Origin of the sequence: Streptomyces sp. V1I1 (assembly GCF_030817355.1) — a bacterium.
Taxonomy (GTDB): domain Bacteria; phylum Actinomycetota; class Actinomycetes; order Streptomycetales; family Streptomycetaceae; genus Streptomyces.
This window is the reverse complement of sequence record NZ_JAUSZH010000001.1, coordinates 511,128-567,518: the sequence shown is the minus strand read 5'-3', so window position 1 is coordinate 567,518 and position 56,391 is coordinate 511,128. Positions and strand designations below refer to the sequence as shown.

Genomic DNA, 56,391 nt, shown 5'->3' with positions numbered 1-56,391 from the left:
CGCACCCTCTGACGTGAAACGGCGGCGGCCCGGGTACTGCGCGTCGAGGGCGCAGTACCCGGGCCGCACACGGTCTGAGGTGGGCGTTCGGCGTCACCCGACCCGAGCGAGGCCGCCCCACTCGATCCATTCGTCGGTCTGCTGGATCGGGGCCAGATCGCTGTCCGGTCGCCAGGTCGAAACCTCCACCAGGCCTGGCTCAAGAATCTCCAGGCCGGTGAAGTACTCGGTGACTTCGCGTTGCTCGCGCACTCTGCCCCAGTTGCCGCCGGTGGCCTCGGCCATGAAATCGGTGACGAACTTCCGGATCTCCGGCCGGTCGCTGACGAGCTGGCACACGACAAGGAAACTGCCCGGCACCAGGCGCTCCGCGACGCGCCGGACGAGGCCGGCCGGGTCGTCCTCGTCCGGGATGCAGTGCAGGACCGATACGAAGAGAGCCGCGACAGGTTGACTGAAATCAATCAGTCCCATCGTCTCCTCATGGCCGAAGATGCCATCGGTGTCCCGCATGTCGGCCTGTATGACCGCAGTGCGGTCGTTCTCGTCCAGCAGCGCTCGACCGTGGGCCAGCACGATGGGATCGCTGTCGACGTAGACCACCTTCGAGGCGGGATCGACGGCCTGCGCGACCTGGTGGACGTTGTCCTGGGTGGGAAGACCGGAGCCGTGGTCGATGAACTGCCGCACGCCGTACTCGCTGGCCAGCAGTCGCACCACCCGTTGCAGGAACCGGCGGTTGTTGACCGCCAGCACCTTCGTACTGGGCACCTGCTTCAGCAGCTGCTCGCATGCGTCGCGGTCCGACTGGTAGTTGTCGTCGCCCCCGAGAAAGTAGTCATACATGCGTGCCACGCTCGGCACTGTCGTGTCGATGGCGCTTGGGCGCAACGGCTCCCCTTGCATCCAGTTCTCACCCGCGTCTGTCGTGATCAGGTTTTGTAGGACGACCATGCTAGGGAGCGCGCGTGACGTGGCATAGGCCACGCAAGGGGGGAACAGGAGCGCGCCATGCTTTTCAGCCATGCCGCTACCGGGTGCGGCGGACCCTCAGGACGTTGTCCATACGCGTACCGGGTCGGCCATCGGGTCCCTCAGCCCTAGGTGAACACGACCTCATCCTCACCGCCGGCCCGCGCGGCGGGTGGCAAGCCATCCGGGGGATCTCCTGTTTCCGCCACGACGCGTTGCGCCGGCAGCGGCAGGGCAACGATTACGTTCGCCGGGACGACGGCGCTGCGCGGGGTGACCAGCCACCCGGTGACCGCTGGTCCGGGAGGTGAATGGTGGGGCGCACGAACGGACAGGCCCACCCGGCATGGGCGCGGGGCGAGGCATCGCCACGCCCCGCCGGTCGTGGCGCCGCGCGGCGGCTGCGGTGCCTCACCGTGCTGCCCCTGCTGGCCGGGCTGCTGTCCTGCGGCTCCAGTGAATCCGACGGCCCGGTCAGCCTGAACTGGTACAACTTTCCCGACGACTCAGGTGCCCTGGCCGAAGCGGCGAGCAACTGCACCCGCGCCTCGGGCGGGCGGTACCGCATCGCGTACAACAAGCTCCCGCGCGGCGCGGACGGCCAGCGTCAGCAACTCGTCCGTCGGCTCGCCGCGCACGACGCCCTCGACATCCTGGGCCTCGATGTCACCTGGGCCGCGGAGTTCGCCGAGGCCAAATGGATCCTGCCGTGGACGGGCAGCAACCGGCGCAGCGCCACCGAGGGTACTCTCGAAGTGCCGCTTCAAACGGCCACGTGGAAGGGCAAGTTGTACGCCGTCCCGTACAACACCAACACCCAGTTGCTGTGGTACCGAAGCGACCTCGTGCCCAGGCCCCCCAAGACCTGGGCCGAGATGCTGGACATGGCACGCGACCTCGCCAAGGAGGGCAAGCCCCACTACGTCGAGATCCAGGGCGCCCAGTACGAGGGGCTGACGGTCTGGTTCAACACGCTCGTGGAGAGCGCGGGCGGCTCCATCCTCAACGCCGCAGCCACAGCACCCTCGCTCGGCCCGCCCGCGGTCCAAGCGGCCACGATCATGCACGACTTGGCCACCTCTCCCGCCGCAGACCCCTCCCTCTCCAACCAGATGGAGGACCAGAACCGGCTCGCGATGGAGTCGGGCACTGCCGCCTTCGAGCTGAACTACCCGTTCGTGTATCCGTCGATGAAGGCGAACAAGCCCGAGCTGTTCAAGAGTTTCCGCTGGGCGCCGTACCCCGGCGTGGACCCGGGCCGGCCCTCGAAACCCACGATCGGCGGCATCGACCTCGCCATCGGCGCCTACTCGCGCCACCCCGGCCTCGCGTTCGAGGCCGCGCTGTGCCTGCGCAATCGCCAGAACCAGATGACCGCGGCGCTCAAGGGCGGACTGCCGCCCACGCTGCGCGCGCTCTACACCGACAAGGCACTCGCCAAGAGCTACCCGTTCGCCTCCGAAGTGCTCTCGGCCCTGGAGAACGCCAGCGTCCGCCCCCAGACGCCCGCCTACCAGAACGTGTCCATCGCGATCTCGCACACGCTCTCCCCGCCCTCGGGGATCCAGCCCCGCAGCGATGTCGAGAACATCGGCAGCCAGATCGAGGACGCCCTCCAGTCCAAGGGGCTGATCCCGTGAACACCCCGCCCCCCGCGACGTCGACGGCTCCGGCTCCGGCGCCCGGCAGGACCGAGGCACTGTCCGAGGGCGCACGACAGGAGCGACGGCTGGGCCTGCTGCTGTGCGCGCCCGCGGTGGTCGTCATGCTCGCCGTCACGGCCTACCCCATCGGCTACGCGATCTATCTGTCCCTGCAGCGCTACGACCTGCGCTTCCCGAACCAGGCGCGTTTCGTGGGCCTGAGCAACTACGGGGCCGTGCTCTCCTCCGAATTCTGGTGGGAGGCGTTGTGGGTCACGCTGTTCATCACCGCCGTCTCCGTAACCGTGGAACTCGTCCTAGGCTTCGCGCTGGCCCTGGTCATGCACCGTGCCATTTTCGGCCGGGGGACCGTGCGTACCGCGATCCTGATCCCCTACGGCATCGTCACCGTGGTCGCCGCCTACTCCTGGCAGTACGCCTGGACCCCGGACACCGGCTACCTCGCCGCACTCCTGCCGTCCGGTGATGCCCCGCTGACCGAGCAGTGGCCGGCCATCGGGCTGATCATCCTCGCCGAGGTCTGGAAGACCACCCCCTTCATGGCACTTCTCCTGCTGGCCGGACTCGCCCTGGTGCCCGAGGAGACGCTGCGCGCCGCCATGGTCGACGGCGCGTCCGCCTGGCAGCGCTTCGCCCTGGTGACGGTGCCGCTGATGAAGCCGGCCATCCTCGTGGCCCTGCTGTTCCGCACCCTGGACGCCTTCCGGATCTTCGACAACATCTACATCCTGACCTCGGGCGCTCATGGCACAGGCTCGGTGTCGATCCTCGGCTACGACAACCTGTTCACCGCGCTCAACCTCGGCATCGGATCGGCAATCTCCGTGCTCATCTTCCTTTGCGTGGGCCTGATCGCCTTCGCCTTCATCAGACTCTTCGGGGCTGCCGCCCCCGGCTCACAGGAGGCGGGACGCTGATGGCCAGCGCAGGCAAGCGGCACCTCACCGGCTGGGCCATCGCCAACACCGTAGTGATCGCCTATGCCCTGTTCCCGGTCTGGTGGATCGCGGCCCTGTCGTTCAAGGACCCCAGCACCCTCACCGACGGCAACTTCGTCCCGGAGAAGTGGACGCTGGAGAACTACCGCGGCATCTTCGAGACCTCGGAGTTCACCCGTGCCCTGATCAACTCGATCGGTATCGCCCTGATCGCCACCGTGATCGCCGTTGTGCTGGGCACCATGGCCGCCTACGCCGTGGCGAGGCTGCGCTTCCCCGGAAAGAAACTGCTGATCGGCATGTCCCTGTTGATCGCGATGTTCCCGCCGATCTCCCTGGTGTCCCCACTGTTCAACATCGAGCGCATCCTGGGCATCTTCGACACCTGGCCGGGGCTGATCATCCCGTACATGACCTTCTCCCTCCCGCTCGCGATCTACACCCTCTCGGCGTTCTTCCGGGAAATCCCGTGGGATCTGGAGAAGGCCGCCAAGGTCGACGGGGCCACGCCCGCCCAGGCCTTCCGGCTGGTGATCGCGCCTCTGGCCGCGCCGGGCGTGTTCACCACCGCGATCCTCGTCTTCATCTTCTGCTGGAACGACTTCCTGTTCGCGATCTCCCTGACCTCGACAACGAGGGCCCGCACAGTGCCGGCGGCGATCGCCTTCTTCACCGGGAGCAGTCAGTTCCAGCAGCCCACCGGTTCGATCGCCGCCGCCGCGGTAGTGATCACCATTCCGATCATCGTCTTCGTGCTGCTGTTCCAGCGGCGCATCGTCGCCGGACTGACGTCCGGGGCCGTCAAGGGCTGACCGGCAGCAGCCCATCGTCAGGACAAGGAGCACCGACCGTGGCCGAGATCGTTCTCGAGGGCATCACCAAGAGGTTTCCCGACGGCGCCCTGGCCGTGCGGGACGTCAACCTCACAGTCGGCGACGGGGAGTTCGTCATCCTGGTCGGGCCCTCCGGTTGCGGCAAATCCACCACGCTCAACATGATCGCCGGACTCGAGGACATCACCGACGGCACCCTCCGCATCGACGACCAGGTCGTCAACGACAAGGCGCCCAAGGACCGCGACATCGCCATGGTCTTCCAGAGTTACGCCCTGTACCCGCACATGACCGTGCGCGAAAACATGGGCTTCGCCCTGCGCCTGGCCAAGGTCGACAAGAACACCATCAGAACCAAGGTGGAGGAAGCCGCCCGCATCCTCGATCTGACGGTTCATCTGGACCGTAAACCCGCGAACCTCTCGGGTGGCCAGCGCCAGCGCGTCGCCATGGGCCGCGCCATCGTCCGCAATCCCAAGGCGTTCCTGATGGACGAGCCGCTGTCCAACCTCGACGCCAAGCTCCGGGTGCAGATGCGCACCCAGATCTCCCGCCTCCAGCAGCGGCTTGGCACCACCACCGTCTACGTCACCCATGACCAGACCGAGGCGATGACGCTCGGGGACCGCGTTGTCGTCATGCGCAGCGGCATCGTTCAACAGGTCGGCACCCCGCAGTACCTCTACGACGAGCCACGCAACCTCTTCGTCGCCGGGTTCATCGGCTCACCCGCCATGAACTTCCTCTACGCCACCCTGGAGGAGAACGTGCTGCGCACCATCGTCGGCGAGATCCCCCTGTCCGACGAGGTACGCCAGAGCCTGGAGCGCCAGAACGCGCCCCGGGACCTCATCGTGGGCTTGCGGCCCGAAGCCTTCGAGGATGCCGCACTGATCGATCCGGGCCGGCCGGGGACCACCTTCACCACCACCGTGGACGTGGTGGAGTCCCTGGGTTCGGACGTCTACGCGTACTTCACCGAGGAGGACTGGCAGCCCACGGCCACCTCGGAACTGGAGGAGCTGGCCGCCGATTCAGGCCTCACCGAGACGGGGGGCAGCGGCCACCAGATTGTCGTCCGGCTCAATACCGCAACGCGGGTCCGCGAGGGAAGCCAGGCCGAGCTGTGGGTGGACACGTCGAGGATCCACGTCTTCGACCCACGCACCGGTGTGAACCTCACCCACCGTGAGAACAGCGGTGGATGAGTGGCGGGTTCAGAGGGTGGTGATGAGTCCGCCGTCGATGACGAAGTCCGAGCCGGTGATGTTGCTTGCGCGGTCGCTGGCCAGGAGCAGGACGAGGTCGCAGTAGTTGGTCAGGGCCGCCTTGCTTGCGCAGTAGTCGATGATGGACGGGTTGGGCAGGAAGGCGTTGACCGAGCTGACGGTCACGATGGCGCCGGCGCCGCGGTCGGTCAGATGGGGCAAGGCTGCTCGGGTGGTGCGGACGGCGGCGAGGAAATTGATCGTCAGGCTCCAGAACCAGTCGTCGTCGTTGACGGACAGGGAGCCGCCGAGCCGTGGGCGTACGGCGCCGACGTTGTTGACGACGATGTCCAGCCCGCCGAAGAGGGAGACTGCCTCGTCGACCAGCTGGGCGGGGCCGTCGGCGGTGGTGAGGTCTACGAGTACGGGGCGGACCTGGGAGCCGGCCGCGAGTTCGGCCAGTGGGTCCGTGAGAGTGCGGGCGCCCGCGGCTACGCTGACGCCCTCGGCGGCTAGCGCCTGCGTGATTGCCAGGCCGTTCCCTTGCTCGCGCCGGTGACGACGGCCGCTATGCCTGCCAGGTGCAGCTCCATCGGGACTCCAGGGGTGGTGGGTGCCGGGCAACGCTGGATCGGGGCGGCCCGAGGCCAAGGATGCTGCCCCATCCAGGGGCGTGATCGGCACTTTTGCGGCGTGCGCCACGCCGCGGTACCTCTCCCGGCTGACGCCTCCGCGAAGCGCCGGGCTCTCCGTGCTACCTCCATGTCCGAGGGAGCCGGGCTGGTCTACAGCACCAAGCTGCTGCGGCAGATCGTTGAATGCCACGAGGTGAGCGAACGCCACGTCGCTCCCGGTTACTTGAAGGTCCATGATGTCCAGGTGCCCGGTGGCAGGGTCGCCCTCGCGGGTGGATTCGGCATCGGGGGGCCGGCGGCCGCCACCGCCATGGAGGAGATGGTGGGAGCCGGTGTGCGACGGGTCGTCAGCATCGGCGGAGCGGGCGGACTGCATCCTGCCCAGGTCATCGGCGATCTCGTAGTCTGCGATCGAGCTGTACGGGACGAGGGCGTCTCCTACCACTACCTGCCGCCGGATGAACGATATGTCCGCCCGGACGCGGCGTTGACCTCCCGGTTGCCGAAGCCGTCGAGCAACGTGCCGACGGCGTTCTGAACGCAGTGGTGACACAGGTCACTCGGTCTTCCGGTGCACCCGATGGCTCGTTCTGGCGTCTATCTCGGTGTCAGGCAGGCGTCAGCGAGCCGCGCGAGCGGGTGTGTTCGCGGGGTTGGCCGCGTAGCTGGCGGCGTAGTTGTCCGGAAGCTGCCCCTGCCTGGCGCACACAGGCTTCCGAATTATGACGGTATGTGATGAAACCATTACGTCGTCGATACGTACTGTTACTTACGTGGCATGAGTGGGGCTGTGGGCGGGCCCTGTAGGGGAGGGAGAGAAGCATGAGACCTTTTGTGTGGAACTATGCGCGTCCGGCTGAGCTGTCACCGGTGATCGACCAGTATGCGTACGACCCCATCCTTCAGCTGAACGTTCTGTCCGACGGGCGTCCGGCCATCATGGACAAGGCGTTGCTGGCGGCAGTTGGCACCACCACCTCGAAGGCCGGTTCCGCGACCCACTTCGACGACTGAGTGACCGTACGCGATGACGGTGCTGATCCTGACTTCCGAGCAGGATGTGACCGCGGACATGGTGGTGGCTCAGCTGCACGACCGAGGCGTTCCTCTGGTGCGGTTCGATCCCGGTGACCTTCCGGGTGAGGGGGCTCTGTCGGCGGAATATGTGCGGGGCGAGTTCCGCGGCTATCTGTCGGCGGGCGGGCGTGTGGTGAGTATGAGTGGCCTGCGTTCGATATGGATACGCAGGCCCAACGAGCCGGCGGCGCACGCCGCGGAACCATCCGCGTGGCTGTCCGCGGAAAGCGGGCAGGCGCTGTACGGGATGCTGGACTGCACGACAGCACGCTGGATGAACGATCCCGGCGCTGCGGCGAAGGCGCGTAACAAGCCGTGGCAGCTTCGCCTTGCCCACCGGAGCGGGTTCCCGGTGCCGGCCACGATCATCACCACCTATCCGCAGATCGCGCGTCAGTTCGCGGAGCAGTACCGGTACGTAGTGGTGAAGTCCGTGTCGGGCAAGCCGCCCAACGATCCGCCGATGGCGCTGCCCACCACATTGGTGCCACCGGATGCGGACTTCGCCGGTGTTGCCGCCGGTCCCACGCTGCTGCAGCGGTATATCCCCAAGCGCGCCGACATCCGGCTGACCAGCGTCGGTGACGAGCAGTTCGCCGCGCGGAAGGTCTCGGAGCCCGGGCAGGTGGACGGACGGTACGGAGACACCGGACACGCCTGGGAACCCGTCGAGGTGCCCGCTCGCATCACGCGCGCCGTTGCCGCCTACAAGGATCTCGCCAAACTCGCCTACGGCGCCTTCGACTTCGCGGAGGACTCGGAGGGAACGTGGTGGTTCCTGGAGTGCAACCAGGGAGGTCAGTTCGGCTTCGTGGAGTTGGAGACCGGGCAGCCGATCGCCGAAGCGGTGGCCAGCTGGCTGAGTTCCACGGCCGCGTGATTCGAGCTTAGGGCGGAGCGTGCGGGTGCAGGCCAGGGTCGAGGTATCGACCGGCCGCTTCGACTGACGGCCGCTTCGACTGACGGCCGGGGTGGCGTCGACCGGGGCCGCCGTCGGTCGACACGCCCTCCAGCCGTCTCCTGCCGCCGGCCGCCAAGGGCCGCCCGGGTGACCTGCCCGGCTCCACGGCAAGACGAGCACCGGTGCCCTGGCTCTCCGCTCCTATCGTGAAAGGTCACACCAGCGGCGGCGTCGAGGCGGGCGAGACGTGACGGAACCGAAGATTCCCCGGCAGGGGCTCTTCGTTGCCGTCCCGGGGCGTCAGGCGACGGTGCCCTTGCCCTGTGCCAGCAGCCATTCGCGGTGCAGGGCGCCAAGCGGGATGCGGTGCTCGAAGACTGGCGTGCCGAAGATGGACAGCTGCAGTTGCAGCCACCCCGTCAGATCCACGCCGCCGTATATCTTCCATGCCCCCACGACGGACTCGGGCGTGGCCTCAGCGCTGGCTTCGCCTCGTACGTACGGGGCGAGATCCGCGGTGAGGCCGACCGCGCCGTACAGCCCGACTGTGGCCTCGGCGCCGAGGGCGGCCTTCACCGTGCCCGCCGCCGCCACCTTCGCCTGTACCGGGGTGCTGGTCATGTCGGACGTGCTGACCGGCTTCCAGCCATCCGATTTCGAGTAGCTGCCGCCGATCCGGAAGCCGCCCTTGAGGTCTTGCTTGACGTCGACGCTGACGGTGCCGTTCGCGGCCACCTGGACGTACGCCGTGAGGTCGAGGTTCACCACGACCGGCACGGGCCCGACCTGGATCACGGGATCGGCGTGAAGCTTGGCGAAGGGAATCCGCACCGGCTTGCCGCCCGCTGCCGCCCTGCCCTTCAGCTGCCACTGTGACGTCCAGTCACCGGTAAGACCCAGGAACGCCGAGTCCGGCGTGAGAGCGGAGGACCCGTCGTACGAGAACTCGACCTCGGGGGCCAGCTGCACATAGCCCGCGACCGACGCCGACCCCGACACGGGGGCGCCTTCGGTGACCGGGAGCGGAAGCGACCCCCCGACGTCGATCCGCAGGCTGCCCAGGGGCACCTTCGCGCCCTCGGGGCCGACATGGATGTTCCCGGCCTTGGCCCAGGAGACCTTCACGCCCTGGACCAACGGCTCGACGTCGACACTCGCCGGATCGACCGGTACGGTCCCGTCGGCCTTGTCGTCGCCGAGCAGCGCGCCGAGCGTCGCAGGCTCGGTTTTGACCTCGGTGCCCTTCCCGGTCTTTCCGGCCACGCCGGTGACCTTGGCGAGCAGCCCGTCGGGAGCCCCGGGCGCGGGCCCGCTGGCGATGACGTCCCCGACGGCGGGGACGTCATCGGCGGAGGCGGTCGCGGATGGCGCCTTTTCCGCAACGGATATGACGGCCCGTCGGCTGCTGCGGTCGTAGGACGCGACCCTGAGCGGCGACTTCTTCGCCTTTCCGTCCTCGCCCGCACGGGCGACGTCGGTCGGCGCCCCCTTGGGCGTCCCGGCGACGGCGAGCTGCCGCGCGGGGTCGGGGACGGGGCTCACGATGCTGGTGGGACGCGGCGCACCGGCGCCGGCCGCAGCCGGGGACGACGCCCCGGTCTCGGCCGAACACCCGGTGGTGAGCAGGGAAACGGTGGCCAGAGCCGCCAACAGGGCATGCCTGGCAGACAACTTACGCACGTGGGAAACCTCAGGGCGTGTGGTGGGGGGGGGTACGCGCAACAGGAAGGAACTCGCGAATACCAGCGAGTAACAACTGGCCCTGACAATCCCACACGACCATGCCCACCGCGGAGACTCTTCACAACCTCGCCCATGACGTACGTCACACCAGCACCACGCCACGCAGTGAACGGGCGGTCAGGCGGGGCCGGTTGGGCATCGGCCCGGGCAACTCGACGAGAGCTGCCCGTCGCCCGGGGGACGCCGCTCCCTCGTCTTCAGGGGCGGCGGAGGCGTTGCTTCGCTGAGGGCGGGGCTGGCGTGGCTCGACCGAGCGAAGGAGCAGAGTGGTCGACTGTCCGGCCTGAGTTCCTCGAGGCGTCGGCGCCGTGGCGGACTCCGCGGGTTCGAAGGGCGCATCACGGCTGCCCCGGGGTTGCCGTTCTCCGGGACGAGCCGGCGTCGCAGGCAGTGTGGCCGCTACCAATCCTCGAGGCCCAAGAAGCCCCCCGTTGGTGTGACGCGAGGCGTCCGGAATCACCTCCGAAAAGGGCCCTTCGACTCTCACCCGTACGGGCTAGCAAACGCGGCGGAGCCCTTGTCTCCGTTGGGCTGTCCCCATGTCGGAGTTGCGTCGCCACGGGAGCCATGAGTCGGTTGGAGTCGTGTTCTGCCAGATCTCACCATCAGGAGGAGACATGAGCACTGCGCAGAAGGGCCAATCGGCCGAGAGGCTGTCCGTGGTGTACGCAGTCCACGTCATTGAAGGCGGCGAGCAAGGGTTTCGGGACGTGTACGAGCGGATACGCAAGTCCGTCGCTCGTGTACCCGGACACCTCGTCGACCGACTGGGAGAGCCCCTCGACGACTCCCGGCAGTGGGTGATCACCAGCGAGTGGGAGACGCCCGAGCACTTCTTCGCATGGCAGCAGGGCGAGGACCACCGCGCACTGGTGGCTCCGCTGCGCGAGTGGGTCGACCAGACCCAGTCGCTGCGGTTCCGGGTCATTCAGGAGACCGTGGGAGGGAAGGCATGACGCGCCCCAGCGGCCCTGTCGCCGTCCTCGGTCTCGGCACGATGGGCACCGGTCTGGCCACCCGCCTTCTGGACCAGGGCATTCAGGTACGGGTCTGGAACCGCACCGCGGAGCGGACTGGTCCGCTCGCCAAGGCCGGCGCCTTCGCCGCAGCCCACCCGGCCGATGCCGTCGAGGGAACGAGCGCTGCCATCTGCACCGTGGCCGACGGCGAAGCCCTCGGCGCCGTGCTGCGAGGACCGGACGGGGTCCTGACCGGGGCCCCGTACCCCGGCGCCCTGGTCTGCGCCAGCACGGTCGCCCCCGAAGAGGTCGTCCGCCTCACCGGGAACACGCACTCCGTTCTGGACGTCGGCATGCTGGGCAACCGTGAGCACGCCCGCACCGGCGAGTTGCGGCTGTTCGTCGGCGGCGAGGAGCGGGTCTTCACCGCGGGGCGGCCGCTGCTCGAACTGCTGGGCAAGGAGGTCGTCCACCTCGGCGAACTCGGTTCCGGCATGCGGATGAAGCTGCTCCTCAACCTGCTGATGGGGATTGAGGTGCAGGCTCTGGCCGAGGCCGTCGAGTTGGCGGCCGCCACCGGACTCGACCGGAAACTCGTCCTCAGCACGATCGCGGGCAGCGGCTTCGCCTCGCCGGTCATGGCGTTCAAGTCGAAGCGCCTGGCAGCCGGGCACTTCGACAAGCCGGACTTCCGGCTGCGCCTGATGGCCAAGGACCTCATGCTCGTCGCGGACCAGGCCGTCGCGGCCGGGCTGCGACTTCCGCTCGCAGCCGCAGCCGCGGAGACCCACGCCCGCGCTACCGAGCAGGGATTCGGCGACGAGGACTGTGTCGCGGTCACCCATGCCCTCACACCGAACCCGGGAACTCACACATGATCATCGACATCCACGGGCATCTGTCCCCACCGGAGGCCGCCCGACGCTTCCCCATGCCCCCCAGCCTCACCGACGTCGACGGAATGCTCGCCGCCCGCGCTCAGGCCGGGATCGACCTCACCATCATCGGCAGTCCGGTCGGCGCCGGCGCGATGGCGCGAGTCCCCGGCGTCGACAACTACGCGCAGCCACGAGACCGGCTGCGAGGCTTCCACGCCTGGATGTCGGGCCTGATCGCCTCGTTCCCGGACCAGTTGCGCGGGTACGTGTACGCCAACCCGTTCGGCGACGACGATCACCTGGAAGGAGTCCGGGAGACGCTGGCAGACCCTGCCTTCGTCGGCATGATCACCACCTCCAGTGTCCACGGCGAACTGCTCGGCTCTCCGCGAGCCGACTCCTTCTTCGCGCTGGCCGCCGAGATGGGAGTGCCGGTCCTGGTGCACGCCCCGGCCGAACCGATCGGCACCGAGCGGGTCGACGACTTCGGCTTCGTCGAGCAGATCGGCCGGTTCGGCGACATCACCATGGGCATGGCCATGATCGCGTTCGCGGGATGGCTGGACAAGTATCCCGGCCTGCAACTGATCGGTGCCACCGGCGGCGGCGCTTTGGCACTGCTGCCGGAACGTCTGCAGACGGCGGCGCGTCCCCGGCACTGGGGCGGGGGCGCGCCGTCGGCGCCGCCTTCCGCCCCGCCGGCGGCCGACCCGGCCGCGGCGCTCCAGCGCATGTACGTCGACACCAGCACATTCAGCCCCGCGCACCTGGGCCTCAACGCGGAGGTACTGGGGCCGGAGCGGCTGCTCTTCGGCACCGACTCACCACCGATGTCCGTGCCACTGGAGGAGTTCATGCGCATGATCGAAAAGCTGCCGATCGACAAGGCGTCCCGGCAGCTCATCCTCGGCGGCAACGCCGAGGCCCTCTTCGACCTCAGGAGCCGTCCGTGACCACCGTGGAAGACCCTGTCGCCGCAGCCGCGCGGTGCACCCCCGAGTTCAGACGGAACCCGCACCCCGTCTACGCGCACCTCAGGGACGAGGCGCCCGTCTGCCCCATGCGGCCGCCGCACGGCGTCGAAACGTACCTGATCACGCGGTACGAGGACGCGCGGGCCGCCCTGTCGGATCCGCGGCTGAGCAAGGACATGTACGGCGCCATGGACGCCTACCGAAGGATCTTCGGTGACTCGTCCGTGGCACTGGACGACAACATGCTCAACTCCGACCCGCCCAAGCACACCCGGCTGCGCAAGCTGGTCAACTCCGAGTTCACCCCGCGCCGCGTGGAGGCGCTGCGGCCCCGGATCCAGGACGTCGTCGAGACGCTGCTGGACCAATGCCCGACCCGGGAACCGGTCGACCTGCTGCCCGCGTTCGCGTTCCCCCTGCCGATCACCGTGATCTGCGAACTGCTCGGCGTGCCCCCGGACGAGCGGTCTCAGGTGCAGGGCTGGTCCACCACGGTGGCCAACACCGGGTTCGGCGAGGAATCCAAGAAGGCCCAGCAGAAGGCGGAAGAGAGTCTGCACACGTACTTCGCGGATCTCCTCGCGCGTAAGCGCAGCAGCCCGGGTGAGGACCTGCTCAGCGCCCTCACCGTAGCCCGGGACAATGACGGCGGGCTCACCGAGAGCGAGCTGATCTCGACCGCGTTTCTGCTGATGTTCGCGGGCCACAAGACGACCGCCCTCCTCATCGGCAACGCCGTCTACCACTTCCTCGCCAATCCTGCGCAGCTCCGCGCCGTTCAGGAGAACCCGGAGCTGGTCGGGCCGGCGGTGGAGGAGCTGGTGCGCTACGACGGCTCGGTGGAGACCGCGACGTTCCGTTACGCAACCGAGGATGTAGAGATCGCCGGGACGCGGATTCCGAAGGGCGCCCTGGTTCAGATCGCGCTGACTTCGGCCAACCGCGACCCGCTGAAGTTCGACTCGCCGGACCAGTTCGATGTGACGCGACCGGAGAACGCGCAAAGTGCCCATCTCGGGTTCGGCCAGGGCAGTCACTACTGCCTGGGAGCGCCTCTGGCCAGACTGGAGATGCAACTCGCTCTTACCGGTCTGTTCAGCCGTTTCCCGAGGTTGGCTCTGGCCGACCCCGCGAGTGAGGCGCGCTGGATGGAGGTTCCGTTCCCGGCCTTCCGCGGTCTCGCGGAGCTGCCCGTCGTGCTCGATCCTGCTGTGCCGTGACCGACAGTGGGGGGATGTCGGGGTCCTACGCGGCCGCCCCGGACCCCGGGGCGGCCGCGACAGACTTCGGCTCCCATGAGCGCACGTAATTCACCTCGGCAATTCACCTCGGCAATCAACCGTGGACCGCGCGGCAGCGTGAGTCGGCGGCACCGGCGGCGCAGAAGAGGCCGTGGGGCTTCCCGTCGACAGTGACGTGGACCGCGCTGTACGGCATCCGCTTGACGACGACGGGCGCGCCCTTGCGGTAGGCCCGGTCCGTGGGGTGATTGGTTGCCTCGATCCTGCCGGTCAACGGACCGGTGGGTGCTTGGGCGGTGAGCTGCCCGGTTGCCTTGCCACCCCGCGCCGTGTCCGGCTCACCTGCCCAGACCGTCAAAGCACGCGGCGCGGGGCGTGCGCGGCGGGTGTCATACGGGCTTGACGCGGCCGCGCCATGCGCCGGTCTCGTCGCCCCTCTGCTCGATGTACTCCTTGAAGCGGCGCATGTCGCCCTTGACGCGCCGGTCGATCAACCCGGCCATGTCCGCGGTCTTCTCCGCCGCCCCGCTCGGTTCGACGTCCATGACGAGCCGCACGCGTGTGTGCGTGTCGTCCAGGCGCTGGAAGCTGACGATGCCCTTCTGCTGGGTGTCGCCGCCAATGGTGCGCCACGCGATGCGCTCGTCCGGGAGCTGGTCGACGATCTCGGTGTCGAACTCCCGTCGTACGCCTCCGATCTTGGTGGTCCAGTGGTTGTGTACGTCGTCCACCTGCCTGACCTCCTCGACGCCCTCCATGAAGTTCGGGAACTCCTCGAACTGCGTCCACTGGTTGTAGGCGGTGCGGACGGGGACTTCGACCTCGACCGTTTCCTGCACCGTGCTCATTACTGCGTCTCCTCTCACCGGATCCGCGGGGCAGCCTGTCTGCCGCGCGGGTACTCGGCGACTTGCAGGGGTACCCACTGCCGGCCGGATATCACGCCGGCCGGGTCATCGTGGCGCCCGGTGGAGTGCTTCGGCGGCCGCCCGAAGGTCCGAGACGAGGCCGGTGTAGGCGGCTTCGCGGTCGTCCGAGCGCAGGACGGCCGAGGGATGAAGGGTCGCCACCACGTACGCCTTCGGCTGCTCGCCGGGGAGCGGGATGAGCGCGCCCCGCTCCTTGCTCACCCGGAACGACGTTCCCAGCAGGGCCTTGCCGGCGGTCGCACCCAGCGCGACGACCACGTCCGGGCCGACCATGCGCAGCTCCGCCGCCAGCCAGGGGCGGCACGCGGTCATCTCACGCAAGTCCGGTGACTTGTGGATGCGGCGTTTGCCCCGCGCCTCGGTGAACTTGAAGTGCTTCACCGCATTGGTCACGTACGCCTCTTCCACGTCGATGCCCGCCTCCCGCAGCGCCTTCCTCAGCAGGCCCCCGGCGGGTCCGACGAACGGCTCGCCCTGCCGGTCCTCCTGATCGCCGGGCTGCTCCCCGACGAGCATGATCCGTGCCGCCGCGGTTCCCGCTCCGAACACGGTCTGCGTGGCGTTCTCGAACAGCGGGCAGCCCTGGCACTTCGCCGCGGCGCGGCGGTGTGCCGGAATACCGCCACGGCCGGGCAGATAAGGGGTGGCGTCGTACTGCTGCCCAGGGCCCTCGGTGTCGGTGCGGCTCATCGACGTCACCTCCTGGGCGCGACGGACCGCCTTCACCGCTTCGGGGTACCCCGCCGACCTCGAACATCACGCAAATCCTTGAATGCCTGCAATTCGGGCACCCGCTTAACCGGGCCCTGCCGCTCGCCGAAGATGAATAGTGATTTGAAGGCTTACATGGTGTTTCGTAACGCGGACTTGCGGCTACCCGCAATGTCATGGCAGGGATTCAGCGACGCAGACGCGAGGAAGCGCAGCCCCAGGATGGCCGGCATGAGCCCGGAGCCGGGGCAGCGGGCGCCCGGACGGACAGGCCTGTGGGGCCCGATCCGCAGGTGGAGCGGGATGCGCCGAGCGAACCGACCGACATGCCCAAGAAGTCGTGGTGGGCGGTGCTTCGGCGGACGGTGGCGGAGTTCAAGGACGACGAGCTGGCCGACCGGGCGGCCGCGCTGACCTACTACGGGGTGCTGGCACTCTTCCCCGCGCTGCTGGTGCTGGTCTCGCTGCTGGGGATCGCGGGTGAGTCGGCGACAAAGAGCATCCTCGACAACCTCAAGCAGCTCACCCCCGGCTCAGCCCGCGACATCATCACAGGCGCGGTCGAGCAACTGCAGGCCAGCAGCGGCACCGGATCCATCCTGGCGATTGTCGGTCTGCTGATTGCGCTGTGGTCGGCGTCTGGGTATGTGGCCGCGTTCATCCGCTCCTCCAATGCCGTCTACGACATCCCCGAGGGACGGCCGGTGTGGAAGGTCACCCCTCTGCGCCTGGCTCTGACGCTGGTGCTGATGATCATGGCGTGCGTCAGCGCGCTGCTCGTCGTGTTCACCGGCGGCCTTGCCGAGCAGGTGGGTACGGCGATCGGGATGGGAGACACGGCGCTGACAGTGTGGTCGATCGCCAAATGGCCGGTCCTGGTCCTGTTGGTCACCATCATGATCGCGATCCTGTACTGGGCGTCGCCGAACGCGAGGGGCCGTGGCTTCAAGTGGGTCACCCCGGGCAGTTTCCTGGCCCTGGTGATCTGGATGATCGCCTCGGCCGGCTTCGCGCTGTACGTGGCGAACTTCGCCTCCTACAACAAGACCTACGGCACCCTGGCCGGGGTGATCGTCTTCCTGGTCTGGTTGTGGATCACGAATCTGGCGATCCTGCTGGGTCTGGAATTCGACGCGGAGCTGGCCCGTGAACGCGCGATCATCGGTGGCCACCCCGAGGGCGAGGAGCCCTACGTCCAGCCCCGCGACACCCGCAAGTGGAGTGAGGAGGAGCGCAAGGAGACGGGCAGCGACTGAGCCGGGATGTGGATGCCGGTTGAGCAACGAAAGGCAGGTCACGACGATGAGCAGGTCAGTGGACCATCCACCGCCGCGGCAGGACACCGACGCCTCTGTGAGCGATCTGGTCAAGCAGGCGTCCGAGCAGATCTCTCAGCTGATGCGGCAGGAGCTGCGGCTTGCGCAGGCGGAGATGAAGCAGAAGGGCAAGCGGTTCGGGGTCGGCGGAGGTCTGTTCAGCGGAGCCGGAGTGATCGGCTTCATCGCCCTGCAGGCGCTTGCCGCCACCGCGATCGTGGCTCTGGACCTGGTCTGGCCGTTGTGGGTCGCGGCGCTTGTCGTAGCCGCCGTCCTGATTGCGGTGGCGGCCGTGCTCGCCGCCGTGGGCAAGAAGCAGGTGGGCCAGGCCGGCCCGCCCACCCCCGAGCAGGCCATCGACAGTGTCAAGGCCGACGTGGCCGAGATCAAGGAGAGGGCACACCGATGACGGACAAGTCCCAGAAGGACTCCACGCCCACCACTGAGGAACTGCGTGAGCAGGTGGAGGTCACCCGCGAGGAGCTCGGTCAGACGGTCGAAGCGCTGGCCGGCAAGGCGGATGTCAAAGCACAGGCACAGCAGAAGGCGGCGAAGGTGAAGAGCCAGGTGCAGGACAAGGCCGCCCACGCTCTGCACAGGGCCCAGGACAAGACCCCCGAGCCGGTACGTGAGAAGGCCGCGCACGCAAAGCAGCACCTGACCGAGAGTGCCCACGTCCTGGGAGAGAAGATCGAGGACAGCACTCCGGAGCCGGTGCGAGCAAGGGCGGGTCAGGCAGTCGAATTGGCGCGCGGTAACCGGGTCCTGCTCATCACCGCCGGCGTGGCCGCGCTCGGCGTGTTCGTCCTCATACGACGCAGCAGGAGGAATTGATGCAAGCGTCGAAGGTTGCCTACAAGCCGGTCGGCTTTGCACTGGGCGCCTTGAGCGGTGCGGTCGCCAGCGCGGTCTTCAAGCAAGTGTGGAAGGCCATTGGCCATGACGAAGACGCCCCGGACGCCACCGACCAGGACCGCAGCTGGCGGGAAGTTCTGATCGCCGCCACGCTGCAAGGCGCGATCTTCGCCGCGGTCAAGGCTGCGGTCGACCGCGGTGGCGCCAGCACCGTGCACCGCCTGACCGGAACCTGGCCCGGCTGACCAGGCCTGGGGTGCGGCCGGGGGCTCACCGCAGGCTCAGCCGCTCCCGCCCCCGCCCCCGCCCCCGCCTCCGCCCCGGCCTCCGCCCCCGCCCCGGCCTCCGCCCCCGCTCGTACTTCCGCCGCCGTTCCTGCGTTGCGCTGTGCTGAGCTGGGCTGATGCGCTGTCCAGGAGCATCTCCAGCGCGGTGGGATACGCGCTCTGGTTCATCCGGGCGACCAGCAGGTGCGCGGTCGCTGCGATGTGCGGATGGGTCGCGGCAGGCAGCCTGGCGTATGTGGCCTGCCAGACTTCCTCGTCCGCCGCGCGTGCCGCCGCCGACAGCGCCAGTGAGGCTGCGTCCAGCGCGGCGAATGCCAGGCTCTGGTCGATGAACGCCTGATAGATCCGGACCGCGTCGGCCTCCGCGAAGCCGGCTGTGCGCAGCAGCCCCAGGATCGTCTCGTCAGCCGCCACCTCCCACCCCTTGCCGCTCACCCGGCTGGCGGTCAGCACAGCCGCCTGGGGATGTCCGAGATACGCGGTGTGGATGCGCAGCCCCAGCTCCCGCAGGTCGGTGCGCCAGTCGCCAGTGCCCTGCCACCCCGCCAGGGCACGTCCCACGAGCACGTTCCCGATGGCGAGCGTCAGGTCGTCGATGCCGCTGAAGTACCGGTACAGCGTGCTCGGGTCCGCCCCCAGGGCAGTGCCGAGGCGGCGGACGGTCAGGCCCGCGCTCCCGTGCTCCCGCAGCATGCGCAGCGCGGTCTCCACGATCAGCTGCTCCGAGAGCACCGCGCCGTTCTTCGTGGGACGCCGCCGCCTCCGGGACTCCTCCGGTACCACGGGCTTGGGCACGGCAGGCTCCTTCCACGACCATCGCCATGACCCATCGACCTTATGCCAACGCCATTGACGTTAACAACGGTGTGCGCGTTGGATCGGGTTCAACAGGCACCGCGCCCATCAGCAGCGCCCTGCACGCTGTGTCTGGAAATGGAGCTTTGTCATGCGTGTTCTTCTCGTGGGGGCCGGCGGCGTCGGTACCGCCATCACCCGGATCGCGGCCCGCCGGTCCTTCTTCGACCACGTGGTTGTTGCCGACTATGACCTCTCGCGCGCCGAGGCCGCCGTCGCGGCACTGGAGCCGGACGGCCGCTTCAGCGCCGAACGGATCGACGCGAGCGATGAGGCCGCCGTCACCTCCCTGCTGCACCGGCAGCGCTGCGACGTCCTGCTTAACGCCACCGACCCCCGCTTCGTGATGCCGCTGTTCCAGGCGGCCCTGGCCGCCGGGGCGCAGTACCTGGACATGGCGATGTCGCTGTCCCGCCCGCACCCGGAGCGCCCGTACGAGCTCTGTGGCGTCAAGCTCGGCGACACCCAGTTCGAGCGCGCCGCGGACTGGGAGAAGGCCGGATCCCTCGCGCTCGTCGGCATCGGCGTCGAGCCGGGACTGTCCGACGTCTTCGCCCGGCATGCCGCCGATGAACTCTTCGACGAGATCGAGGAGATCGGCATCCGCGACGGGGCGAACCTCACGGTCGACGGCTACGACTTCGCGCCCTCGTTCAGCATCTGGACCACCATCGAGGAATGCCTCAATGCGCCCGTCGTCTACGAGGCCGGCCGTGGCTGGTTCACCACCGCCCCCTTCAGCGAGCCCGAAGTGTTCGACTTCCCCGAGGGGATCGGACCCGTCGAGTGTGTCAACGTCGAGCACGAGGAGGTCCTGCTCGTGCCGCGCTGGGTGGACGCGGGACGCGTCACCTTCAAGTACGGCCTCGGCGAGGATTTCATCCGCACGCTGCAGACGCTGCACCTGCTGGGCCTCGACCGCACAGATCCCGTGCCGGTGCCCGCGGCGGACGGATCGGGCACGGTCCGCGTCTCCCCGCGTGACGTGGTCGCCGCCTGCCTGCCGGACCCGGCAGCCCTCGGAGAGCGCATGCACGGCAAGACCTGCGCGGGCACTTGGGTCAAGGGCACCAAGGACGGCCGCCCGCGCGAGGTTTACCTGTATCACGTGGTCGACAACCAGTGGTCCATGCGCGAGTACGGCTGCCAGGCGGTCGTGTGGCAGACCGCCATCAACCCCGTCGTGGCCCTGGAACTGATCGCCGCAGGCACCTGGTCCGGCAGCGGCGTCCTCGGCCCCGAGGCCCTCCCCGCCCGGCCCTTCCTGGATCTGCTGACGGAGTACGGCTCACCCTGGGGCATGCGCGAGCAGTGAACCCTGAGATCAGCACACTTCAGCGGCGCTGCAGAGCCTTGACGTTGTTCCCGAACGTCCATCCCTTCGACCCGTCCCAGTTGATCGACCAGGTCATCAGTCCCTTCAGCCCGTTGTTGTAGTTGTTCCAGGCCTGCGACACCAGGTTCGGCGACATGTAGCCGCCTCCGGCGCCCGGTTGTGCCGGCAATCCCGGAACCTGCTTGTCGTAGGGGACCCTGATCGTGGTGCCCTGGACGACCAGACCCTTGTTCAGGCAGTCCGTCTGGGCGGTGAATCCTTGGACCGTGCCGGCGGAGTACGAGTCGCCGGAGCACCCGTACATGCTGCCGTTGTAGTACTGCATGTTCAGCCACCAGAGCCGGCCGTTGTCCGCGTACTTCTTCACAATTGGCAGGTACGCGCCCCAGATCGAGCCGTATGCCACGCTGCCGCCGGTGACGTAGGCCGTCTCGGGCGCCATCGTCAGGCCGAAGTTGGGGGGCATCTGGGCGAGCACGCCGTCGATGATGCGAACGAGGTTGGCCTGCGATGTCGACAGCTGGTTGATGTTGCCGCTGCCAATGAGGCCTGTCTCGATGTCGATGTCGATGCCGTCGAAGTTGTACGCCTTCAGGATGGGCACCACCGTCTGGACGAACCGGTCGGCGACGGTGCTGGAGCTGAGGTCGATACCGGCCGTCGCACCGCCGATGGACATCAGGATGGTGAGACCGGCCGCCTTGGCCCGGCACATTTCGGCCGGGGTCGCGACCTTGACCGTCGCGTCCATCCCGTCCTCCCACAGGACAGTGCCGTCGGAGCGAATGACCGGGAATGCCGCGTTGACGACGTTGTAGCCGTGATCACGGATGCGGGTGTCGGTGATCGGAGTCCATCCGAACGGTGGGTGAACGCCGTTCGCCGCGCCATCCCAGTTCTCCCAGTACCCCTGGAGCACCTTGTCCGAGGGCTTCGACTTGACCGCGCATGTGTCAGCCCGCGGTGCACTCGGCGCCGCGGCGACCAGCATCTGCACGACGCAGGCCACCCCCAGGCCGACCGACAGCAGACGTAACCTACGACCGATCATGCTGTGCTCCCTCCGCGATGTCTGGCTGTCACCGAGTCGGCAAAGGTTCGGGATCGATTGAAAGCGGAGCTCACCAGCTGCCGCAGCCGGCGGTGATCGTCGCCGCCCTCATGGAGCATCGCCGCTCCTCGGACGAGGGCGATCAGCTCCCATTCGTCCGGTATCCGGCCCGCCTTCAGGGCAGGCCAGTGCTCAGGGTCCTTGGTCAGATCCTCATGGCCGAGAACGGCCTTCGCGGTGGCGAGGTCCGTGGCTGCCCAGGCTGCTACACCCCCGGGCAACTCCACCGGAACCAGGGGGCCCTGAGCGCGAAGCTGTCTCGCTTCGTCACCGGGGTCAGCGTTGGGATCGAGCGAGTAGAGCTTGCGGTGGGTCAGGTCCATGAACACTCCATCGGTAGGACAGCGGACTCGGAAAGTGCGCCATTCGTAAGGCAGTTCTGATCCAGAGTCTGCCAACTCGCCATGTGACCAAACGGCCAGGCCCTCTCGTGTGGCGCGGAACGCCGCGAAAACTCTGCGCAACATCCCTCCCCGTATCCCTTGATACGGCTGGACGGCGCGAGGCCGCCCGCCCGACAAGAGGAGCCATGAATGCTGATGCTTACGGCGCGGAGAAACCGATGGCGCAGCGCCCGCCGGATGCTGGCCGTCTCCGGGGTGGCAACGGCGGCGGTCGTGTCGCTGGCAGCGTGCGGCCGTAGCGACGGCGAAGGCGGGGACGAGGCCGCCGACAGCGGCAAGGACAAGAGCCTTCAGTACGCGAAGTGCCTACGGGACCAGGGCGTTGACGTTGCGGACCCCAAGCCCGGTGAACAGGTGAACCAGTTCCCCGCAGACCTTCCACGGGCCAAGGTGGAAGCCGCGCAGGATGCATGCAAGAAGTACGCCCCTCAGGCGCACACCGAAGAGGAGATGGCCGATTTCCAGAAGGAGGCTCTGGAACTGGCCAAATGCTTCCGGAAGAACGGCGTCGAGGTCGACGACCCGGTGAACGGCGCCTTCATCCCACCACAGGGCGAGGCGGCCCAGAGCACGCCGACGTTCAAGAAGGCGATGGCGGCATGCAAGCAGTACATGAAGGGCGAGGAGCGGGACGTGAGCGGCCAGTGAGCCGGAAGCGATGGCCGAAGACCGTGCTGGTCACGGGTGTGGTGGTGCTGGCCGGGGGCGGGGTGTCCGTTGCCGCACTTGGACTGGGCGACGGTGCCGACACGACGGCCGCGACACATTCCGCCCAACTGCCGTCTGCCACCGGTGAGATCAGCCGCAGCGATCTGGCCGCCTCAAAGCTGGTCGCGGGCGAACTGGGCTACGGGGATCCGGTCACGGTGAGCGGCCGACTGCCCGGCACGGTCACCTGGTTACCGGAGCCGGGGTCGACGGTGGGGCGCGGGGATACGCTCTACAAGGTCGACAACCAGCCCGTGACGCTGATGTACGGCACCGTCCCGATGTACCGGGACCTGGTGCCCGGCACCGAGGGGCCGGATGTCGAGCAGCTCAACGACAACCTGCGGGCGCTGGGTTACGACGCCCCCGACGGGGACGACTACACCGCCCGTACAGCTGCCGCACTCCGCGCGTTCCAGAAGAAGCGGGGCGTGAAGACGACCGGCGAGCTCAAGAATGGGCAGGCCGCCTTCGCCTCCGGACTGATCCGTGTCGCCGCACTGGAGGCCGCCGTGGGCGATCCGGTGAACGGCACAATCCTGAGGCACACGAGCCGGGAGAAGCGCGTCAGCGCCGAACTGGGCGTCGGTGACCAGGGGTTGGCCAAGAAGGGCGCGTCTGTGGGTGTGGTCCTGCCCGATGGCACCACCGTCACGGGGAAGGTCGGCACCGTACGGACGGTGTCACCGCCCAAGGACGACGCCGCACAGCAGGGCGGCGGCGGTGAAAAGCCGCAGACCAAGGTCGAGGTGGAGATCGAGATCCCCGATCAGAAGAAGCTGAAGGGCCTGGACGCGGCCACGGTGGATGTGAAGTTCATCAGCGCCACCGCGCAGAAGGCCATGTCCGTGCCCGTCACCGCACTGGTGGCGCTGCCTGACGATGGTGGGTACGCAGTGCAGGTCGTCGAGGGCGGCGGCCGGACCCGTACCGTGCCCGTCACGCTCGGGCTCTTCGCCCAGGGCCGGGTCGAGGTCACCGGCAAGGGGCTGCGCGAGGGCTTGAGGGTGGGGGTGCCCAAGTGACCGCACTCGCCTCTGCCGCCGGCTCATCCGTCGTCGTACTGGAGGAGGTGACCCGTACGTACGCCGGGGGAGTCGCCGCGCTCGTCGGCGTCAGCCTGACCGTTCACCGCGGTGAAATGGCCGCGATCGTCGGGCCTTCCGGGTCTGGGAAATCCACCATGCTGAACGTGATTGGGACACTGGACCGGCCCACCTCGGGCGGCGTTGTCATCGACGGCCATGACGTGGCCGCCCTCTCCGACCGGCAGCTCTCGGCCCTGCGCGCGCAGAGCATCGGCTTCGTCTTCCAGCAGTTCCACCTCCCGGCCGGCGTCTCCGCGCTCGACAGCGTCGCGTACGGACTCCTCTACAGCGGCACCGGACAGCGCACGCGCCGCGAGCGGGCGGCGGCCGCCCTGGAACGGGTGGGGCTCGGCCATCGCCTCGACCACCGCCCGCACGAGCTGTCCGGCGGTGAGAGGCAGCGCGTCGCGATCGCCCGTGCGGTGGTCGGCGAACCGGCCGTCCTGCTCGCCGACGAGCCCACCGGAGCGCTCGACTCCAAGGCGGGTGCGGCGGTGATGGAGCTGCTGCACGAGCTGCACGAATCGGGCACCACCATCCTCGTCATCACCCACGACCGCTCCATCGCGGACTCGCTGCCCCGACAGGTCGCCATGCTCGACGGACGAGTGCAGTCCGATTCCGCCACCGCCACCGCCACCGCCACCGCGACCGCCACCGATTCCGTCGCGCTGGGGGCCACATGCTGACCCCGGCCCGTCTCAGCCCCGCCGACTGTGTACGTGTCGGAGGATTCGGCCTGCGCAGCCGCCCCGTACGCGTCCTGCTGTCCGCGCTCGGCATCGCCATCGGCATCGCGGCCATGGTCTCGGTCGTCGGTATCTCCAGCTCCAGCCGGGCCGAGCTGGACCGTACCCTCGCCCGGCTCGGCACGAATCTGCTGACAGCCACGCCCGGGCAGTCCCTCGACGGCGGCACGGCGAGGTTGCCCGAGGAAGCCATGGACATGATTGGCCGGATCGGGGGTGCGGAGTCGGCCACCGCGATCGGGACGATCGACGGCGTGAAGACCTACCGGACGGACAAGATCCCAAAGGCGCAGTCCAACGGGATCACCGCCGCGGGTGCCCGGCAGGATCTGCTGAAGTCGGTGGGCGCCACCATGGCGCGCGGCAACTGGCTCAACGAGGCCACGGGCGAGTATCCGGTGGCCGTCCTCGGTGCCACCACTGCGCAGCTGCTGGGCGTCACCGAACCCGGGCCGGACACCAGGGTCTGGCTCGGCGGCCAGTGGTTCACCGTCGCAGGCATCCTCGCCCCGGTGCCGCTCGCCCCCGAGCTGGACACCGCCGCTCTGGTCGGCTGGGACGCGGCCAAGAAATACCTCGGCTTCGACGGTCACCCGACCCTCGTCTACACCCGGGCCGCCGAGAAGTCCGTCGGCAGGGTACGGGAGTTGATCGGCCCGACCGCGAACCCGGCCGACCCCACCACCGTGAAGGTCTCCCGCCCCTCCGACGCACTCGTCGCCCAGCAGGCCGGCGACAAGGCTTTCACCGGGCTGCTGCTGGGGCTGGGCGGCGTGGCGCTGCTGGTCGGTGGGATCGGTGTCGCCAACACCATGGTCATCTCGGTTCTGGAGCGCCGCGGCGAAGTGGGCCTCAGACGCTCCCTGGGCGCCACCCGGAGCCAGGTGTGCCTGCAGTTCCTCACCGAGTCGCTGCTGCTGTCCGCGCTCGGCGGCGGGGCGGGCGTGGTGATCGGTTCGGCGGTCACCGCCGCGTACGCCGCTACGCAGGGCTGGCCGGTGGTGGTGCCGCCGTGGGTGATGGGAGGTGGGGTCGGCTCGACTCTGATGATCGGCGGCGTGGCCGGTCTCTATCCGGCGGTACGCGCCGCCGGGCTGGCCCCCACGGTGGCGCTCGCCGCGACCTGACCATCCTGATCGGCCACCGTTGAATCACATCCTGAGCAAGTAAGGGAGAACGACATGCGGGTACTTGTCGCCGAGGACGACGCGCTGATCGCCGAGATGGTCACCCTCGGGCTGCGCCGCCACGGATTCGCGGTGGACACCGTCCACGACGGAGCCGAGGCGGCACACAGCCTCCAGGTGACCGACTACGACGTCGTGGTCCTGGACCGGGACCTGCCCGGGGTGCACGGGGATGTTGTCGCCGCCGACCTGGCCGGCTCGGGGGCGAGGACCCGCATCCTGATGCTCACCGCGGCCGACGGTCTGCACGACCGGGTCCAGGGCCTCAACCTGGGGGCCGACGACTATCTCGCCAAGCCCTTCGAGTACGACGAACTCATCGCCAGGGTCCACGCGTTGTGCCGCCGCAGCGCACCGCCCCTGCCGCCGGTACTGCAGAAGTCGGGGGTGGTGCTCAACACCGCGCAGCGCACCGCCACGCGGGACGGCCGGGTGCTTGATCTCACGCCGAAGGAGTTTGCCGTACTGCATCTGCTGCTGGCGGCCGACGGGGCCCCGGTCGGCGCGGAGGAACTCCTTGAGCGTGCCTGGGACGAGCACGCCGACCCGTTCACCTCAGCGGTCCGCGTCACCATGAGCAAGCTGCGCGGCAAACTCGGCGAACCGCCCCTGATCCGGACCGTACAGGGCGTGGGGTACGCGCTGTGAGGGGCTTGACGGCACGTGCGGTGCGGGGGCGGGGCGGGGGGCGGGCGCGCGCGCACCGGGCCACAGTCCGTACCCGCATCGCTGCCGTCTACGGCCTGGTGTTCGTCCTGCTCGGCGGCATCCTGCTGGCCCTCGTCTACTTCCTGTCCCGGGCGGACGCCATGGCCAAGGCCAACGAGCTGATGGACCGCAGGCCACGGATGGTGCCGCAGGGGAACCCGCCGTCCGATGCCGGAACGGTCAGCCTCGAGCTCGCCCACTTCGCCTCCCGGCAGGTCCTGCTCTGGTCGGGCGCGGCTCTGCTCGTGATGGCGGTGTTCGCCGTCGGCGTCGGCTGGTGGATCACCGGGCGGGTGCTGCGGCCCGTGCACTCCATGACGTCCAGGGCCCGCCGGATCTCCCAGGAGAACCTGCACGAACGCATTGCTCTCGACGGCCCGCGGGACGAACTCACGGTACTCGCCGACACCTTCGACGCGCTCCTCGCCCGCCTTGAAACCTCCTTCGACAGCCAGCGCCGCTTCATCGCCAACGCCTCCCACGAACTGCGTACCCCGCTCGCCGCGCAGCGCGCAGCCCTCCAGATCGGCCTGGAGAACCCGACCCCCGAGGAACTGGCCCGGGTGCGACAGTCCCTCCTGGACGCCAATCGGCGCAACGGGCAGCTCATCGAAGGGCTGTTGCTCCTGGCGCAGAGCGAGGGGGGCATCGAGACCCACGAGACCGTGGATCTGTTGGACGTGGTCGCCGAGGAGGTCGCCTCCTGCGGGGCTGTTGCCGCCGAGGCGGGCGTCGTGGTCACTGTCGAGGCCGAGCGGTCGCCCGCGCCCGTACCGGGAGACCGGGTCCTGCTCGGCCAGTTGACGGCGAACCTGCTGCGCAACGCCATCGCCTACAACCAACCGGACGGACGCGTCGAGGTGGCCCTCTCCCGTGGCCGCCTGACCGTGACCAACACCGGACCCGAGGTGGAGCCCGACACCGTCGAGACGCTCTTCGAACCGTTTCGCCGGGGCCACGGCCGGGACCGCACCGGCGCAGGAGCGGACCGTGGCCATGGCCTGGGCCTGTCCATCGTGCGCTCCATCGCCACCGCCCACGGCGGCACCGCCACTGCCACTGCCCAACCCGGGCCCGGGGGCGGTCTACGCGTCGAGGTACGGCTGCCCTGAATTCCGCCCAGGGCGAAGGCGGCCCGCCGTCCACCGCCATGCGAGTCACAGCGGCGTGACGGCGTTTCAGGTCCGGGTCGGTCCGCCTCAGCGACGCGACCGGGAACGACAGGTCGGTTGGTATGGAACCGACGGGAGGTAGGTCGCCCACTCCTGCCGGGTGAGACTGCGACCGACGGCAGCGCAGAGGCGATCCTTGACGTCATGCAGGTCCAGGGGCCATCGGATGATCCTGCCGTCCTCCCCGCCGGAGACCAGGGCGCCGTCAGGGGTGAAGGCGAGTCCGCGGATTCTGGCGCTGTGCCCGTTCAGCGTGGCGAGGGAGCGCCGGGCGGCGATGTCCCACACGATGATCGAGTGGTCGTCACCGGCGGAGGCGAGGGTGCGGCCGTCCCGACTGAACGCGATGACCTGCACGGGGGCGGTGTGTCCGCTGAGCACGGCGAGCTCCCGGTGGTCCGTGGCACTCCAGAGCTTGACCGTCCGGCTGTCACCGGCGGTGGCGAGCAGCTTGCCGTCAGGGCTGACGGCGACGTCCTGCACGGCGCCCTGGCCGGTTTTGTCCCTGGCGAGGAGTTCACCGGTTGCGACATCCCACGCGTTGAGGAAGCCCCCCGTGCTGGCCGCCACAAGGCGACGGCCGTCGGGGGTGAAGACGAGCGAGGTGGCCAGGCGGGGCTGATACTTCGACGTCTTCAGGGGCGGCGACGTCAGGTCGTGGACGTCCCAGACGAACAGTCCGAGTGTGGCGGCAGCGAGGAGGCGCCGGCCACGGGGAGCGAAGGCGATGTCGGTGGAGGCGCCGACTCCCAGGGTAGGTACCGGTTCCGCCGCGCGCAGTCGGCGCCGGACGTCCCAGATCGTGACGATGTTGTTCCGCGTCACCGAGGCCAGCAGGCGTCCGTCGGAGCTGAACGCGACGGCCTGGACCTGGTCGGGGTGCCCGCTCAGGGTGGTGAGTTGCTTCCCCCGGGTGTCCCAGAGACGGACGGTCCTGTCGCTGCCGGCAGTGGCGATCACGGTTCCGTCCGGGCTGACCTTGACGTCTTTCATCTGTGCGTCGAATCCGCTGAACGGGGCGTTGCGCAGATCGTGCAGCACAATTGTCCCGTTGAATCCGGCGGAGGCGAGCATTGCACCGTCGCGGCTGAGGGCAACCGAGACCGTCTCGGTGCGGCCTCTGTCCTGGTAGGTGTGCACGGGCGCGCGACGCCGCAGGTCCCATATCGTGACTGTGCCGTTCTCGTCGGCCACGGCCAGCCGGCCGCCGACGGGAGCGGAGATGGCCCATCCGAAGGAATCCGGCAGGGGCAGTCGCGGCAGAGCGGCTGGCCGCTCCCGGTCGAGGTTCCACAGGTACACCCCCCGGTCGTCGGCGGCGGCCGCGAGCATGCGTCCGGAAGAGGCGAAGGCGACCTGGGCGACGTGTTCGGAGGGCAGCGAGGCAATCGGTCTGCCGGTCTTGACGGCCCAGACGACCGGGTCCCGCGTTCCGTCTGCGGAAACCAGAAGCTTGCCGTCGTGGCTGAAACTCAGCGACCCGACCGCGGGACCGTGTCCCTGTCCGCGGAGAAGGCGGCGAGACCCGGTGGTCAGGTCGTGCAGGGCGATGTCGCCGTCTCCGACTCCGATCGCGATCTTCGTACCGTCCGTACTGAGGGCCATGCCCGGGCCGATCCGATGCTCGGCGAGCCTGGTCATGGGCCGGCGCGTCCGGACGTCCCAGACGATGAGCGAGCCGGAGGTGCCGTCGACTGCGGTGGAGGCGAGACGTTTCCCGTCGCCGCTGAAGGCCACCTTCATGGGCCGGCCGGTGTGTCCTCGCAGAAACGCGATCCGGGTGCCGCGCACCGAGTCCCACAGACCGATCGTGCCGTCGCCGTTCGAGGAGGCGAGCAGCGTATGGTCCGGACTGAACGCGACGGTGTACACGGCGGGGCCGCTGATGTTGAGTTCGGTGCGCCGCGGCGCCGCCGCGGCGCTCAGGATGCTTCCCCGGGTCGCGGCGTTCGGGTGCAAGTGGTCCGCTTCGACGGCCAGTAGGCCTGCCAGGTCCGGATCGGTGGCCAGGAGCGACCGCGCTTGCAGGGACAACTCGCCTGAGAGGGCGTCCAGTTGCAGTCGGCGTGCGTCCTGCCGCTGCCAAGCGGCCACGCCCCCGCCCAGTACCGCGAGCACGAGGAGTACGGAGATGCCCGCGATGAGGCGCTTGAGAAGTCGGGCATGACGCCGGGCGCTGTCCTGCTCGGTGGTTTCCTGAGCGCTGCTGGTGCGCAGGAAGGTGTCCTCGAGCTGGTTCAGCTCCCGGGGATGGTCCCTGGCCCAGTCGCACGCGGCGAGCAACTGAGCGCCCCGGTACAGGGCCCCGGCGTCCTGGTCCAGCGACTTCCAGGCGTGGGCGGCCTCAGTGAGCCGTCGGTGGATGATGAGGTTCGCCCGGTCGTCGGTGAGCCATCGATGCAGCCGGGGCCAGGCCCGGATCAGCGCTTCATGGGCCATCTCCACCGTGTCCCGGCCGATGACGACGAGGCGTGCTTCGGCCAGGCGGCCCAGGATCTCGTCGGCACCCGCCTCCTCGACGACACCGTCGAGTTCGGCGCGGGCAATGGGCCGCCGGGAGTCCCCGGTCCCGTCACCCAGCGCGGAGAGTCTGAGGAAGATCCTTCGAGCGGCCTGCTGCTGCTCTGCGGTGAGCTCGCTGTAGACGCGGTCGGCGGTCTGGGCGATTGCTCCGCGCACGCCGCCGCTGGCCTGGTACGCGGACAGGGTGAGGGTCGCTCCTTTGCGCCGGTGCCAGGTTTCCAGCAACGCGTGCGAAACCAGCGGCAGGGCGCCCGGTTCCTCGGCCGCGTCAGCGAGCACGGTGGCGAGCATGTCCGGTTCCACGCCCCACCCCGCCTGGGCGGCAGGCCGGAGGACGATCTCCCGCAGCTCGGTGCCGGACACCGGCCCCACGAGCAGCTTCGCTTCCTCTCCCAGAGCGTCCAGCAGATCCGGATGCTGGGCGAACTGCGCGAGGAAGTCGGCACGCACGCCGAGCACCACTGTGGTGCGACGGTCCGGGCCGTGGGCGGCATCCAGCAGCGCGGCGACGAACCGGCTGCGTTCACTCTGGTCGGCGCAGAGGGTGAACAGCTCCTCGAACTGGTCCACGACCAGCAGCGCCCTGGTCTCAGGCGGGCCAGAGACCAGGGCGCCGCGGATCGCGATGTCCAGCGCGGCCGGATCGCTGCGCAGCTCCTCCCGCATACGATGGACATCCTGGCCGGACAACTTCGCCACCTGGTCGGACAGTGCGTCGAGCGGATGCTCGGTGGGGGTCAACAGCATGGTCCGCCACCGTCCTTCCGGTTGGCGGCCCTCGGCGATAGTTCCCAGCAGCCCGGCGCGCAGGAGTGAGGACTTCCCGCTCCCCGAAGCCCCGAAGACTCCGACGAGTGGCAGCCGCTCGACCCGCTCCAGCAGTCGGCCGACCAGCCGGGAACGGCCGAAGAACCACTCCGCCTGCTCACTCTGGAACGGCGTCAGCCCCTGATAGGGGCAGCGCGCCTCGTCCGGCGTCGGCTCGGCCGAGGCCGCCGTATCCACCTCGGCGGCCACTGCCTCCCACCGGGCCCGCCATTCGGCCCGATCGCCGCCACACGCGTCGACGTAGGCCAGGGTGACCGCCAGTGAGGCAAGCCGGTCGCCCTTGGCGGCCTCCGCCAGCGTGCTCGCCGAATAGTGCGCCCGCTGAGCCAGGGCCCGATAGCTCGGACTGCCGGCCCTTTCGCGCAGCCGGCGTAGCTGCCACGCAAGGCGCTGGACGGAACCGGCTTCCGGGTCCAGGGGTTTTTCCGGACGCCCCACACGAACCTCCACGCAGGTAGTTGTACCTGGCGATGGGGCCGGACGGCACTGGATGCGTTCGCCAGAGCCCGGCCTGTGACCCCGGATGCCGGACAGCGATCAAGGAGGGCAGCGGTCATGTTAGGGCCAACACTCGTATTCAGTACGCAAGTTCGACAAGTCGGCAGAGGGCGGCGGCGCGGTTGTGACGCGCAGCGATCGATGGCCGCTCGCAGACAGTCCCGGAAAAGCTCCGGTGGTGCTGTCGATCCCGCCCTCTCCCATTCGACGCAAGGGTGAGAGGCAAGGAATGCCTCCGGCTCCACAGAGTCTTCGACGGCGGATGACCGCCCCCGTTTCAGGAGGACGCATGACCTCCATTTCGACCGCTCCCGCCACAGTCCGGGCCCTCAAGGTCCCTGGCGCGCGTCTGCATTACGAGGTGCGCGGCGAGGGTCCCCTTGTGGTGCTGGTCGGCGCCCCGATGGACGCCAGGGCCTTCGCGCCGCTGGCCGATCTTCTGGCCGTAGACCACACCGTGCTCACCACCGACCCACGGGGCATCAACCGCAGCCCGGTCGACGACCCCGACCAGGACTCGACCCCGCAGCTGCGGGCCGACGACCTCTCCCGGCTCCTGAGCCACCTCGACGCCGGCCCGGCCGTGGTCCTGGGCTCCAGCGGCGGCGCCGTCACCGCGCTCGCTCTCGTACAGACCCACCCCGAGCAGGTGCACACCGCCGTCGCCCACCGAGCCTCCGGTGGAGGAGCTGCTCGAGGACCGCGAGCAGAGCCACGCCCAGACTGAGGACATCATCGCCACCTACCTCTCCGGCGACGTGACGGGGGGCTGGGCGAAGTTCTTTGCCCAGGCCAACATCACCCTGCCCGAGGGTGCATGCGAGGCGATGTTCGGAGGAGAACGGGATCCGCAGCAGGTCGCAGACGAGCGCCGCTGGTTCGAGCACGAGCTGCGCGCGACCGTCCGCTGGCAGCCCGACCTGTCCGCCCTGCGCTCGGCGAGTACCCGCATCGTGGTCGGCATCGGCATCGGCATCGGCATCGGCAACGACTCGGCCGGGCAGGTCTGCGACCGGCCGTCGAAGGCGCTCGCGGCAGCACTCGGCATCGAGCCGACCATGTTCCCCGGCGACCACACCGGCTTCGCCGAGGACCCGGACCGGTTCGCCGCCCAACTGCGCACAGTCCTGCGCGCGAACCAAGTCCGAATGGCCGGCTGTCGCTGCGAGTCACAGCGGTTCGGATCAGCGCCCGGTCATCGTGCTGCCGTCGCGAACGCCGGTTTTTTGTCCGGTGTTGTTTGTCCGACGCCGCCACGCCTTCCTGGCAAGCCGTCTCCGGCACACGGTGGAGCCGGTGAAGAACCGATCGACACTCCGGGCGATCGCTCGAAGTGAATCAGGGGAGGACTCAATGCAGAACCGTCCACCGACCGTCAAGCATGTGTTTTCGATCCGAGGGCCTCTGCAGCACCGCGAACCATCTCGGCTCTCCGGGCCTCTTGTTGGTCGTGAAGGGCGCGCGCTGTCCCGGGCGAAGACCGTCGCCGTCTCCGCCCTGACACTGGCCGCGACGCTCACCGGGGCCGCGGTCGCGCCGACCGCGGCCGTCGCCGACGACGGCGACCGTAGGCAGACCGTCGGCTGCGAATCCCTGTGGGTCAACGACGCAGCGGGAGTGACCCATGCCAGGCTGCGGGACTGCACCGTCACGTGGGGGAAGAACATCTTCGACGGCTCCTACTGGCAGACGGTGAAGTTCCAGCTGCTTGACTCCCGCACTGACGGTGTGTGCGCTCGGGCACGAGTCATAGCGTCCGAGACCGGGGCCAGCGCGTCGTCCAGCGAGTGCAACGGCGTCTGGACGACGAAGACGGCGAACTTCAGCGGCCGGACCACAAACATCTTCATCAGGGTCGCTTACGGCACCAACTCCACGTACGGCAAGATCAGCACGAACGTCACGCCGCCGTCCGGTTTCTGAGAGTTGAGGGGGAAAGCAAATGTCTGAACGTCTGCAGAAGACGTCTCTGAGGGCCGTTGCGGCCTCCGCACTGACGGCCGTCGGAATCGGCGGGGTCCTGCTGCTGCCGGCCGCGGCGGTTGCCGATGACGGTGACCGTAGGCAGACCGTCAGCTGCGGCACTCTGGAGAGCAAGGACTCCAGCGGAGTGGTCCATGCGAAGATCCGGAACTGCACCGTCACGTGGGGGAAGAACATCATCGACGGCTCCTACTGGCAGACGGTGAAGTTCCAGCTGCTCGACTCCCGCACCGACGGTGTCTGCGCCCGGGCGAGAGTCGCAGGGGAGCATGGCAGCAAGGACTTCAGCGAGTGCAACGGTGTCTGGACGACGAAGACGGCGAACTTCAGCGGCCGGACCTCGGACATCTTCATCTCCATCGGGTACGGACACAATGCGTGGGACCTGACGCACTACAAGGCCGTGCTCGCGCCGTCCGGTTTCTGACGGTCTTACCCACGTCGTAGCGGGGTGCGGGCCGCCCGGTTCTCCGAGCCGGGCGGCCCGCTCAAACGACCAGCTCTCCGACACCCAGCATGTTCCCCTCGCTGTCGCGGAACCAGGCGCCGCGTTCACCCCTTGCGCCCTTGCTCGGGTAGTTCCCGTCGATCTCGGCGATCCCATCCCTGGTCCGCAGCCCGGGCAGGTCGACCTCCTCGAACACCACGCCGCGCCGTTTGAGTTCCGACACGACCGCCTCGATGTCGTCGACCTCCCACCCCATCTGCGTGAAGGTGCCGGGTGACTCTCCCGCCGATTGGAACAGGGCGAAGTCCACGCCTCCGCAGCGATACAGCAGCCCACCGGGCCGCTCGTCCACCGGCTCGAGACCGAGCTGTTCGGAGTAGAACCGCCGTGCTCGCTCCAGGTCCTGGGCGGGCAGCCTGGTCGCGACGCGTGCGCTGTCCAGGATGCTCCTGTCGTCTGTGCTCATACCCCACTGTGAGCAATGGCGAGGGCTCGCGCGCGGCAGGCGTCAGGTCGCCGTCGTCTCCCCGGTCACGGCACTGGGGCGCACTCGGGCGATGAGCAGGGCCACGTCGTCGTGGTCTCCCGGCTGGCGCAACGCATGCAGGAGCACGTCGCAGGTCTCCTCGAGGGATCGCTGGGGCTTGGCGAGGAGGGCAAGGAGAGCGTCCAGACGTTCATCGATGGCCTGGTCGCGTGTCTCGACGAGGCCATCGGTGTAGAGGACCAGCTCGTCGCCGGGGTGCAGAGTGACCGTGGTGGTGTGGAAGGCGACCTCGCCGACGCCGAGCGGGGCGCCGGTCGGCAGGTCGAGCAGTTCGGGGGGCCGGCCGGGGCGTACGAGGGCGGGCGGGAGGTGTCCGGCGCTGGAGATGAGGCACTGGCCCTGGTACGGGTCGTAGACGGCGTAGATGCAGGTGGTGATGGTCTGCCCCATGCGATCGGTGATGCGGTCGAGGTGGCGCTGCACGTCGGCAGGGTCAAGGTCGAGTTCGGCCAGGGTGCGGGTCGCGGTGCGGAGTTGACCCATCGTGGCGGCCGCGCTGATGCCGCTGCCCATGACGTCGCCGACAACGAGTGCGGTCTTGTCGCCCGTCAGTGGGATGACGTCGAACCAGTCGCCGCCGACCTCAATCGCGGCCTCGGCGGGCTGGTAGCGGTAGGCGATCTCCAGGCCGGGCTGGTCCGGTGGCTGCTGCGGGAGAAGGCTGCGCTGGAGGGTGAGGGCGGTGTTGCGCACCTGCCGGTACCAGCGGGCGTTGTCGATGCACACGGCAGCCCGAGCGGCGAGCTCGCCGGCCAGGACCTCGTCGTCAGCGTTGAACGGCTCCGGATTGCGGGTGCGCTTCAGGTCCAGGGCGCCAAGGACTTCGCCGCGAGCGATCAGTGGCACGGCCAGGTAAGAGTGCACGCCGGCGTCGGCCAGCAACGCGGCGGCTTCGGGGCTGCTGGCGATACGCGACAGATCGTCGCGCTGCACCCGGGACACGCGGACTGGGCGACCGGTATTCACGCAGTGGGTGACCAGCCGGTCGGCCTCGTACCTGGCGACCTCACCGGGCTGATCAGCTGCGCGTACGGCATCGGTGGGGTACGAGGCGGCCACGGCGAGCGCGCGGAATACCGCGGGGCCTTGGTGCATCGCGACGGCCGAGCGGCCGTTCAGGACGCTGTCGAGCACATCCACCGCGGCTACGTCGGCCAGCTCGGGTACCGACACCGCGGCGAGTTCACGGGCAGTCTGGTCAAGGTCCAGCGTGGTGCCGATACGTATGGATGCGTCGGCGACGAGCGAGAGGCGCTGCCGAGCCTGGGCAGCCTCGGACGTGGCGCGGTGCCGCTCGGTGACGTCGACGACTGATTTGGCCAGCCCAAGTACTCTCCCGCTGGAGGACTCCAGCCGGTAGAACGAGACTGACCAGGCGTGCTCTCGGTCCGGGTCGGCCGGGGTGCGCGCAACGAACTCCCGGTCAAGGATCGGAATGCCGGTGGCGAGGACCTCGCGCATTGCGGACTCGATGGCCTCGGTGTCCAAGAACGGCACTGCCTCACGGACATGCCGGCCAACATGCTCGGCAGCGAGCAGACCGTTGATGCGCTCAAGCGCCGGGTTGACCATGACGTACCGCAGATCTGTGTCCACGACTGCCAGCCCGATCGGGGACTGAGAGATCAGCCGGGTGGACAGCGCCAGGTCCCGCTCCACGCTCCTCAACGTCGTCTGCTCGGTGGCCAGGCCGAGGGCGTAGAGGTCTTTCCGGTCGTCCTCCAGCCGCATGTTGCGGAACTCCACCAGCAGCGTGCTGCCGTCCTTGTGCCGCACGGGAAAGACACCTGCCCAGCCCCCATGGCCTGCCATGACCTCGGCGAACAGGCGGCGCACCAGTTCCAGGTGCTGCTCATGCACCAGCAAGCGGCCTGCGTACCGGCCGAGTGCCTCGTCGGCGGTGTACCCGAACAACTCCGCGGCCTGCGGGCTCCACAGCACGATCCGGCCGTCCGCATCCAGCACCACGGCGGCGACGCTCAGTACATCCAACAGGCCGCCCGGCTGGGACGTGCTTCCCGCCGGCCGGGCGGGGTCGCCCGGGAAGGATTCGATCGCACACATCCCAGGCCTCCGTCCGTCTGCCGCCATCTTTGCCCAGCCCCGAGCTCCGCCCCGGGCGACGCCCGAAGCTGCCGATCCTTCTCAACGTCTCCAGTGTCCTCGCCGAGGCAGCAGCGCTGCCGTCTCCGTACCTCCCGCGTGCCCGCCCGAGGCGAAAATATGGCTCAGAAACGCCGCCGCCACGGATCTGGCTCCTCTCCGCCATCCTGGCGGCGCTGCTCCCTCAGCGCGGCTCGGTGCCCGTTCGGGGTGGCCGGCGCGCCCGCTCTTGGGCGAGTTCGGCCTCGAGCTCGACCACTCGTGCCTGTAGCTCGGTCACCCGGCGGACACCGGCCAGGGTCAGCCCCTCACCCATCAGGGCCCGCACCTCGGCCACCTGATCGATCTGGTGGCGGCTGTACCGGCGCTGTCGGCCTTGGGATCGTGCCGGGCGCACGACATCCTGCTGATCGAGGCGCCGCAGAAATGCCTGCTCGACGCTGAGCATGTCCGACACCTGCCCGATGGTGAACAAGGGGGCATGTGCGTCGTCGATCGTGAGTTTCACAGGGCTACCTCGCTGTTTCGCGGAAAACCGGGCTCTGAGTCGACTTAGAACATGTATCTCATGGTGGATAGAACTTGAAACTCTGGCGACAGGTTTTTCTGATATGGATGTGCAAGGTCGGCTCGGCGGTGCACCGGGGTACCGCCGGTGACGCATCCGTACGCCCGCCGATCTTGTGGCCTCGTCCAGCGCGAGGTTCATGCCCTTCGCGGCGATCGGCGCCGCAAGGTGGGCCGAGTCGCCCGCCAGATACAGCCGCCCGTACGCCATCGGCTCGACAACGTAGTTGTGCGTGTCCAGCACCCGCTTCTCGATGAGCCGTCCCTCGGCGAGCGGCCGGGTGCCGTCCACCGACAGCCGGGCGTGGAGCTCGGACCACACCCGCTCGTACGGCCAGTTCTCCGGGTCGTCGCCGGGCGGGCACTCGAGCTAGTAGCGGGTGACCTGGGGGTTTCGGGCCATATGGGCGGCGAAGCCGCGCGGAGGACGCGGAAGACGACGCAGTCGGAGGACGGCGGTGCCTCCGCGAGGAGAGCCAGCCAGCCGACGCCGTAGTCGTGCCGGGCGACGGTGGTGTGTTCCGGCGGCAGGCAGGCGCGCGTCACGCCGCGTGCGCCGTCGCAGCCCGCGATGACATCGCAGTCGATGCGTCGGCGCTCGCCCGTCTCCGGGTCCGTATAGGACACCGAGGGCCGCTCCGTGTCGATGGCGTGCAGTTCGACATCGCGTACGCCGAAGCGGATGTCGCCGCCCGCGTCGTCCGCGTACTTGTGCACAAGGTCTGTCACCAACAGCGGCTGTGGATAGACGAAGTGACGGTGCCCCGACAGCTCGCTGTACCGGAACCTGTGGCGCTCGCCCGCGAATCGGAATTCGCACTCGCTATGCGCCTGCGCATGTTCCAGCAGCCGGTCGGCCAGCCCGCGCCGTTCAAGGGCGCGTACCGCCCACTCCTCGATGAAGCCGCGCGGGGCCGCTGTTCGATGAACTCTTTGCTCGCCGCTTCCAGCATTAGCCTCGCTGTTTCGGTTGTGACGGCGAGGCGTTGGTGATCGTCAGCTGTTGAGTGTCTGACGCGTTTTTGTTTCGCGGGCATGCAATGGTCCCGGCGCGGTGGTCGGGTTCTCCAAGGTCCTTCGGGTCGTAGGTTTTCAGGTGGGGGCTGATCAGTCGGCTGGGCGGGGCAGTGCTGCGAGGCGGTGGAAGGCCGTGACCAGCTCGTTTCTCCAAGGCCAGGTTGCGGAGATCCGCAGGCGGAGACGGCGGCCGCCTCGGGTGAGGCGGGCGGCGACGTGCAGCAGCCGGTAGCGGAGCTTCTTTGGTTCGGCGGCGGCCAGCTCGCCGTCCAGCAGCAGGACGCGCGTCCAGGCCAGGAGATCGATTGCCGCGAGGCTGAGTTCGAGCCAGGCCGAGTTGATGGTGAAGCGGCGGGAGGGGAAGCGGCCGAAGCCGGTGGTCTTGCCCATGCGGATGTGGTCCTCGACGGTGGCATGCCCGCGGTGGCGGACTTCGAGGAACTGGGCGGAGCCGCTGGTGAACGGGGTGTCAGTGAGGAACACCTGATGCCGCAGGCCCTCGTCCTGGTCGAACAGCGAGAGCTGGGCGCCGGGGTGCGGACGTTCCCTCCGGACGATGATGCGCGTGCCGGCCGGGTAGCCGTTCAGGTCGACCATGCCGGTTACTCCTTGTCGCGGGTGAACATGTGCCAGATCGAGACGAGGATGGAATGCTGCAGGGCGACCAGGGCCCGTCTGCGGCCCCGGCGGCAAACCAGGCGTCGATAACGGGCCGCGAGACACGTGTCCTTGGTGCGGCAGGCGGAGATCGCGGCCTGGCCGAGCAACCCGTTGAGCCAGGGGTCAGCGGGACGGGCGCGGCCTGAAGGGCTCTTGCCCGCGGACTCGTAGTTACCTGGACACAACCCCCGCCCAGGCGCGAGGGGCGGCCGAGGGGAAGCGGGTGATGTCCGCGCCGATCTCGGCCAGGATCACTTCGGCGGTGTGCGCACTCACGCCGGAAACGCAAGCTCGCCATATTGAAGAATTGTTCAACGATCCTTAGACTTCTCAACACTCGGTCAAGCGCCCTCCACCCCACACGCCCGCCACCCTGCACGATGCAGACGCCGGACAGCCAAAACAGTGCACACCCACATCACCAAACATCCACCCATAACCGAGCCAATCCACCAAGCCACTTACGAAGGACGAATACGTGGTTCCGCGCCGACCGCTACCAGCCGTACGTCGCTTACCAACCACTGATCCGCCACCGGCGGGGCCGGGCTGCACATTTCTGAATGGCCAAGACCTCGCAATATTGCGCTTGCACGCCACAGCGAGTACGTTCAGGTCACTACTGGTAATGACCACATCGAGGACCCCATTGCGGTGCTTCAAGATTCCGCGCGGCCTTCGTCACTACCTGGGTCGAATCAGCGTCACATCACGGGCACCTATCCGGCAGCGTGGGGGCGATGGACCACCATCAACGAGATCGCCCCGGGCCAGGCGCCGTTCGCCGAAGCACCGGCCGACGTGCAGCCGAGGGGGAGGCTGGCCGCCCGCGGCCCTCCGCTGGCGCCTGGGAACCGTCGTCAACACGCTGCACTGCGCGGTACAAGCAGTTGCCCCTGACGACCCGACACAGCCGCGTTGGTGGCCGGGACTCGCGCCGCACATCTACGCCATCAGCAGCGACGCCCACCACGCAGGCAACCCCCGGCCAGGTGGACCGCCTCACTGACGCGCCCCCAACCAAGTAGCGATCAATCTGCTTCGTGCTGGCCATCCCCGGGGCGCACACCACGTCATCCAGGCGGCCGCCGACACCGCGCCCCCGGGTTGACCACACTCAGTCGGGCGACGATGCCCCGATAGCGAAGGGATAGGGGGTGCCCATGTTCGCCGTACCACCGCAGAGGCCCGGAGTCCTGCCAGCGGCACGGGAAGTCGAGATCGGCCAACTCATGGGAATTGTGGAGGCATTGGGGAACGGCGAGGGCTCCGTGGTGGAGATCACCGGAGAGCGGGGCATCGGGAAGACCCACCTGGCGGGCGTACTGGCGGATTTGGCAGTGCAGCGCGGTCTGCCAGTGGCCCGGGCCCACGCAGTACGCGGGAGCACCACCCCGTATCAGGTATTCCGGGACGCCTGGCGCGCCCAGTCCTGCCTGCGGCGCAGCGCTGACGGCGAGGAGGAACTGCTCCGCACGGTGCATGAACTGGCCAAGGGATGCGTCACCGGTAGCGTATTACTGCTGGACGACTTGCACTTGTGCGACCAGGCTTCGGCAGAACTGGCCGTCCAGCTGGTCCGGTCTCCGGTCCCCGGCCCGTTCCTTCTCGCCCTGGCACATCGCCCCCGGCAGATCGGCCCGGCGCTGCTGCAGGCGCTGGACGACGGCGTGCGGGCCGGCACCGTAACCCGTATTGCGCCCGATCCCCTGGACGCCGAGGCGGTGGCTGCCCTGTTCGAGACCCGGCGAACGCCCGGGAGTCCGGAGCCGCGGGGCGTGACCCATGCCTATGAGTTCGCAGAGCAGTTGTGCGCTGCAGCTGAAGGCAACCCGCTTTACGTGCGCATACTCATGGCGGCAGGCTGGCACCCCGACCACTGGCCCGACCACGCGGGAACCGATACGGACGGGCTGCTCCGCGAGGCGACGGCGCTGATCACCGAACTTGACGCGCTGAACCGGGAGACCGCTATCACTGCGAGGGCAGCCGCGGTACTCGGCTGTCCCTTTCGGCCGGAGGACGTCGCCCAGGTTTCCGGGCTAGGTCTGGAACGCACCTTGGACGCACTCGCTGAACTCCACCGCGAGGACCTGGTGCGACCTGCCAACTGGGGCGGGCGCCTAGCTTTCCGGCACCGTGTCATCAGCCATGTCGCCCACGAGAGCGCCGACCTGTCCTTTCGGCTGCGCGCCCACCGTCGCGCCATTGAGGGGCTTGTGGCCCGTGGCGGCCGCGCATCCGAACGAGCCCGCCACGCCGAGCACCTGCTGGGCACGGACGGTGCCATCGCGTCTCGGACGCTCGCCGAGGCCGCGGCGGAGATCGTCGCGCGGGCTCCGGCGACCGCGGCACGGTGGCTCGGCCTGGCGCTGGAACCCTTGCCCGACGGCGGGCAATCGTCAACGCCCCGAGCCACGCTGGAACTCGCCCGTTGCCGCGCACTGATCGCCTCCGGACGTCTCGAAGAGGCCCGCACCCTCGCCCACGACATGCTCGGGGACCACCGCTCGGGCCTCACCGAACAGCAGCGCCTTCGGGCCCACGCGGTCTGCGCCGACGCCGAACGGCGGCTCGGCCGGTACGAGGAAGCCGAAGCGATGGCCCGTGCCGCTCTCGGCCTGCTGCCACGACCGCTGCCCGATCCACTGACCGCCGAGGCCATCGAGCTGATTTTCGCATTCGGTCTGGTCCACATACTGCGCGGCAATCATGGTCAAGCGCGCGCCCTGCTCCGCGAAGCATCCCATGCGCGGAGCGGTGCCGACGACGCCGCCCGGACCGCGATAGGTATCCTCGCCGCGTGCTGCGACGCCCACATCGGAAACCTGGACGAGGCCGCCCCAGAGGTCACCCGCTGCGCCCGGCTCGTGGACGCCATGCCCGACTCCGTCGCCGGACACATGCCGGAAACCCTCGCTCTGCTCGGCTGCGCCGAGATCTATCTAGAGCGGTTCCCGGACGCGTTCCGTCACCTGAGCCGGGGGGTGGTGGCTGCCGGCAGCGGCGCGCAGAAGGACGTCCTGATGCACCAGTTGTTCGGGCTCTCGATACTCGATCAGTGGACCGGCCGGTTGAAGGACGCACAGCGCCGGGCCCGGGAGGCCGAGACCCTGGCCCGTGCCATCGGCGCGCCGGACGGGGTAAGGCTGGCCACGGCGTTGCGTGCCTCGGCACTCATCTGGGCCCGGGGACGCAAGTACGCCGACGAGGCGATCGCCCTCACCAAGCGGGCCGTCAGCGCCACCTCGCTGGGGCAGGGCTGGTGGGCCACTTCGGCGATCGGCCCGCTGGCCCAGACGCAACTGCTCGGCGGGGACGCTGCCGGATGTCTGCGGACCCTCCTGGACGGCGGAGGCGGCGACGAACTTCCCCTGGTCCAGCCGGCCTTCCGGCCATCGCTCCTCGCCCTGATGGCGACGGCCACGCTGAAGTGCAGCAACGCCGAGGCGGCCCGCCGCCTGGTCCGACGCGCGGAGACGGAAGCCGACGATTTGGGCCTCCCGGTCCAAGAAGCGTGTGTCCGCCGGGCACGTGCCCTGATCCACGTGGCCGACGGCGAACACGACGCCGCGGCGAAGCTGTTCGAACTGTCGGCGGAGGGCTTCCGGCGCGCCGAGATGCTGGTCCAGCACGCCTGGACCCTGGCGACGGGGGCCCCCTCCGCCGATGCGGCCCAGGGCCGGGCGGTGGCCACGGAATGGCTTGACACGGCCGAGGCGGTCGCCCGCACCTTCGGTACGGTGCTGGTGGGGGATCAAGTGGCTCGCGTACGCACGCAGTTGTCGGAAATTCGCCGGGCTGACCGGTTCCTCGGCCTGCTCAGCGACCGTGAACGCGAGATTGCCGAACTCGCGGCCTCGGGTCTGCGCTCCCGGGAGATCGCCGAGCGGCTCTTCCTCAGCCCCCGCACCGTGGACTCGCATCTGACCCGCGTCTACCGCAAGCTCCATGTGTCGTCCCGCATCGCCCTTGCCCACGTTCTCCGCCGAACCGAGTGACGAACGGCACAAGCCCCGTGTACTTCTGCAGCTCGGTCCAATCCCTCAAAGGTGGTGACGGCAGACACCTGCCGCAGATCCGGTTCAATTGTTGTGAAGGAGCAGTCGCTTGATGGATCCGCCGGCCCACCCTCTGCCGAATGGGTTCGAACTGCCTGAGCTTGTTCCTTATCTTCGAGACGCGTGGAGTTCGGCGAGGGTCTCGGCGCGTTTGACGGTCTTGCCGACGTCGTAGCGGGGTGCCCGGTGTTTGTTCTTGGCTCCGGGTGGCCGACCGGGGCCGGTGCCGTTGGGTTTGGGAACACGGGCCGGGCAGAGGATGTGAGCGCGGATGTTCCTGAACCCCCGGCGGACCCGGGCCGGGGTCAGCTGGTTGGGCAAGGCTGGTTTCTCCCAGGGGCGGCGGAGGTCCTGGGCGAGAGGGCGGGCTAGCCTCAGCTGGGCAAGAGCTGCGACAAGGATCCAGGTCCAGCGGTCCGCTGCCTCGGGAATGCGGACCTTCGGGGTGGTCCAGCCGAGGGTCTGCTTTACGAAGCGAAATGTGTGCTCCAGATCGAAGCGGCGCAGGAACACCTGCCAGCAACGGTCGACGTCAGCGAGGCTGGCACCGGTCTTCGAGGACCACAGCCACACCGGCGGCGCCTCGCGCTCCTTCGAGAGGTGCTCGACCTTCAGTCGGATCAATGTGCCCTCGACCAGGGGTAGTTCGCCCTGGTGGTCGAGCCAGGCCGAGCGATGAGTCAGGCGCGGGTGGACCCGGTCCCAGGCCTGTGTCTGGGCCTTGCCGTAGTTCGTGGTGTCCGTGATCGTCGTGATCGTAGGCTCCGGCCAGGTGTCCGGCTTGGCGAAGCGGAACTCCTTGCCGTGCTTGGGCGGACGCCCGCCCTTGGGGTCGTAGACCCGCGGCGGCTTCGGCAGCCGCATGACCCGGTCGGAACGGATCGGGCCGACCACCTCGACGGGCAGGTCGCGAAGGACCCAGGCCAGGCGCGTGATGTCGTATCCGGCATCACCGACGATCACAATGTCCGGCTGGCCCGGCGTCCACTGGCCGGCAGCGACGAGCCGCTCGACCACGGCCCGCAGCTGGGCGGCGGTCACGGCGGTGGCGTCGTCGACGGGTCCGAGCCGGACGACGTCCAGGACGGTGGTCCAGGAGGTGCGGCCGGGCTCCAGCACGGCCACGAAGGAGTACGGCCAACCCGGGATGAACTGCGACGCGCTCTTCGCGCGGCCGTAGACGTGGCAGAACAGCCGATCCTTCGAGCATGGCGCATCCGAGCGCAACCATGGCGACACATCGACGGCCAGGACGAGCCGACCGTCCGGGAAACGCGGCAGCGGCAGTCCCGCGAGCACCGCCCGCAGCCGTCCGACATCGATCCGGCCGCGGTTGAGCCCGCCGTACAACGCCCCGTGCCCACGCCGGTGTTCGGGCAGGAGCGTCAGGTCGACGGGCGACTTCACCGGGCCGTCGGCACACAGCACCGCGTCGGTGAGCTCAAACAGTTCATCGCGCCGAGCGGTCAGACACGCATAGAACTTGCCCCTGAAGCGTGACGCTTGCGCGAACGCCTCCCGCCGGGGCCCGGATAAGAGCAGACTCATGTCCACGGCCTTCGTGCTGATCAGATGCCTTACTCAACACGGCACACGATCGCGCGAAGGCCGCTCACATAGCCGGTGAACTGCGAAAACCTTCCTCAAGTTCGAAGCCCGTTCGAGGCTCGAAGATAAAGAACAAGCTGAGTACCTGTCCCCCTTCACCCAGGGGACTGGAGAGCGCCCTGCCGTAGTCCGTGGGATGCGCCACCGCCGAAGCCGGGGGCGAGCAGAGCAACAGTCCCGCTCCGACTGGTTCCGCCTCGTCAGCCGACGTCTTCCTGTTCGGGCCTTCGTCGGCCCGGCAGGATCGGGCAAGACGACCCTCGCACTCGATGCCACCTACGCTGGCGGCCACAACTGGGATCCGTACCCCTGGAACGCCTGGAGTCAAATCCACTGGATCAGTGCCCGCGATGAAGCGTCACTCGCAACGGGTCTGATGAACACCGCTCTCCAAATCAACATCAAGCCGGACACGCTGACGGCCGCCCAGGACAGTGGTGTGGCACTGAACGACTTGGTCCTGAAGCAGCTCGCACGACGTCATCGGTGGACGCTGGTGCTCGACGGACTCGACGATCCAGAGCTGCTGGCAAGAGCTCAGTCCCCCACCGGGATCCTCCGCTCCCCCACTGAAATCCTCCCCGAGGGCCTCCCGCGCCGCCCCAGCCACCAACCCGCCGGCATCATCGTCACTTCACGCATCAGCGACCCAGCCGCCTGGGGGCGATGGACCACCGTGATCCAAGTCAAGTGCCCTCTGCTCACGGGAGAACGAGGAGACCCCACAGGCGGTACAGCAGCAATGAGTCAACTTGACCTGGTCCTAAAGGACCGGGCTTGGAGGTAGCGCCCGACTGGCTGCTGGGTTGGCTCCTCCGTCCAGACACCCTATGGGGTGGCAGGGACGCGTGACTCACGCCCCGCAGTCCACACGGTCTCGCCCTTGCGGGCGATGTTGTGGGACGCGTTGTCGTCCGCGTGCATGAGGGCACCGCAGGACCGGCACGCGAATGTTGATTGTGACTGACGGTTGCGCCGGTCGATGTGACCGCACTCGGAGCATTGCTGGCTGGTGTACGCCGGATCGACGTACACCAGCGGCACCCCGGCACGCTTCGCCTTGTACTCCACGAAGGAGGCGAGCTGGTGGAAGCTCCACGAGTGCAGAGAGGTCCGCTGGTCCTTGCGGAGCCGTACCCGGCTTCGGATACCCGTGAGGTCTTCCAGGGCGATACCGGAGCCGGTGCGTTCAGCGGAGGTGACGATCTTCTTCGAGATGACGTGGTTGACGTTGGCGGTGTGACGGGCTTCTTTCCGGGAGCGCTTCTTGAGGAGCTGCGGGTCAGAGCATTCCAGAGAAGCGATTCCTCCCGGGCCTGAAGGCCCGGGGTTCCTCGCTAGATCATGCTGAACCCGAGCAACGACAGACCATCGAAGCACTACGCGAGCTCGGCCTGCTCCATACGTTCGACATGTTCCGGAGATCTTCGGAATTGCACCGCTCCGACTACATCGCAATGGACCCCGCGGTGGCGGAGGCCGCACTGTCCTCGCTGAAGCGCGAACCCGCCCTGGCAGAGGCGGCGCTCGCGTTCGTCATCGACGCACTGAGCCTGGCAGCATCAGCCGTCGAACCGAAGCCGACCCCGCCACGCCGTGCAGGTCCGATACCGCCGGACAATGCAGGTTGGTGGCCGACACTGGTCCTCCACGTCCTCGCCATCAGCGCCGACGCCCGCGCAACGGACGCCCCTTCCGCGAACCGATTCAGCGCCACTGCCCACCGCGTCGCAACCGGCCTGCGCCGCACCGGCAATATCCAAGCCGCTCACCACCTCGAGCAGGCGGCAGCAGCCGACACCGTGCATGAGGACGAGACATAGCCCCCGACCCTCCTGTCCGGCCACCTGCGCTCAGACACCGTCCTGGCTGCCGACCGCTTTTCGATCGCTCGTGATTCTCTCCGAGGAGCAACTCATGTCCAGCAGCCCGTCTTCCCCAGGTTCGGCAGAGCCGAGAAGAGTCCCGATATCAAACCGGCATCATTCATTCGGCAGTACCGAACCCCGCGTTCGCTTCTCAGCTGGTGGGCTCAGTACGGACGGGGAGCCCCCTCGTGGCGAGAGTCCGAGACATGTCGCCACAGCGGACCACCGCGCCTGGCAGCCGTCAACACCCGGGGCGAGTACGTGACACACACCAGAACGGCGACAACGGCGACTTCGAGGGGCCTGGCCGACGACAGCCAACATCGCCACCAAACGAGGTTGAGCCGACCGGGTGAGGGCCAGGCGGTCGGGGCTTCAAGATCATCGCGCGGCCCTTGTCGGCTTACCTCGGCGATACCCGGGATATGGACGGGACTGTGTCGACCCTGGCGGACGCCCCTGCCGAATCCGGCCGTAACGACACCTGCCGCCTCACGACCAGGACGCCGCTTACCACTCGACCGTGAGTCTCATCGTCCGGCTGCGTCCAGCTCGCCGATCAACTGAGGCCAAGTGGCCGCGAATCCGGGGTGGAGGCGCAGCGAGTCGATCTCGACGGGGATGTACCACCTGTGGGCGACGCCTTCGCCGTCGCCGCGGTGCCGGAAGAACGGCTCCATGACGTCCGCGACGACGGTGTGATAGGCCCATCCGCCGTGGTCGTCGACGAAGGTGAGGACGGGACACAGTGCCGGAACGCTGCCGAGTTCTTCGGCGAATTCCCGGCGGGCCCCGTCCCACGGGCTTTCACCGGCTTTCAGCGCGCCGCCGGGGATGCTCCAGGTGCGGCCGTGGTGGACCCGCCAGGAGCGGCGCTGAAGCAGGAATCGAGGGCCTTGGCGCAGGAGAAGCCCCGCGGCGCCCTGCGGGCCCCAATGGCGGCATCCGCGCCGGTCCCTGACGTATCCGTGACTGCTGTCGGCCATGCTGTCTCCTGTATGCGGGGTGCCGATGACGAACAGCGAACCAAGTGCCATGTAGCAGCATGCTGTTCAGGCCGTGCGGCAGGTTAGGGCCGACGAATACCCAGCCGCCGCCAAGAGCCGGTCACCGGAGGCGACTTCCTCGGCACCGACCTTCTTCCGGCCGATAGGTCCGGGAGCCGCTCGCGAGCCCTCACCACGAAGACGTCGATTCACCGGCCGGTTCACCGGGTGAGGGATGCGGCCGACCTGCACGAAGGAGAGGCGGGCTCCGGACCACCACGCTTGACTGGTGTCCGCGTCCACCTGACACAGGGTCAGCGGTGGGCCAGGACCGTGATGTCCGAGCCGAAACCGACCACCAGCCGCCCGCCCGGTGCCACCGCCAGGCCCCAGATGCGGGCGGGAAAGGTGTACGCGCCGGTCTGCCGCCCCGTGGTCACGTCCCACACCCGTACGGTTCCGTCGTCGCCTCCGGCGGCGACGACAAGGCGGCCGTCCAGCATCCCCGCCGCCCCTGCCCGCACCCGGCTGGTGTGTCCCGTCATGGGCGGCCCCAGCCGTTCGCCCGTGGCCATGTCCCACAGATGAACCGTTTCCGCCGCGCGGCCGGTCAGGATGACGTTGCGACCTTCGAGCGTTTCCAGTGCCAGGGCATACCCTTCCTGCGGCTCCACTCCGATCCATTGGCGCGCGGTCAGGTCCCACACGCGTTGGCCGGTCACGGCGACGAAACGGCCGTCCAGTGCCGCGAAGAACTCGATGTTCGGGCTGGTGTACTCCGTCGTCGACCGTCCGTGCAGCTGTTCCCGGGTGGTCAGGTCCCAGATCCGCACCGCCTCGTGCCGGTCGCGCGTGATGAGGGTGGGCCGTCCGTCCACCATCCCCACCGTCAGCAGATGCACGTCGCTGGTGTGGCCGGTCAGGGGCTCACCGAGCTGTCCCCCGCCGTCGAGGTCCCAGATCCGCACCGTCTTGTCCCAGCCGCCGGTGAGGATGACGGGACGGCCGTCCACGACGGCCGTGGTGACCCCTCGCACAGGGCCCGCGTGACCACTCAGCGGACTGCCCGCCTCCCTTTCACCGTCGAGGTCCCAGATCCGTACCGACCTGTCGTCGCCACCAGAGACAGTGAGGTGACGCCCCTTCACCACCGCCGTCGCCACTCCCCGCACGGTATCTCTGTGGCCGAGCAGGGGTAGGCGCAGATGCGGCAGATGGGGCGGGCGGAGATGCCTGTGGGCAGACAGATCCCACACGTCGACCTTGCCCGAGACGCTGTACGCGACGACGGCGGCGGGGCGGCCGTCGAGCATCGCCGTGGCCCCCGAGTCCATGAACCGCACATAAAGGGGCTCACCGATCTGCTCGCCCGTGGCCAGGTTCCAGATGCGCACATCCCAGCCGTCGGAGCTGACGGCCATAGGAGGGTCGTACGCCGGGCCCGTCACCAGGAGGCACACCGCCCGCGTAGCGTGCCGCAGCACGAAGCCGGTCTCCCGTCCCGCGATCAGGTCCCACACCCGGACGGTCCCGTCGGGGCTGCCGGTGACAACGACGGGACGGCCGTCCAACACCGCCGTCGCCACTGCGCTGACGGCGCCGGTTTGACTGGTCCAGGGCCCGCCGCGCTGTGTGCGGGCAGCCAGATCCCACACCCGTACCACGCCGTCCCCGCTGAGGCTGACCGCGACCGGCTGGCCCTCTACCAGCCCGGTGGCGAGCGAGCGGACCCAGGCATCGGCCCCGGCGGGGAACACGCCGACCTGTTCTCCCACGGCGAGGTCCCACAGCCGGACGACCGCGTCGGAACTGCCGGTCACAGCGACGGGACGGCCGTCCAACACCGCCGTCGCCAGAGCACGCACGGCGCCGGGGTGACCGGTCACGGCCTTGCCGAGCCGCCTGCCCGTGGCCAGATCCCACCAGTGCAGCGTGCCGTCCTCGCAGCCGGCGACAGCGAGTCCACGGCCCTCCACGACCGCGGTCGCCACCACACACACCGCGGCCGGCACCGGCAGCGCGTACAGCTGCCGGGAGTCCAGTTCAGTGCCGGTCCCCCACCGCACCACCCACGGCGTGTCGTCATCCTGTTCGACCGTTACCTCGCCGATGTCCTCCGCCAGCTGCCGCTGCCCGTACCGGGCGGCGTCCAGCGCCAGCAACTGCCGCCGCACTCCCGCCGTTGCCCGCCGGTGCACATCTCCCGACGCCTCGTACACCGCCACCGGCAGTCGGGAGCCCTCCAGCAACTCCCTGACGCGGTCCGGGTCTTCGTTCACCAGCACCTCCGGACGCACACTCCAGGGGCCCGCCCCGCCTGCATCGCTCTCACTCGCATGATCAGCCACGCAGGCACCGCAACGACCACGGCCGCCTTTGGTCATCCACCCTGGCGACGAAGATGGGCGTCACGGTACGTGAACGCGGTGGACGGCGAGAACGGCCCGGACGAGGCGGGAGCCCCACCACAACGGTACGTTGATGCACGGGTGCCGCCTCCCTCACCGCCTCCGCGTGGGCAGCCCGGTAGGGCGCAGCGGAGAATACGGCGCCGGGGCCCGTCCGTAGTGGTTCTGGGTAGATACGAAGGCACATGCCCCGGACCTGCGCCAGGCGTCCCGCTCGGCATCCGTCCGAGCAATCACGTAGTGGAATGACGTGCCCTTCGTAACCGGCGAGCGCTTGGCCCACTGCGTCGATGTGGCGTAATTGAGGTGGTAGGCGTCCGCCGGATGGTGCTCAATGATGGTGCCGTCGGCGAGGGCGCAACCGTGCTTCCATCTGTCGGGGTAGCCCCCACCCGTGCTGCCTGACCATGAACCGTTGACGAGGAACATCAACCCGTACTTGTCAGCGACACGCCTGAACGTCTTGGCCAGGGCGATGGCGCCGTCGCGGTACTGCTGTCGCGCGGTGGCGGACATCGCTGTATAGGCGAGGCCGGGGAAGACTGACTTGGTGCCAAGGGGAGAGCAGCCTGGTCCGAACAGTCACACTGTTCAGTGGGAGCTGGTCACCCCGTCACTGCCGCCGTTCAACCCCCGACCGCAGAGCGGCGGGACCGCTCCGTGGGGCAGTTCGGTTTCCATGGCCATGTTCGAGCTGGGCACGATACGGCCGATGTGATGGTCCGTCATGGGTTGGTCCTCCGGTTGCGGCGCGGCTGTTGCCCCCCGTCGCGACCAGGGCGGCCCCCGCAGCCGCGCCCATACGCCAGGAACATGACGGTCGGTGCTCGCGTTGGGCTACGAGTGCGAGGCGGCAGGGGGCGTCAAGAACGCGTACAGCGGCCGGTGGTCCCGCCCTCCCCGTCTGGCTCGCACACCAGCGGGCGGTCCGCCGAATTGTGGCTCAGGTAGCGGCCCGCGCATGTCTCCTTCGTGGTGCGGCCTCGTGCCAGGCAGTATTCGACCGCCTCGGTGCCGTTGGTGAACGACCGGGGTACGTAGATCACCCAGTACCCCGTGCCCAGTGAGGCGTAGTCGTCGCTGCGCAGGACCTCGGCCTCCGGTACCTGCACGCGTACGGAGGCCAGGTGCTGGTCCCGGGTCACCGTGCCTGAACTGACCGGGGTCACGTCGAGTTTCGAGATCCAGCCGTTGGCGAAGGCCTCCGGGTCGATGGGGGCGGGTGATGCGCCTCCCTTCCCTGCTTCGGCCGGCTTCGGCGTCGAACCGGGGCTCGAGGCGGGCGGGTTGGTGTCGTCCGGGGGCGCGGCCGGATCCTTGGAGCCGTGACTCCCTGAGGCCTCGGACGGAACCGCGGAGCCGGAATTCCCGGAGGCCGCAGCTGGGCCTTTGGAGCCGGGGCTCTTCCCGGGGCTTCCGCTCGCCGTCGGTCCGGCGGCGGTCGCGGGGTGTCCGGTCTCGTTCGACGCGTCTGCGTTGACGTCTGCGGAGGAGGTCAGGGCCGAGCCCGTGGCCGCGGCGATCAGTCCCACGGCAACCACAGCGACCGCCGCGATCAGCGGTCCACGCCGGGTGGTACGAGGGGACGTACCGTCTCCCAGCCGAGGGGCCGGTGCATCGGGCGCATCGGCGGCCGCACCAGGCTGCCCGTCGGTCCCTCGCCGCCCCGGGGCCTGGTCCTGCACCGGGTTCTCAGACTGAGGCGGATGAGGTGTCGACGCGGGCGAGGCGTCGGCTCGCGCCGTGCCCGCGGCCGGTCGTCCGGTGCCGGTGTCCGGCCCCTCGGCCGCTTCGGCGAGCAGTGCGTCCAATCGGGCGGCGTCGGGCCGATCCTGCGGGTCCGGTACGAGCAGTTCGTTCAGGACCTGGGCCAGCGGGCCCGCGTGCACCGGTGGCGGCACCGGTTCGTCGATCACCGCGGCAAGGGTGGCGAGGTTGGTGCCGCGCCGCATCGGGCTAGTCCCCTCCACGGCGACGTACAGGGTCATTCCCAGCGACCAGAGGTCGGAGGCCAGGGCGTCCTCGGCGCCGCGGATGCGCTCGGGTGCCATGTACTCGGGCGAGCCGATCATGTCGCCGGAGGGGGTCAGAGGGGTCGTACCGGTGAGGGCGGCGATGCCGAAGTCGGTGAGCACCGCGGCGGTGGAGGTGCCGTCCGGACCGTCGCGCAGCAGGATGTTCGCCGGTTTGACGTCGCGGTGGTGGATACCGGCGGCGTGCGCGGCGCGCAGCGCGGCCAGGACGTCGCGGCCGATGCGGGCTGCATCTTGGGGGGCCAGTCGGCCGGCTGCCAGCCGGTCCTGGAGGGACAGTCCCGGGACGAACTCCATCACGAGCCAGGGATGGGGGCTCTCGTCGATGATGTGATGGATCGTCACCACGTTGGGGTGCCTGAGCCGGGCGAGCGCGCGCGCCTCGCGCAGTACCCGCTCGCGCCGCACCTGGGCGGATCCGGGGGTCGCGGCGGTGATTCTGGGATCGGCGGGTCGGACCTCCTTCAGGGCGACGTTGCGGTGCAGGGCGTTGTCCCGCGCCCGCCACACCGTGCCCATGCCCCCGCTGCCGAGCTGCTCCAGCAGCTCGAACCGCCCGTCGATGATTCGTCCTGCGCCGTTCAACGGTTCCATCCCTCGCTCACTAACCGGTTGGTGCCCTGGGCAGGGTGACGGTCGGCTGTCATCAGTGTTCAGACCCGTGACCACCTCGGCATTCCTCGGGCCCGCACACGGCAGTCGGCCGTGTGCCGGCACACCCGAAACTGTCCTCGGAGAGACCACTCCGCCGTGTGTCGTCGGAGCCCCGAGGTCTCTCCCGATACGACATGGGGCAGCGAGTCACTCGCCCAGCCTGCCGAAGGCTACGGGCCGGCCGGGCCGAAGAAATCCGTAGAACTACTCAATCCGGGTACGGGATCAGCCGCCCCACGGCCGTCCGGACCGCGCAGCGCCCCGGGGCTTGTCCGGCCGATCACGGTGAAGGGCGGTTGGGCAGTCAGGCATCATGCCCGGGAGCATCGTGGTCACGTTCTTCGTAGCGCCGGATGACACGTCAGCGGCTCTGGCGCTTCAGACCGGGCCGGGGCGGGCATTCGAGTCGCTCTCCTTCGGCAACTTCGATCCCGGAGAGGCTGTGGTGGAGTGGGAATGCCCGTCCGCGAGGGGAGGAAGCGGCCATGATCCGCGCACCTAGCGCGCGCGGCGCTCGCCACCGAGACCGAGGCGGTCCGCGTACAAGGGGCCGGTCCAGCACCCGGAACTCCTCCGCGAGTGCCTCCTTGAGGAGGGTGTCGAACTCGATCGGGCGGGCTGGCGGCACACCCGGCAGCCCCAGCGCCTGGAAGAGACCATGCCGGATGTCGCGCGGGGTCGGTCCGGCCCGCAGCTCCAGGCGGTGGGTGATGTCCGGGGCGAGGTGGCGCAGCGCGGAGTTCACCGACATCGTCTTGCCCGACTCTGCAGGCCCGTAGACGCACATCATGGCCTTCGCCTCGATGACGGCCTCGATGTTGTCCCGGGTGGTCAGCAGCGTGTCGGTTCCCACGAGCTGCGCCTGCTCCAGGCCCAGGAAGTGGTCTTCGCTCGCGTCGGGCAGCAGCCCGTAATCCAGATCAGCGATCATCAGCTCTTGTCCTCATCAGGAGTAGGTGTGCGCGGGGGCCTGGGGCGGGCCCACGTCTCGGGCGCGGGGCCGTGCGGAACGAGATCGGGACGGGCCAGCGCACGGCGGTCCGTCTGGGCCGCCGCGCCCAGCTCTGACAAATCCGTTAGTGATCACTAGGTGAGTGATGCGCTGGCCTGGGGATCTAGTGATCATTTCGGGACTTTTGCTGTGGCGTGGTGTGTCTCTGAGCTGGGGTTTCCGTGGAAGGTCGGAAGCCGGGGAGGCTCTGAAGTGCAAGTTCAGTGATCGTCTTGGAATGTAGTGATCGGTGCGGGATTTCTCCATCACTGCGTGGTTCAGATGGGTTGGTCTGTGCTGGTCAGGGGGCTGGCGGGTCCGTGCCTGAGTGGCGGCGGCAGGGCCAACGCGTGGCCTTCAGGGGCGCTGGCCAGAACTGACCCAGCTGTGTCGGCCCGCGACGAGGAAGCCGTTCTTCGCACATCCGCGAGATGAAGGACGGACTCACCACCAAGCCGGTGTTGCTCACCGAGGGGCCCGACATGGTCGGTCAGGACTACAGGCACCTGCTGATGCCCATCCGGCTCGACCTGAGCAAGTAGCCACCCCTGCGGGCCGGGACAACGGTCCCGCCCCGTCCGGCGGCGGGGAGTGGCACCCCGCCGCCCCGGAGACACCACACACGAATTTTGAAGAAGGCGCCCCATGGCCGCAGCCCCCGCCGGTGTCGGCGGAGGCTGCTGTGCTGTTTGGTGGCTAGATGCAATACCGGTGATTTAGGTTGTTTTCCGGCGGGCGGGTCTGGTCTTGGTCGGCCCGACCAGCGTCACGTGGGGAGTATCCGGCCGGGGCGGATTGCGGTGCTCGGTGCGTTTGAGTTTCCAGTTGGACATCTTGCGTTTGATGACGCGGGGGCTGGAGCGCAACCGGCGTGGGGGCAGGGGGCGTTCACGGATCTCACGCAGGGCCGTGGCCAGGGCCCGGGCCAGCCGGGAGGGCGGAAAACGCCGCCTGGTCGGTGACATGGCGGCGGATGATGCGCAGGGTGCGGGTGAAGGAGATCCGGTCGGGGTCCTGGTCCGATTGCCGGGCGGCCTGGTGCATTAATGACCTCTTCGGAGTGTTGTCGGTTGGCGGGTAAGTGTGAGTCCTGTGCCAGCCAGACAGCCGTCGATGAGGTCGGGGCGTTGCTGGATGTAGCGCAAGCCCCGGCGGAGGGTGCGTTCAAGGTGGTCGTCGTCGGTGAAGGCGGTGTTGGCCAGAGGTCCGCGCCGTAACAGTGACCAGATGCCCTCCACCGGATTCAAATCTGGTGCGTAAGAGGGCAGTTGCACGACAGTCAGCCAGTCGTGATCGTCCGCGTATTCGCGCATCCCGGCGGCCCGGTGGGTGTTGAGATTGTCCAGATCAGGACGATGGGGGCTTTGAGCTGGAGATGGGCGCGGACGACCAGGTCGCGGTAGTCGGTCCAGGCGAAGCTGTTGCGTCCTGCGCCTTTGTGCTTGCGGTGCTGGCGCGGCCGGTAGATCAGCCGGGAAGACTCGCCCGGCCGGTAGCAGCACATCGCGGCGATCGACCAGCGGCGCCAGGACCGGCCACGCACCCGCACCACGGGCGTGTGGCCACGCCGGCCCCAGGTGCGGGCGCGCGGCGGTGTCATCGAGAACCCGGCCTCGTCCTCGAAGACGACGAAGGCCCCGAGCGCCGCCGCAGTCGTTCCACCTGCGGCCACACGTCCTTCTTCCACAGCCCCACCGCCTGCTCGTCACGCTCCACTGCCCGGCGGGCGGCACACTGCCAGGACCAGCCATGCCGGTGCAGCAGCCGCCACACCGCCGCCATCGAGCAGTCGATACCGAACTTCCAGGCAATCAGCGCTCTGATCCGCACCAGTGTCCAGCGCTGGTCTTCCCAGCCGTGCTCGGCGGGACCGACGGCCAACTCCTTCTCCAACTCGGCGAACTGGCCGTCGGACAGCTTGGGAAGTTTCGGTGGTCCCGCCGAGGCGAGGGCGTCCATCCCGCCCTCCCGCCATGCACGCCGCCAGCGTTCCACCGAACGCCCACTTACCCGCAGATCCTTCGCGATCACCGCGGACTTCTCACCGCGAGCAAACCGCTCGCCCGCCTCGTGCCGGATCCGTTCGCGTAATCGCCGCCTCTCGGCGGTCAGTCCGCCACCCTGCGCGTACCGCATACCACCGGCCTACCGCATGGATCAGCACACGTCACCCCCGACAACACTCCGAAGAGTTCAGTAGGTGGTGTGGGGCCGCCCCGGTGGTGGGCTGTCCTGGTCTTCCACCGCCAGGGCGGAGCTGGGGCCCTCCCTGCCAGGTCTCCGAACTGGGCGGGGGTTGGGGAGGTTCGGGTCGTCCGGCAGGGACGGACTCACAGGTTGCCGGTTGCGGCAAGGGCGATGACCGCGCCAGAGAGCGCGAACACCCCGAAGGCGAAGACCGGCCACGCTAAGCCTCGATTCACCGGCGTGGCTTGAGAGTGATCTTCAGACCGGTTTCTGATTCGGTTTTGGGTCGGTGTCCGGGGATGGGTGGGTGGTATCCGCTGGTCTGCCCAGCTTTTCCACGGGTTCGGTTTCGGTCGGGCCCTGGCGGGCGGGGCGGTCAGGGGCTGTCAGGCCGGGTCGGGTGGACCGTGGACGGTGTCGAACAGGCGTGTCCAGGCTTGCTGCCAGAGCCAGTTGTGGGGCAGGTGCAGGGTGATACGCCGTGCCGAGCGGGCGATCCGGGCCGGAACCTGGACCAGGTGGGCGCGGATCGTGGCGGTAGTCGCCTTCGCGTGAAATGCGGAGGTCAGTGCTCCGGTGGCTCTCAGCAGGTTGTAGGCCATGGCCCACAGGGTGAGCCAGGCCGCGTTGGCGTTGAACTGCCCGGAGGGCAGGTGGGCCAGGGCGGAGGCTTTGCTGTCGGCGATGACCTGCTCGACCACGGCGTGGTGCCGGTGTTCCTGCTCGGCCTGGAGAGTGGCGGCGGGGTTGTCGGTGAAGAAGGGGTGGTAGCGCCAGACCGGAAACAGTTCGCCCTGTTCACCCACGACGGCGGGTTTGTCCAGGTCACGGACTCGGCGCACGATCAGCCGGGCAGTGACCCGCTCGGCTTTCTTCCGGCTGGCGAAGGCGGTGTATGCGGGTATCTCGGCGACCTCGGCATCCGAGATGAGGTCCCCGGTCTCTGGATCGCAGACCGCGTTGGGGTAGCTGATCTGCTGCC

52 protein-coding genes and 4 pseudogenes (2 of these 56 running past the window's edge) are annotated in these 56,391 nt (G+C 68.6%); 29 read left to right on the top strand and 27 right to left on the bottom strand.

What is annotated here, in order from left to right; all coding sequences use genetic code 11:
- On the top strand, window positions 1–12 hold the 3' end of the coding sequence (locus QFZ67_RS02855; protein ID WP_307659494.1) for a helix-turn-helix transcriptional regulator. 891 nt of this gene lie to the left of the window's left edge; 12 of the gene's 903 nt are visible here — the last part of the coding sequence; its start codon lies off the left edge, out of view; its stop codon occupies window positions 10–12.
- An 81-nt stretch (window positions 13–93) separates the two neighbouring features.
- Here the strand turns inward: QFZ67_RS02855 and QFZ67_RS02850 are convergent, their stop codons facing one another.
- Window positions 94–906: an SAM-dependent methyltransferase gene (locus QFZ67_RS02850; RefSeq protein ID WP_307665710.1), complete on the bottom strand. Its 813-nt coding sequence runs from the start codon at window positions 904–906 to the stop codon at window positions 94–96.
- A 377-nt stretch (window positions 907–1,283) separates the two neighbouring features.
- Between QFZ67_RS02850 and QFZ67_RS02845 the strand changes: the two genes are divergently transcribed.
- From QFZ67_RS02845 to QFZ67_RS02830, 4 genes are read left to right on the top strand one after another with little or no spacing between them, the layout of a single operon-like run.
- On the top strand, window positions 1,284–2,612 hold the full coding sequence (locus QFZ67_RS02845) for an ABC transporter substrate-binding protein (RefSeq protein ID WP_307659493.1): 1,329 nt from the start codon (window positions 1,284–1,286) through the stop codon (window positions 2,610–2,612).
- Complete coding sequence (locus tag QFZ67_RS02840; RefSeq protein ID WP_307659492.1) at window positions 2,609–3,553, top strand: carbohydrate ABC transporter permease; 945 nt, start codon at window positions 2,609–2,611, stop codon at window positions 3,551–3,553. The genes QFZ67_RS02845 and QFZ67_RS02840 overlap by 4 nt, the downstream gene beginning before the upstream one ends.
- Window positions 3,553–4,386 (top strand): carbohydrate ABC transporter permease, encoded by an 834-nt coding sequence (locus QFZ67_RS02835; protein WP_307659491.1) that lies wholly within the window; start codon window positions 3,553–3,555, stop codon window positions 4,384–4,386. Before QFZ67_RS02840 ends, QFZ67_RS02835 begins: the two co-directional genes overlap by 1 nt.
- A gap of 38 nt (window positions 4,387–4,424) precedes the next feature.
- A complete protein-coding gene (locus QFZ67_RS02830; protein WP_307659490.1) occupies window positions 4,425–5,615 on the top strand; it encodes an ABC transporter ATP-binding protein in 1,191 nt (396 codons plus the stop codon).
- Between the two features lie 9 nt (window positions 5,616–5,624).
- Here QFZ67_RS02830 and QFZ67_RS02825 read toward each other — a convergent pair whose 3' ends face one another.
- A complete protein-coding gene (locus QFZ67_RS02825) occupies window positions 5,625–6,239 on the bottom strand; it encodes an SDR family NAD(P)-dependent oxidoreductase (protein WP_307659489.1) in 615 nt (204 codons plus the stop codon).
- Between the two features lie 138 nt (window positions 6,240–6,377).
- Between QFZ67_RS02825 and QFZ67_RS02820 the strand changes: the two genes are divergently transcribed.
- From QFZ67_RS02820 to tgmB, 3 genes are all read left to right on the top strand, one after another.
- Entirely contained in the window at window positions 6,378–6,788 is a 411-nt protein-coding gene (locus QFZ67_RS02820) for a hypothetical protein (RefSeq protein WP_307659488.1), read from the top strand.
- A 284-nt stretch (window positions 6,789–7,072) separates the two neighbouring features.
- On the top strand, window positions 7,073–7,264 hold the full coding sequence (tgmA, locus tag QFZ67_RS02815; protein WP_307659487.1) for a putative ATP-grasp-modified RiPP: 192 nt from the start codon (window positions 7,073–7,075) through the stop codon (window positions 7,262–7,264).
- A gap of 13 nt (window positions 7,265–7,277) precedes the next feature.
- Window positions 7,278–8,207: an ATP-grasp ribosomal peptide maturase gene (gene tgmB / locus QFZ67_RS02810; RefSeq protein ID WP_307659486.1), complete on the top strand. Its 930-nt coding sequence runs from the start codon at window positions 7,278–7,280 to the stop codon at window positions 8,205–8,207.
- A 321-nt stretch (window positions 8,208–8,528) separates the two neighbouring features.
- Here the strand turns inward: tgmB and QFZ67_RS02805 are convergent, their stop codons facing one another.
- The gene (locus tag QFZ67_RS02805; protein WP_307659485.1) at window positions 8,529–9,908 is read right to left on the bottom strand and encodes a hypothetical protein; all 1,380 of its coding nucleotides are present in this window, start codon (window positions 9,906–9,908) and stop codon (window positions 8,529–8,531) included.
- A gap of 680 nt (window positions 9,909–10,588) precedes the next feature.
- On the opposite strand from QFZ67_RS02805, the gene QFZ67_RS02800 reads away from it, so the two are divergent.
- Genes QFZ67_RS02800 through QFZ67_RS02785 form a run of 4 tightly spaced genes read left to right on the top strand, consistent with a single transcriptional unit; the run spans window position 10,589 to window position 14,002 of the window.
- A complete protein-coding gene (locus QFZ67_RS02800; protein ID WP_307659484.1) occupies window positions 10,589–10,927 on the top strand; it encodes an antibiotic biosynthesis monooxygenase in 339 nt (112 codons plus the stop codon).
- Window positions 10,924–11,808, top strand: coding sequence for an NAD(P)-dependent oxidoreductase (locus QFZ67_RS02795; protein WP_307659483.1), 885 nt, complete (start codon window positions 10,924–10,926; stop codon window positions 11,806–11,808). The genes QFZ67_RS02800 and QFZ67_RS02795 overlap by 4 nt, the downstream gene beginning before the upstream one ends.
- Window positions 11,805–12,761 (top strand): amidohydrolase family protein, encoded by a 957-nt coding sequence (locus QFZ67_RS02790; protein ID WP_307659482.1) that lies wholly within the window; start codon window positions 11,805–11,807, stop codon window positions 12,759–12,761. Before QFZ67_RS02795 ends, QFZ67_RS02790 begins: the two co-directional genes overlap by 4 nt.
- Complete coding sequence (locus QFZ67_RS02785; protein WP_307659481.1) at window positions 12,758–14,002, top strand: cytochrome P450; 1,245 nt, start codon at window positions 12,758–12,760, stop codon at window positions 14,000–14,002. The genes QFZ67_RS02790 and QFZ67_RS02785 overlap by 4 nt, the downstream gene beginning before the upstream one ends.
- A 115-nt stretch (window positions 14,003–14,117) precedes the next feature.
- Here QFZ67_RS02785 and QFZ67_RS02780 read toward each other — a convergent pair whose 3' ends face one another.
- From QFZ67_RS02780 to QFZ67_RS02770, 3 genes are all read right to left on the bottom strand, one after another.
- Window positions 14,118–14,381 carry a hypothetical protein gene (locus tag QFZ67_RS02780; protein WP_307659480.1) on the bottom strand — a complete coding sequence of 88 codons (264 nt, stop codon included), beginning with the start codon at window positions 14,379–14,381 and terminating at the stop codon, window positions 14,118–14,120.
- 31 nt (window positions 14,382–14,412) lie between these two features.
- A complete protein-coding gene (locus QFZ67_RS02775) occupies window positions 14,413–14,871 on the bottom strand; it encodes an SRPBCC family protein (RefSeq protein ID WP_307659479.1) in 459 nt (152 codons plus the stop codon).
- Window positions 14,872–14,976: 105 nt separating this feature from the next.
- The gene (locus QFZ67_RS02770; RefSeq protein ID WP_307659478.1) at window positions 14,977–15,642 is read right to left on the bottom strand and encodes a UdgX family uracil-DNA binding protein; all 666 of its coding nucleotides are present in this window, start codon (window positions 15,640–15,642) and stop codon (window positions 14,977–14,979) included.
- Window positions 15,643–15,839: 197 nt separating this feature from the next.
- On the opposite strand from QFZ67_RS02770, the gene QFZ67_RS02765 reads away from it, so the two are divergent.
- From QFZ67_RS02765 to QFZ67_RS02750, 4 genes are read left to right on the top strand one after another with little or no spacing between them, the layout of a single operon-like run.
- Window positions 15,840–16,919 carry a YihY/virulence factor BrkB family protein gene (locus QFZ67_RS02765; RefSeq protein WP_373429924.1) on the top strand — a complete coding sequence of 360 codons (1,080 nt, stop codon included), beginning with the start codon at window positions 15,840–15,842 and terminating at the stop codon, window positions 16,917–16,919.
- Window positions 16,920–16,965: 46 nt separating this feature from the next.
- Window positions 16,966–17,388, top strand: a complete 423-nt coding sequence (locus tag QFZ67_RS02760) for a phage holin family protein (protein WP_307659477.1) — start codon at window positions 16,966–16,968, stop codon at window positions 17,386–17,388.
- Complete coding sequence (locus QFZ67_RS02755) at window positions 17,385–17,813, top strand: DUF3618 domain-containing protein (protein WP_307659476.1); 429 nt, start codon at window positions 17,385–17,387, stop codon at window positions 17,811–17,813. The genes QFZ67_RS02760 and QFZ67_RS02755 overlap by 4 nt, the downstream gene beginning before the upstream one ends.
- Entirely contained in the window at window positions 17,813–18,079 is a 267-nt protein-coding gene (locus QFZ67_RS02750) for a DUF4235 domain-containing protein (protein ID WP_307659475.1), read from the top strand. The genes QFZ67_RS02755 and QFZ67_RS02750 overlap by 1 nt, the downstream gene beginning before the upstream one ends.
- A 36-nt stretch (window positions 18,080–18,115) precedes the next feature.
- Here the strand turns inward: QFZ67_RS02750 and QFZ67_RS02745 are convergent, their stop codons facing one another.
- On the bottom strand, window positions 18,116–18,916 hold the full coding sequence (locus tag QFZ67_RS02745; RefSeq protein ID WP_307659474.1) for a TetR/AcrR family transcriptional regulator: 801 nt from the start codon (window positions 18,914–18,916) through the stop codon (window positions 18,116–18,118).
- A 151-nt stretch (window positions 18,917–19,067) separates the two neighbouring features.
- On the opposite strand from QFZ67_RS02745, the gene QFZ67_RS02740 reads away from it, so the two are divergent.
- Window positions 19,068–20,291, top strand: coding sequence for a saccharopine dehydrogenase family protein (locus tag QFZ67_RS02740; protein ID WP_307659473.1), 1,224 nt, complete (start codon window positions 19,068–19,070; stop codon window positions 20,289–20,291).
- Window positions 20,292–20,310: 19 nt separating this feature from the next.
- Here the strand turns inward: QFZ67_RS02740 and QFZ67_RS02735 are convergent, their stop codons facing one another.
- Together QFZ67_RS02735 and QFZ67_RS02730 are read right to left on the bottom strand one after the other, a co-directional pair.
- Window positions 20,311–21,363 (bottom strand): chitinase, encoded by a 1,053-nt coding sequence (locus QFZ67_RS02735; protein WP_307659472.1) that lies wholly within the window; start codon window positions 21,361–21,363, stop codon window positions 20,311–20,313.
- Entirely contained in the window at window positions 21,360–21,746 is a 387-nt protein-coding gene (locus tag QFZ67_RS02730) for a hypothetical protein (protein ID WP_307659471.1), read from the bottom strand. Before QFZ67_RS02730 ends, QFZ67_RS02735 begins: the two co-directional genes overlap by 4 nt.
- 210 nt (window positions 21,747–21,956) lie before the next feature.
- Between QFZ67_RS02730 and QFZ67_RS02725 the strand changes: the two genes are divergently transcribed.
- Genes QFZ67_RS02725 through QFZ67_RS02700 form a run of 6 tightly spaced genes read left to right on the top strand, consistent with a single transcriptional unit; the run spans window position 21,957 to window position 27,379 of the window.
- Window positions 21,957–22,475, top strand: coding sequence for a hypothetical protein (locus QFZ67_RS02725; RefSeq protein WP_307659470.1), 519 nt, complete (start codon window positions 21,957–21,959; stop codon window positions 22,473–22,475).
- Entirely contained in the window at window positions 22,472–23,560 is a 1,089-nt protein-coding gene (locus QFZ67_RS02720; protein WP_307659469.1) for a peptidoglycan-binding protein, read from the top strand. The genes QFZ67_RS02725 and QFZ67_RS02720 overlap by 4 nt, the downstream gene beginning before the upstream one ends.
- On the top strand, window positions 23,557–24,312 hold the full coding sequence (locus QFZ67_RS02715; protein WP_307659468.1) for an ABC transporter ATP-binding protein: 756 nt from the start codon (window positions 23,557–23,559) through the stop codon (window positions 24,310–24,312). The genes QFZ67_RS02720 and QFZ67_RS02715 overlap by 4 nt, the downstream gene beginning before the upstream one ends.
- Entirely contained in the window at window positions 24,306–25,499 is a 1,194-nt protein-coding gene (locus QFZ67_RS02710; RefSeq protein WP_307659467.1) for an ABC transporter permease, read from the top strand. Before QFZ67_RS02715 ends, QFZ67_RS02710 begins: the two co-directional genes overlap by 7 nt.
- A gap of 54 nt (window positions 25,500–25,553) precedes the next feature.
- Entirely contained in the window at window positions 25,554–26,207 is a 654-nt protein-coding gene (locus QFZ67_RS02705) for a response regulator transcription factor (protein WP_307659466.1), read from the top strand.
- 5 nt (window positions 26,208–26,212) lie between these two features.
- Entirely contained in the window at window positions 26,213–27,379 is a 1,167-nt protein-coding gene (locus tag QFZ67_RS02700; RefSeq protein WP_307659465.1) for a HAMP domain-containing sensor histidine kinase, read from the top strand.
- Window positions 27,380–27,466: 87 nt separating this feature from the next.
- On the opposite strand, the gene QFZ67_RS02695 is transcribed toward QFZ67_RS02700, so the two are convergent.
- The gene (locus QFZ67_RS02695) at window positions 27,467–31,228 is read right to left on the bottom strand and encodes a helix-turn-helix domain-containing protein (RefSeq protein ID WP_307659464.1); all 3,762 of its coding nucleotides are present in this window, start codon (window positions 31,226–31,228) and stop codon (window positions 27,467–27,469) included.
- Window positions 31,229–31,577: 349 nt separating this feature from the next.
- Here QFZ67_RS02695 and QFZ67_RS02690 point away from each other — a divergent pair, with 349 nt between their 5' ends.
- Genes QFZ67_RS02690 through QFZ67_RS02675 form a run of 4 tightly spaced genes read left to right on the top strand, consistent with a single transcriptional unit; the run spans window position 31,578 to window position 33,698 of the window.
- Complete coding sequence (locus tag QFZ67_RS02690; protein WP_307659463.1) at window positions 31,578–32,015, top strand: alpha/beta fold hydrolase; 438 nt, start codon at window positions 31,578–31,580, stop codon at window positions 32,013–32,015.
- A complete protein-coding gene (locus tag QFZ67_RS02685) occupies window positions 31,969–32,625 on the top strand; it encodes a hypothetical protein (protein ID WP_307659462.1) in 657 nt (218 codons plus the stop codon). Before QFZ67_RS02690 ends, QFZ67_RS02685 begins: the two co-directional genes overlap by 47 nt.
- Window positions 32,626–32,641: 16 nt before the next feature.
- On the top strand, window positions 32,642–33,211 hold the full coding sequence (locus QFZ67_RS02680) for a hypothetical protein (RefSeq protein ID WP_307659461.1): 570 nt from the start codon (window positions 32,642–32,644) through the stop codon (window positions 33,209–33,211).
- A 19-nt stretch (window positions 33,212–33,230) separates the two neighbouring features.
- Complete coding sequence (locus tag QFZ67_RS02675) at window positions 33,231–33,698, top strand: hypothetical protein (protein WP_307659460.1); 468 nt, start codon at window positions 33,231–33,233, stop codon at window positions 33,696–33,698.
- Between the two features lie 61 nt (window positions 33,699–33,759).
- Here QFZ67_RS02675 and QFZ67_RS02670 read toward each other — a convergent pair whose 3' ends face one another.
- The 6 genes and pseudogenes from QFZ67_RS02670 to QFZ67_RS02645 form a co-directional block, all read right to left on the bottom strand.
- On the bottom strand, window positions 33,760–34,185 hold the full coding sequence (locus tag QFZ67_RS02670; RefSeq protein ID WP_307659459.1) for a VOC family protein: 426 nt from the start codon (window positions 34,183–34,185) through the stop codon (window positions 33,760–33,762).
- A 42-nt stretch (window positions 34,186–34,227) separates the two neighbouring features.
- Complete coding sequence (locus tag QFZ67_RS02665; RefSeq protein WP_307659458.1) at window positions 34,228–36,330, bottom strand: SpoIIE family protein phosphatase; 2,103 nt, start codon at window positions 36,328–36,330, stop codon at window positions 34,228–34,230.
- Between the two features lie 223 nt (window positions 36,331–36,553).
- Window positions 36,554–36,877, bottom strand: a complete 324-nt coding sequence (locus QFZ67_RS02660; RefSeq protein ID WP_307665708.1) for a MerR family transcriptional regulator — start codon at window positions 36,875–36,877, stop codon at window positions 36,554–36,556.
- A gap of 177 nt (window positions 36,878–37,054) precedes the next feature.
- A pseudogene (locus tag QFZ67_RS02655) lies at window positions 37,055–37,892 on the bottom strand (FAD-dependent monooxygenase); the annotation flags it as partial.
- A 151-nt stretch (window positions 37,893–38,043) separates the two neighbouring features.
- Window positions 38,044–38,559, bottom strand: a pseudogene (locus tag QFZ67_RS02650) (transposase); the annotation flags it as partial.
- Entirely contained in the window at window positions 38,556–38,798 is a 243-nt protein-coding gene (locus tag QFZ67_RS02645; RefSeq protein ID WP_307659457.1) for a hypothetical protein, read from the bottom strand. The pseudogene QFZ67_RS02650 and the gene QFZ67_RS02645, both read right to left, overlap by 4 nt.
- 978 nt (window positions 38,799–39,776) lie before the next feature.
- Here QFZ67_RS02645 and QFZ67_RS02640 point away from each other — a divergent pair.
- On the top strand, window positions 39,777–42,614 hold the full coding sequence (locus QFZ67_RS02640) for a LuxR family transcriptional regulator (RefSeq protein WP_307659456.1): 2,838 nt from the start codon (window positions 39,777–39,779) through the stop codon (window positions 42,612–42,614).
- Between the two features lie 168 nt (window positions 42,615–42,782).
- On the opposite strand, the gene QFZ67_RS02635 is transcribed toward QFZ67_RS02640, so the two are convergent.
- Both QFZ67_RS02635 and QFZ67_RS02630 read right to left on the bottom strand, forming a co-directional pair.
- The gene (locus QFZ67_RS02635) at window positions 42,783–44,222 is read right to left on the bottom strand and encodes an NF041680 family putative transposase (protein WP_307659455.1); all 1,440 of its coding nucleotides are present in this window, start codon (window positions 44,220–44,222) and stop codon (window positions 42,783–42,785) included.
- Window positions 44,223–45,110: 888 nt separating this feature from the next.
- Window positions 45,111–45,554: pseudogene (locus QFZ67_RS02630) on the bottom strand (RNA-guided endonuclease InsQ/TnpB family protein); the annotation flags it as partial.
- 161 nt (window positions 45,555–45,715) lie between these two features.
- Between QFZ67_RS02630 and QFZ67_RS02625 the strand changes: the two are divergent.
- Window positions 45,716–46,105, top strand: a complete 390-nt coding sequence (locus tag QFZ67_RS02625) for a hypothetical protein (RefSeq protein WP_307659454.1) — start codon at window positions 45,716–45,718, stop codon at window positions 46,103–46,105.
- A 575-nt stretch (window positions 46,106–46,680) separates the two neighbouring features.
- On the opposite strand, the gene QFZ67_RS02620 is transcribed toward QFZ67_RS02625, so the two are convergent.
- From QFZ67_RS02620 to QFZ67_RS02575, 9 genes and pseudogenes are all read right to left on the bottom strand, one after another.
- Window positions 46,681–47,136, bottom strand: coding sequence for an NUDIX domain-containing protein (locus QFZ67_RS02620; RefSeq protein WP_307659453.1), 456 nt, complete (start codon window positions 47,134–47,136; stop codon window positions 46,681–46,683).
- Between the two features lie 314 nt (window positions 47,137–47,450).
- A complete protein-coding gene (locus QFZ67_RS02615; protein WP_307659452.1) occupies window positions 47,451–49,415 on the bottom strand; it encodes a WD40 repeat domain-containing protein in 1,965 nt (654 codons plus the stop codon).
- A gap of 222 nt (window positions 49,416–49,637) precedes the next feature.
- The gene (locus QFZ67_RS02610; protein ID WP_307659451.1) at window positions 49,638–50,060 is read right to left on the bottom strand and encodes a hypothetical protein; all 423 of its coding nucleotides are present in this window, start codon (window positions 50,058–50,060) and stop codon (window positions 49,638–49,640) included.
- A 75-nt stretch (window positions 50,061–50,135) separates the two neighbouring features.
- A complete protein-coding gene (locus QFZ67_RS02605; protein WP_307659450.1) occupies window positions 50,136–50,273 on the bottom strand; it encodes a hypothetical protein in 138 nt (45 codons plus the stop codon).
- 134 nt (window positions 50,274–50,407) lie between these two features.
- Window positions 50,408–52,171, bottom strand: coding sequence for a serine/threonine-protein kinase (locus QFZ67_RS02600; protein ID WP_307659449.1), 1,764 nt, complete (start codon window positions 52,169–52,171; stop codon window positions 50,408–50,410).
- 421 nt (window positions 52,172–52,592) lie between these two features.
- Entirely contained in the window at window positions 52,593–53,162 is a 570-nt protein-coding gene (locus tag QFZ67_RS02595; protein ID WP_307659448.1) for an ATP-binding protein, read from the bottom strand.
- A gap of 1,103 nt (window positions 53,163–54,265) precedes the next feature.
- Window positions 54,266–54,822 (bottom strand): annotated as a pseudogene (locus QFZ67_RS02585) (transposase).
- On the bottom strand, window positions 54,819–55,358 hold the full coding sequence (locus tag QFZ67_RS02580; protein WP_307659447.1) for a winged helix-turn-helix domain-containing protein: 540 nt from the start codon (window positions 55,356–55,358) through the stop codon (window positions 54,819–54,821). Before QFZ67_RS02580 ends, QFZ67_RS02585 begins: the two are co-directional and overlap by 4 nt.
- 437 nt (window positions 55,359–55,795) lie before the next feature.
- Window positions 55,796–56,391, bottom strand: partial view of an IS1380 family transposase gene (locus QFZ67_RS02575; RefSeq protein ID WP_307659140.1) — the end only. It continues 802 nt past the right edge of the window; 596 of the gene's 1,398 nt are visible here — the last part of the coding sequence; its start codon lies beyond the right edge, outside the window; it ends in the stop codon at window positions 55,796–55,798.

Excerpts from the sequence above, each read along its gene's own strand:
- QFZ67_RS02675 (WP_307659460.1), top strand. The coding sequence starts at position 33,231 with ATGTCTGAACGTCTGCAGAAGACGTCTCTGAGGGCCGTTGCGGCCTCC.
- QFZ67_RS02775 (WP_307659479.1), bottom strand. The coding sequence starts at position 14,871 with ATGAGCACGGTGCAGGAAACGGTCGAGGTCGAAGTCCCCGTCCGCACC.
- QFZ67_RS02770 (WP_307659478.1), bottom strand. The coding sequence starts at position 15,642 with ATGAGCCGCACCGACACCGAGGGCCCTGGGCAGCAGTACGACGCCACC.
- QFZ67_RS02760 (WP_307659477.1), top strand. The coding sequence starts at position 16,966 with ATGAGCAGGTCAGTGGACCATCCACCGCCGCGGCAGGACACCGACGCC.
- QFZ67_RS02820 (WP_307659488.1), top strand. The coding sequence starts at position 6,378 with ATGTCCGAGGGAGCCGGGCTGGTCTACAGCACCAAGCTGCTGCGGCAG.
- QFZ67_RS02705 (WP_307659466.1), top strand. The coding sequence starts at position 25,554 with ATGCGGGTACTTGTCGCCGAGGACGACGCGCTGATCGCCGAGATGGTC.
- QFZ67_RS02800 (WP_307659484.1), top strand. The coding sequence starts at position 10,589 with ATGAGCACTGCGCAGAAGGGCCAATCGGCCGAGAGGCTGTCCGTGGTG.
- QFZ67_RS02605 (WP_307659450.1), bottom strand. The coding sequence starts at position 50,273 with ATGACGGACCATCACATCGGCCGTATCGTGCCCAGCTCGAACATGGCC.
- QFZ67_RS02600 (WP_307659449.1), bottom strand. The coding sequence starts at position 52,171 with ATGGAACCGTTGAACGGCGCAGGACGAATCATCGACGGGCGGTTCGAG.
- QFZ67_RS02690 (WP_307659463.1), top strand. The coding sequence starts at position 31,578 with ATGACCTCCATTTCGACCGCTCCCGCCACAGTCCGGGCCCTCAAGGTC.
- QFZ67_RS02680 (WP_307659461.1), top strand. The coding sequence starts at position 32,642 with ATGCAGAACCGTCCACCGACCGTCAAGCATGTGTTTTCGATCCGAGGG.
- QFZ67_RS02670 (WP_307659459.1), bottom strand. The coding sequence starts at position 34,185 with ATGAGCACAGACGACAGGAGCATCCTGGACAGCGCACGCGTCGCGACC.
- tgmB (WP_307659486.1), top strand. The coding sequence starts at position 7,278 with ATGACGGTGCTGATCCTGACTTCCGAGCAGGATGTGACCGCGGACATG.
- QFZ67_RS02835 (WP_307659491.1), top strand. The coding sequence starts at position 3,553 with ATGGCCAGCGCAGGCAAGCGGCACCTCACCGGCTGGGCCATCGCCAAC.
- QFZ67_RS02710 (WP_307659467.1), top strand. The coding sequence starts at position 24,306 with ATGCTGACCCCGGCCCGTCTCAGCCCCGCCGACTGTGTACGTGTCGGA.
- QFZ67_RS02580 (WP_307659447.1), bottom strand. The coding sequence starts at position 55,358 with ATGCGGTACGCGCAGGGTGGCGGACTGACCGCCGAGAGGCGGCGATTA.
- QFZ67_RS02795 (WP_307659483.1), top strand. The coding sequence starts at position 10,924 with ATGACGCGCCCCAGCGGCCCTGTCGCCGTCCTCGGTCTCGGCACGATG.
- QFZ67_RS02755 (WP_307659476.1), top strand. The coding sequence starts at position 17,385 with ATGACGGACAAGTCCCAGAAGGACTCCACGCCCACCACTGAGGAACTG.
- QFZ67_RS02850 (WP_307665710.1), bottom strand. The coding sequence starts at position 906 with ATGCAAGGGGAGCCGTTGCGCCCAAGCGCCATCGACACGACAGTGCCG.
- QFZ67_RS02740 (WP_307659473.1), top strand. The coding sequence starts at position 19,068 with ATGCGTGTTCTTCTCGTGGGGGCCGGCGGCGTCGGTACCGCCATCACC.
- tgmA (WP_307659487.1), top strand. The coding sequence starts at position 7,073 with ATGAGACCTTTTGTGTGGAACTATGCGCGTCCGGCTGAGCTGTCACCG.
- QFZ67_RS02845 (WP_307659493.1), top strand. The coding sequence starts at position 1,284 with ATGGTGGGGCGCACGAACGGACAGGCCCACCCGGCATGGGCGCGGGGC.
- QFZ67_RS02725 (WP_307659470.1), top strand. The coding sequence starts at position 21,957 with ATGCTGATGCTTACGGCGCGGAGAAACCGATGGCGCAGCGCCCGCCGG.
- QFZ67_RS02765 (WP_373429924.1), top strand. The coding sequence starts at position 15,840 with ATGGCAGGGATTCAGCGACGCAGACGCGAGGAAGCGCAGCCCCAGGAT.
- QFZ67_RS02595 (WP_307659448.1), bottom strand. The coding sequence starts at position 53,162 with ATGATCGCTGATCTGGATTACGGGCTGCTGCCCGACGCGAGCGAAGAC.
- QFZ67_RS02635 (WP_307659455.1), bottom strand. The coding sequence starts at position 44,222 with ATGAGTCTGCTCTTATCCGGGCCCCGGCGGGAGGCGTTCGCGCAAGCG.
- QFZ67_RS02790 (WP_307659482.1), top strand. The coding sequence starts at position 11,805 with ATGATCATCGACATCCACGGGCATCTGTCCCCACCGGAGGCCGCCCGA.
- QFZ67_RS02750 (WP_307659475.1), top strand. The coding sequence starts at position 17,813 with ATGCAAGCGTCGAAGGTTGCCTACAAGCCGGTCGGCTTTGCACTGGGC.
- QFZ67_RS02610 (WP_307659451.1), bottom strand. The coding sequence starts at position 50,060 with ATGTCCGCCACCGCGCGACAGCAGTACCGCGACGGCGCCATCGCCCTG.
- QFZ67_RS02640 (WP_307659456.1), top strand. The coding sequence starts at position 39,777 with ATGTTCGCCGTACCACCGCAGAGGCCCGGAGTCCTGCCAGCGGCACGG.
- QFZ67_RS02730 (WP_307659471.1), bottom strand. The coding sequence starts at position 21,746 with ATGGACCTGACCCACCGCAAGCTCTACTCGCTCGATCCCAACGCTGAC.
- QFZ67_RS02620 (WP_307659453.1), bottom strand. The coding sequence starts at position 47,136 with ATGGCCGACAGCAGTCACGGATACGTCAGGGACCGGCGCGGATGCCGC.
- QFZ67_RS02665 (WP_307659458.1), bottom strand. The coding sequence starts at position 36,330 with ATGTGTGCGATCGAATCCTTCCCGGGCGACCCCGCCCGGCCGGCGGGA.
- QFZ67_RS02735 (WP_307659472.1), bottom strand. The coding sequence starts at position 21,363 with ATGATCGGTCGTAGGTTACGTCTGCTGTCGGTCGGCCTGGGGGTGGCC.